A 57,671-nucleotide genomic window follows, 5' to 3' on the forward strand; every position below is an offset into this window, starting at 1 on the left:
TGATTGAGGGATTGATTGATTGAGGGATTGATTGATTGAGGGATTGATTGATTGAGGGATTGATTGATTGAGGGATTGATTGATTGAGGGATTTTTGAATGGGGATTATTTGATTGAGCCATTGATTTTTTGAGGGGGATTATTTTCTTGTTTTATTTTTAATAAAATAGAATTTTTTGGGATTTGAAATTGTTTTATTTGCGATTTGATGTTGGGTTTTTAGCAATTAAAGTTTTGATTGAGGCCACTGTCATCGCTAAAATTTCATTCGTTTCTGACATGATACTCCTCAAATTAGTGACATCTACTAATTTAGCTTCAACTATCAGCTCCATCCAGTAAAGACATTCATCGGCTTCTTCTTCCACTATTCTGAGTTTGGCAATTAAGTCTGCTGTTGACCTAGCGCGACAAGCTGCTCGATAGTTAGCCCCGACAGAAGTTCCTGAACGAATTAACTGCTTGCCAATTACCTCAGAAACGGTATTTTTGGGCAGTGAACTTACTAGCTTAATAACTCTTAATGCTAGAGCCTTCGTTCTTTGTTTAAACTCTTGTTCGTCCACCTTGTAGATTTGAGATTTGGGATTTTAGATTGTTAGAGGGGAAGATGGTTAGATTGGGGGATTGTTTTATTTTAGATTTTCTGTTGGATGTTTAGGGATTAAGGTTTTGATGGATTCAGCTATCAGATATAAAATCAAATTTATATCTTAAAATATAAACAAGAAGAAAAACGCAATTTATTAATTTTATCATTTAATTGCGTTTTTTCTTGAATCTAAAATCCAAAATCCCAAATCGAAAATTACTTGACGCGCAGTGCTCTGTTTGTTGTACTCATTTCTGTGGCACGAACTTTTTTGCCTCTCCAAAGTAGTCGCATTGGTGTACCGGTAAAGCCTAGGTGTTTGCGGAATTGGCTTTCCATGTAGCGGCGGTAATTTTCGGTGAAGCGTTTGGGATCGTTGACAAATAGCGCAATTGTCGGTGGCTGCGATCGCACTTGAGTACCGTAATAGATTTTGCCTTGTTTTCCTTGGCGGGTAACTGGGGCTGAGTGCCAGCTTGTCGCTTCTTCTATGACTTCGTTAATCACGGCGGTAGTGACGCGGCGCTTGTGTTCGTCGGAGGCTTTGTCTACTAACTCAATGATTTTTTCAACTCGCTGTCCAGTCATGGCGCTAACAAAAATCATTTCGGCCCAGTCGAGGAAATAAAGTCTGGTTCTTACTTCTCTTTCGTACTCGTAGATGGTGTCGGAGTCTTTTTCTACGGCGTCCCATTTGTTGACAACTATGATGCAGGCGCGACCTTCTTCGCTGATGCGATCGGCTAATTTTTGGTCTTGATCGGTAACTCCGTCAATTGCGTCAATTACTAGCAGTATGACGTTGGCGCGGCGGATAGCTTTGAAAGCGCGGTTGATGCCGAAAAATTCTGCACCGTATTCGACATTTTTCTTTTTGCGAATTCCTGCCGTGTCAATCAGGCGATAGGTTTTACCGTTGCGTTCTACCAAGGTGTCGATCGCGTCGCGAGTTGTGCCGGAAATCGGGCTGACGATGGCGCGGTTTTCTCCGAGAAATGCGTTTAACAAACTCGATTTGCCGACGTTGGGACGACCGATAATTGCTACTTTAATTTCCTCAACTTCTGGTAATACTTCCGTGGGAAGATAAGTAATTAATTTGTCAAGCAATTCGCCGGTGCCGTTGCCGTGAATGCCGGAAATTGGGTAAGGTTCTCCGAGTCCCAATTGCCAAAAGTCGGCTGCTTGGGTGAGTCCTGTATTTTCCGATTCGCATTTGTTGACGGCTAAAATGACTGGGACTTTTTGCAGTCGCAGCCAAGATGCTATCGCTTCGTCGCCGCCGGTGAGTCCGGTTTTTCCGTCTACTACGAAAATGGCTGCGCTGGCTTCTGCGAGGGCTGCCATTGCTTGTTCGCGAATTAAAGGCAGAAATTCTGTCTCATCGTCGAATACTAGCCCGCCGGTGTCTACGACTTGATATTCCCGATCGCCCCAGTATGCTGGTCTGTAAGTGCGATCGCGCGTGATTCCTGGTTCGTCGTGGACGATCGCGTCTTGGGTGTTGGCTAAACGGTTGACGATAGTCGATTTGCCTACATTGGGGCGTCCAATAATAGCAACTATAGGTAGAGACATAAAAGTAGCAGCAATTAGGCTGCGCCGTAATTTTGAGGTTGAGCCTTTTATTGTAAGCGAAACTGGTCCAGATTGTATGCGATCGGGCTGCATCGTGTATTATACGCCCTCCGGGGCTGTGCGGCCCGCGCCGCGAACTCATGGCGATCTCTGGGAACGAGATCAAGTACGATCGGACTGTTAATTTGGATTATCAGAGCCTACTAACGAGAAATGCTTGCTGCACATTCTCTAAAAATTGCTAAATGGAACGACTTATTTCTGTATTCGGGTTAGCTGTTTTTGTCGGTTTGTCCTACGCCTTTTCAGTCGATCGGCGCGCTGTCAAGTGGCCGCCCGTATTGTGGGGAATTGCTTTACAGCTAATTTTTGCTATTTTGATTCTCAAAACTGCTCCTGGTTTGGCTGTATTTAAATTTTTTGGAGATTTGGTGACGCAGTTTCTCAGTTTTTCTGATGCGGGGGCAAAGTTGATATTTGGAGACAATTTTGCCGAACACTTTATCGCTTTTAAAGTGCTGCCTACTATCATTTTTTTCTCTTCGTTTATCACCCTACTTTATCACTACGGAATTTTGCAGCGAGTTGTGCAAGCAGTGGCATGGTTGATGATGAAAACCATGAAAACTTCTGGCGCAGAAACGCTTTCTTGTGCTGCGAATATCTTTATAGGGCAAACAGAAGCTCCTTTGTTAATTAAACCTTATTTGGCAGCGATGACGCTCTCGGAACTCCATGCTGTCATGACGGGAGGATTTGCCACAATTGCCGGCGGAGTCATGGCAGCTTATATTTCTTTTGGAGTACCGGCTCAACATTTAATTGGGGCGTCGGTGATGTCTGCACCAGCAGCTTTGGCTATTTCTAAATTGCTGTACCCAGAAACTGAAAAGTCGCTGACTGCTGGGGAGGTGAAGGTGGAAAAGGTTTATGCTAATGCGGTGGATGCGGCGGCTTCGGGTGCTAGCGACGGGTTGAAGTTGGCGGCGAATGTGGCCGCTATGTTGATTGCCTTTTTGGGTTTGTTGGCTTTTTTTAATGCGCTTTTGGGCTGGTTTGGAGGGCTAATTAGTTTGCCTCAGTTGTCGCTAGAATTAATTTTAGCTTATTTGATGGCTCCGGTTGCTTGGCTGATGGGAGTGCCTTGGGCTGATTGTGCAGAGGTGGGGATTGTTTTGGGGAAAAAAACGATTTTGAATGAGTTTGTTGCTTATTTAGATTTGATGGAATTGGTGAAACAACAGGCGATTTCTGAACGATCGCAAATTATCTCGACTTATGCTTTGTGCGGGTTTTCTAACATTGGTTCGATCGGGATTCAGATTGGGGGAATTGGCGCGATGGCTCCTTCGCGGCAAGGCGATTTGGCGAGGTTGGGCGTGAGGGCAATGATTGCTGGCTCTTTGGCTTGTTTTATGACTGCTTGTATCGCGGGTATGCTAATTTGAAAGTTTTGAGTTTTTGGTTAAGCTTTGCGGGGCTTATGGCGTTCCTTACATTAACTCCAGTAAATGTTATTAAATAAAAGTTAAAAAACCCACAAAATTATTTGATGGGTGGTATTGATTTGATGATTGGCAAGGCCGGACATGGAATTTTAGCGATCGGCTATTATTGAAAATAAGCAGGAGTTTAGTTTTTGACCAAAGCTTAAAACAGCAGCTTAAAAATGGAAACTAAATTTCCCTCAAAGCTCAACACATTAGGTGGTAATATGGCTGTTCTGCAACTAGAAGACGGTAGAACATATACGGATATCCGGGCGATCGCCAGTCAACTGGCAGTTTTAAATATTGAGATCGATTCCCTGCCCACAAACGAAAATCCGGCGTTTCAAGAACTGCTCGTTCAAGACATTCTCAATGTTACAGAAAAACAGCAGATTCTCGGAGCCTTTAATAGCGAGTTTGAACAGTTTAAGCGCGCCAGCGGATATCGGTGGTGCGACTTAAAAGTGCTGCATCCAGGTTCGCAGCAGATTTACGCGCTGATGACTCAAAGCCATCGCACTCATACCCACACAGATGCAGAAGTTCTTCACATTTTAGCTGGGGAATGCGTTTTTGGGTTTGTGTATTCTAACGGCTCTCAGGTACAATTAATGCTGCAAGCTGAAGAATACATTAAAGTGCCTGCCAATACCGAACATTGGTTTTATCTCACTCCGTCGCTGTACTTGAAAGCCTTGCAGTATTACACAACTGCTCAAGGGTGGGTTCCTCAGTATACTAATCGGCAGTTAAAAATTAAAAATTAAGAGTCAGAAGAAGAGGGGAAATTTGTAGAGGAGGAAGAAGAAGATGAAACAGAATTGGGTGACTTACTATCAAGCGGTGGAAGGTCGCCCGCCGCATAAAACTTTGCTGAAAGCCTTGTCAATTTTTGACACGGAACCGTTGCTCGAACGTCCTCGATTCGCTGTAGATTTAGGCTGTGGCGATGGACGAGATACGGTGGAACTCCTGCGTCGAGGCTGGCGGGTTTTAGCTATTGACAGGGAACAAAATGCCTTCGATCGCCTGCTGGATCGTCCGATTCAACGCGATCTCCTGCAAACTCAATTGATGCGTTTTGAAACCTTAACTTTGCCTCAATCGATCGCTCTAATCAATGCCAGTTTTTGCCTTCCTTTTTGTCAGCCCGCCGATTTCCCCCATCTTTGGGAAACGATCGTGACATCGCTAAATCCAGGAGGATATTTCTGCGGTCAATTGTTTGGCGATCGCGACTCATGGGCTGTTTATCCCGATCGCACTCATCATACTCGCGAACAAATTCAAGTGCTGCTAAAGCCCTTTGAGATTGAGTGGTTTGACGAAGAAGAACATCCTGGAGTAACGGCGCTAGGCGAGGAAAAACACTGGCATATTTTTCACATTGTTGCTCGTAAGAAAGATTAATATATATAGTGCCGACTGCTTAAAGAAGTCGGCACTCTCTTGAAGTCGGAGTTCTGGAAAAGTTGCAGCTCGTTTTTACTGAATTTTTAGGAATTTACCGTTAAATTAGCGGGAGCATCTCATATTTGTAAAAACACTTCTTCTGGCTCCTTCCTTCTTCCTCTTTTCTCCTGGCTCCTGACTCCTGACTCCTAACTCCAATTTCTAGCTTGGCTGCAAAAGTGAGATGCTCCCAAATTAGCTTCCTAATGGCTAAGGAATGAAAAATAAATAAGGTGACTAATAGAGCAATAGTGTACCTTGGATCAAAGCTTCTGGGGTTTAATTGTGCAAGTTATTGATTTTTCATTCCTTAGTCTCGAACCTTTCTGATTTTTTAAAGGCTTTCTCATTCAGCGGGTGCGGCCATTTCAATTTCTTCGCAACGCTGCAAAAGCGCTTCTATTTCCTGGGCTAAAAAAATTACTTCCGGCCAAGAAGAACCGTTAATTAAATCTTGAGCGTGAGCTAATTTGTTTCTCAATGCTTCTGCTGACTTTAAAAAACGCTCCCCGTAGCGTTTGGATTTGAGCCCCAGCCGATCGACTATTTCAGCAGAAGTCAGGATTAAATCTCGCTTGTCGCAGAATTGCAGGTAATCGATTAAGTCAATCGCTTCATTTCGCGATCGCCCCAATTCCCACAGGTGTTTTGCTGCTAAGATGCGATCGCCCTTAAGCAATTTTTGCCAAGAATCCTGGGGAAAGTAAATCCGCACGATTCGCAATAAATTCATTTCGAGAAGCGTCACCAATCCAAACAGCAGCATCCGCACCGGTGCTTTTTGCAAATCGCCGCAGGTAACGATCCCGTTGATCCTGTTGCTTTCTAATACAAATAATCTCGGTTTTTCTCGCAGCAGCGGCAGCAATTCCATCAAAGGAGTGGCGGCGGCAATTAATTGGGAGGGGTGAAAAATTTGCTGGTAGTCGCTGCACTTGCCTGTCTTTAAGTGCGATCGTTCTACATAGCCGCAAACCGTGCCATTTTCTTCGATACCGAGCACGTCAAAATCGCGGGCCTCCATCCACGATCGCAATTGGGCTGCATCTTCGCAAGCTGGGACAGATTCCAGCGGTTCCGCGAGATATTTAACTGTAATGCTGTCTTTGAATAAATCCCGCAAGTCGGCGGAACTTGATTTTAAATGTTTCATTTCATGTGCGGTAATTTCATTGATCGTTGCCCGACAAAATGACAATTCATATTTTAACTACAAGTAAAGACGCCGTATTACCGTGGGAGAATCTCAGTTTTGTAAAAAGCGTTTTTTAGGATGGCGAACGTCCCCCTTGCACTCCTGTAAAATCAAAACAGAGATGCTGCCTTACCGTGTCCCTACAAATTTCATGATATTACTTACTGGCTAATTCCGGGCAATAATGGTTGGCGGCAAGAGTGGTAATAATATCGGCATCCGCCAGAAAACTTTCTTTGAGACTTGGATTTTCGATACTGACAGCTTGCCCGATCGCTCTTAATTTAACTTCCGGCAGAGAAACTCCCGCTTTTGCTTCCGCACACATTCTTTTAGCGGCAGCAATTTTTTGACCTGGCGCCCTTTGAATTGCTTGCAGTAAATTATCCGTGGCTTCGGGAGAGTAGCTTTTTGCTAAGCGTTTGTAGTCTTCGAGAAATTTCCCATCGTTTCCTGTCAGCTTAATGTCTGATTCTTGAGGCGAACACAACAAATTTAAGTTAATTACTTCTCCCGCTGAATTGACCAGAAAACATCCTTCGCGTTCTTGGGCGATCGCGCTTTGGTTGCTGGGTACAAATTGTATAATAACAGCGGACATAACAGCAGTTAAACGCGAGTAATTTAGCATGGGAATTAGGTGATATACTTGGGATTTTTAACCGCATAATGCGGTGTTCTTGAGTTAGAACGTGTCGGGTAAATTAACCGACGAAATACTTGGAAAGGCTAGTTTCACCAACACTCTATAATTTTTACTAAAAATCGGCATACATAAACCAGCCCCGACTAAGCGAAAATAAATCCTTGCAGGAAAATCAACCGACATAATATCAGACGAACATTTCGTTGTCTAGGGAAGTTTTCATTAACAGCAAACATCCCTCTTGTGTGAGGGGCGAATGTGTGGAACCGGGAACCGAGCGAATGTAGTCCCCTTGATGGCAAATTTCCCCTTCTACAATTAAGTCTCCTTCTAATACAACCACTTCCTCCGAGGCCGCGTGTCGGTGCATGGGAAATGTTACTCCCGGTTCTAGGCGCATCAAGCAGGTAATTTCGCGCTTTTTTTTGTCAATGTAAAGCTTGCCGAACGAAACTCCAGGAACTCCATAAGATTTCCATTTTACCTCGTGCGAGCGCACTATTAAAGATGGAGTATTGTTCTCTGTTGGGGAAGTAACAATTGGCTTTAAATTGACTGATTCTACCGGGGTTGGCGACAGTTCTGCTATGCGGTGGAACAGGCGGTTTTTGAGGTCGGGGGCGACGGGCGCTGGCGGGGCTGTGTAGGCGATCGCGGCAATTGCCGCTTCAAAAGCTGCTAATTCAGTTGTCAGTTCTGCGGACTCTTTCAATTTCTCTGCAAATGCGCCGCGTTCTGACTCGTCGAGGATATCGAGAGCTTGAAGGGCTGCAAGGATTTTATATTCCTCGTCTGGCATCATTTCCATCTGTTTTGCGCCATTAATTAAGTAATTCAGCCTAAGTTGATTTTAACTTTGAGATTGGTGTGCTGCCCTCGCACTCAAGATGGATGATTGGAGATACCATAATTTTAGATTGATGTTAAACAACTTAAATTTTGTTTTTTGACTATCTAAAATTATTCGCTCAAAGCTTGACGCAATTTGGAAATACCCAACCGAATTCTGGTTTTGATTGTACCTGTCGGGATACCAGTTTGAGCTGATATCGCCGCGCAAGTCAGCCCTTGGTAGTAGGCGAGTTCGATCGCCTCTTGCTGTTCCTTTGGCAGTTTTTCTAATGCCGCTTTGACTTGTTCCCTGCGTTCTTTAAACATTGCATCTTCCATCGGTTCTGCAACGCTAGAGATGGGTACTTTAGCCTCTTCCAGACAAGCTTCAGCAGCCCGGACTGTTCGCTGCATCGCTCGCAGGCGATCGATGGAACGACTGCGGGTAAGCATGAACAACCAGGTATCTGCTCGACTGCGAGAAGGATCGTAAGTTGCTGCTTTTTGCCAAATTTGGGAAAAAACATCGATTACCACTTCTTCAGCTTCTTCTACCGAACCCAGGATTTTGTAAGCGAGAGCGTAACTTGGGCGACCGTAGCGATCGTAAAGTTTAGCTAATGCCGTTTGGTCTTTCCGGGCAATCTGCACTAAAAGCAGCGATTCATCGCCTGACTTCTGGCCTGTCATCTCAGTGTACCCAAAATTTTTGTTTTGACTGCAAAGATCCAAAATTAAAAATTCGGCGTATATCCCTACAGAACATAATTGTAAGTTTGAAGTTGGGGGTAGCAGCTAGAATATGCCTTTTCAGGCTAAATTTGTCGTGCTTTGAATTTTAAAAATCCCAAGTCATCTGGAATTTTACCACCGAATTAGTTATTTTCTTGAGACTTAGCAATCCGCTTTATGCAGAACGAAGAAATGCCCGGAGCCTGAACAGTCAAAACAACGCCATTCACTCGCTCCCAAGCTTTGTTCCCTCACTTCCAAGAAGAGCCTGGGAACCCCTATAAGCGATGCTCTGGCTCCACTAAATCGAGGGATGCTCGGTCTCCGAGGAGGCATTCCCAAGCATAGTCCGGGAACGAGTAAATGCTCAAGAACGCACTTTTTTACATAAATTAATCTGGCAGCACAGATCCAAAATTGCCAAACCTTCGTATACCACCAATAGGAGAAGGCTCAGCAACAGCGCAAAAGCGCGACAGGTTGAAATCTGTCAACCTGTTGCTACAAAAGTAAAACCCGCGAATGCGGGTTATTTACCATTGATTTGTGCAAAAATTTCATTGAAATAAAGGTGCTAACTGTGAAGCTCACAAAAAAAATTCGCCGAACCATACTAGCTATTGAAGTAGCTCTAATTGCTCTATTAACTCCAGGGATAATTGTCGCTTCTGACCACGATGACGGCGAAGTAGATATTAAAGGTCGCGCTGTCAATTTAACTGACCTGTACGTATATCGCGAAAAAGACCAAAACTCCGGTGCTGCCGACGGGGATTTAGTATTTACCATGAATTCCAATCCCAGGTCTGTAGCTCGCTATCAATATTATTTCAGCACTACAGCCCTCTACCAATTTCACATCACGCAGGTAGGTGACGTGAATTCTACACCTACTGGACGTTCGGATATTATCTTGCGGTTTGCCTTCAGTCCGCCTAACAATCAAGGTATGCAAGCGGTAGCTGTAACTGTTGTTCGCAACGGCTCGGAGACTGTTGCTAAGACTACAGTTAACGGCGGGCTAATTGCCACAACTCCGTTGAATTCTAATGCTGTTTTGAATACAGTACCTGTGGGCGGTTCTAACTTGACTGTATTTGCCGGTTTACGCGAAGACCCGTTTTTCTTTGATGTCGAACAATTTTTCCGAGTTCGCGCCGCAGCTTTGGGAACAGGGCCCCGCACTGCTTTTAAACAACCGAATCAAGCGATCGACTTTACTAAAGGTTACAACGTCAATACAATTGCCGTGCGCGTTCCGAAAGCGTTTTTGCAAGCAGGAACTGGGGCGAATACTTTTGATGTTTGGTCAACTGTTTCGATCCGGGATGGAGCTGGCGGTTTCAAACAATTCGAGCGTTTGGCGAGACCTGCAATTAATGAGGGTTTGATAGTTTCTCCCGCTTATCTGGAGGCATTTAATAATATTCCTCCGAGAGCGGATTTGAGCGCTGCTGCTGCTCCGGTGCGGCAGGAAGCTGTTGCTACTCTGAATGCTGTGGATCTTTTGGACGGTCGGGATAATGTCGATCCAAATGCGATCGCCGGAGCTTTCTTACCCGATGTCATGCGGATCGATACCACAAAAACAAGCGGCTACGCTAGCGCTACAAATGCTCAAGGAAGCTTGATCGGAGGTCGTATGCTGATGGACGACGTTATTGATATCACTCTGGGAGCTTTGGTGGGTTCTCCGGTTGGCGATAACGTTTCATATAACGGAACTCCGGGAAATCCGGCTCAGGGACACAAACCTTTAGAACCGACTTTTCCTTATTTGGCTTTGCCTAATTAGTCGTTAGTCATTAGTCATTAGTCATTAATTATTGGCTAATGACATATTGAAAATACTTTTTTGAACCGCCGATAAACGCTGATTAACGCGGATGTATGAAAACTAAAACTCAACACAAAATAAAATCGGATATTTTCTCGTATTGGCTGCTGATAATAGTTCCTTTAGTTGGGATGGTAGTAGTGAATTTACCTCCTAATTGGCGTTTAATTTCCGATGAATTTTCTAACAAAAGCCCCGAAAATCTCGATACTAATTACCGCTATCATTTTTCGGAAAGCTTGAGAAGTAATCCCAATCAAAAAGAAGCAATTCAGCAAGAGATTGCTTTTTACCAGCAGCGGTTGGCCGTTGATTCCCGCAGCGGTTTGAACCGGGCGGCGCTGGCGGGATCTTATTTAAAAATGGCTCGCGCTACTGGGGAAGGAGGTTGGTTTTTATTGGCAGAACAAGCGGCCCAAAGGTCGATCGCCGATTTGCCTTTTGACAACAAAGGTGCGCTGTTAGTTTTAGCTCGAATTGCTGAGGCTAGACACGATTTTGCTACTGCTTTGCGCTTTGCTAAACAGGTGGGTTCTGACAATGAAGATGCGATCGCCCTTTCAGTTACATCTCACTTAGCAATGGGAAAAGTGAGCGAGGCAAATGCAGCTGCAGAAGCCTTAGTTAACCGGATTCCGAACTTGGGTTCTCTCACTTTGAGAGCTTTAGTGAGAGAGTCTCAGGGCCGAGATGCTGAGGTTTTGCAGGATTACCGCCAAGCAATGGCGGCGGAGGAACCGGGAGAGGTTGCTGGTTCGGCGCAGGCCCGATCGCTCTTGGGCCGATTTTACGCGCGTCGCGGGCAGTTTGTGCAGGCGAAAGCGCTGTTTTTGGAGGCGCTGCGGTTGGTGCCACGATACCCGCTGGCGCTGATTTATTTGGCGGATTTGGAGACGCGCCAGGGCAATTATCGGGAGGCGGAAGGCTATTACAGCAAGGTTTCTGCTTATTCTGGCGGGGTTGAGACTGTGTTCGATCGCATTGTCGATCGCGGTATGGCGAGAGTTAAAGAGTTAGAGGGAGATGCGATCGAATCCCGGAGACTTCGCGACAAAGCAGAAGCTGGGCTGCGACAGGAACAGGTTTCTGGATCTAGCGGTTTTGGGCACCGCAGGGATTTGGCAAGTTTGCTGCTGGAAAAAGGTCGATCGCAGGATGTAACGGAAGCGCTGACGTTAATGCAGCAGGAGGTGAAAATTCGGCGGGATGCGGTGACGTTGGATACTTTGGCTTGGGCGCTTTCCGCCGCTGGGGAGTGGCAAAAGGCCGATCGAGTGATGGACGAAATAATGCGATCGGGCATTCGGGATGCGGGGATGTTTTACCGGGCTGGTGCGATCGCCCGGACTTTAGGAAAGGATACCGAATCTCGCGCTTATTTTCAAAAGTCCAAGGAAATTGACCCCAGTTTTGACGATCGAGCTCGCCAAGCATTAGGTTTAGCAACAGATGAATTTTGAGCCGTAGGGGCGGGTTCACCAATAATTTTATGGGATATAGACAATTTAAATAAACCCGCCCCCACCCGACGAGAAAACTCTTAAAAGGATCTACTTATGCAATACAAACTAAACCGACCGCCAAAATTTTTCATCCTATTCTTTCTAACACTTTCATTATTACTAACAACCTCAACCAGACCAGTTTACTCGCACTGGTCAGACTTATCCGTAGCAGAAATAGTAGTCAACGATTTGCAAACCGAAATAACATTAACTTTCCCAACTGGTTTAACAAACTTCGCCGACGATAATCGAGATAGCCAGCTACAACCTGCTGAAGTTCGCAGCCACCAAACACAACTAGAAAACTTTTTCAGCCAACAAATCCGCATTACCAACAGTAGCAATATTCAAGGCTCCTTAGCAGTAAAACCGCTAGACATAGCAGCTAAAACCGCCAGCTTAATCCAGCAGCCGAATACCCACAGCACCTTAATCTTAAACTACGCTTGGCCCGCACCTTCTCAAGATAAAACCCCCAGTTTACATGACTCAATTTCCATCTCCAAACCAGAGAAATTGCGGATTAATTACAATCTGTTTTTGCCCGAAGTTCCGACAGCTAGCTGCCAAGCTACGATTGTACAAGGGGGCGCTGTAAAAAGCTTTGTGTTTACGCCACAAAACCGGGACTTTTTGTTAGCAGGAAAGGAATCTATCTGGGATTCAGGTTGGAGTTTACTGCTAGCAGTAGCGGGAGCATTTGCTTGGGGATGCGTGCACGCGATGTCCCCCGGACACGGAAAAACCATAGTCGGCGCTTATTTAGTTGGTTCGCGGGCTACTCCGGTACACGCTTTATTTCTAGCAGCGACCACTACAATTACTCACACGGCCGGCGTGTTTGCTGTGGGCGGAATTACTTTGTTTGCTTCTAACTTGATCGACCCGGAAAAATTAGATCCTTGGCTGAGTTTAATCTCTGGTTTATTAGTAGCCGTAATCGGGTTCAACTTACTCTTATCCAAAATTAAGACTAGGTTGGTAGTGAGGACTGAAGTTCTCCAAAAAATCCCAACTAAAATTTTTAATAAAAACTGGTTTTTAAGGAGTAAAGTCCTTACTGCGGAATGTGAAGAACCAGTGAATCTTTTGAGTAGGGGAAGTTGGGAGCGAGAATTTAAGCCTGTAAAACCCGATCTATCTCACCACTACCACCATCACGGAGACGGCCGCCTTCACTCGCATTTGCCGCCCGGTGCTGACGGTTCTGCTATTACTTGGAAAAGCTTATTAGCCTTGGGAATTTCCGGCGGTTTGTTGCCTTGTCCTTCCGCTTTGGTGATGCTGTTGAGCGCGTCGGCTTTGGGCAATGTTGGTTTGGGAATGACGCTAGTGGTAGCGTTTAGTTTGGGATTGGCTTTAGTGCTGAGTGCGATCGGATTAATCTTAGTTTATGCCAAACGGAATTTTGATAAACTGCCACAACAGATCACAGCAGTCAAATTTATGCCGGCGATTAGCGCGATGTTTGTAACGTTTTTGGGGTTGGGAATTACCGGACAGGCGATGTTGAAAATATTGGCTGCAAATCAGTGGGTAATTGGCAATGGATAAGCCGAAAATTAGGACTCTTTCTCCTAACTGCAAACTTACGAATAAGTCTGCTTTTAGATACCCGATTTCTTGCAGAAGCCGGGTATCTGGCTATTCTGTTTTTTAGCCGTCGATCACTTATCAGGCCGCACTATGTTTATTAATAATTTCGGCTAAATCCGGTACTCCGTTTTCCACGTAAGTCTTAGCTGAGGGGCGGAGTTTGGCATAGGCGCCTTTAACCATCGATCTTGTGCTTTTCTCGACCCTTTTGTCACTTATCTGGAGCAATTCGTCTGCTACTTCACCTTTTCTTTGGGCTAGATATTCTACTGGGTTGCCATTGTTTACGGCTTCAGTCCACATCGGATCGAGTGCGATCGAGATTTCTGGCAGAAGTTGATCGACGACTTGGGCGCAATAGTCAGCCCGTATCCCCTTGACAGTAGAGTAGGCAGCTTTAAGAGCCATACCACCGAATCCGGGCGCTGCGGCAACGTGTTTGTCTATCAACTTTACACAATCATCAACAAAAGTGTCTCTGTTGTTTTCATTCAAGAGAATATCGCTAAGTCCCATTTTCACTTTCCTTGATTTAATAGTCAATGTGCTTATTAGCTTTGAGCTCAATCTGAAATCATATATCTATTTTGAGCCTTTATTCAAGGTTTCCCAAGTTTTTTAAGGTTTGAATGTCTTTATAAGACAGCCTGATGTTGAGATTTGTTGAGTATTTTATGGGAATTAATGTTCTCTCTACTACTAATTATTGGCCTAGGGTTTGTAGTAAGGGCTTTAGTCCTTATTAGGTGATATTAATGAGGACTAAAGCCCTGACTACAAACTGATGAGTTGTGAACAGTCACATAAAAAAGAGAACAGCTCGAAAAAAATATTAGAAAGGCTCTGCCTAAGTCCGATCGCACTTGCAGGTATCTTGCACGTATCATTACGATTGGACGTTCGGCTTGAGGGCCGCAGGTACTGCAACGATGGGAAGTTTCTGGGTTTGAGCCGGGCGATCGCTCGATCGCAATACCACATTTTTAGGCAATTTCGCGGAAGTGCTTAGTCCGGGAAATATTTGAAGCGATAAGGTTAAGCCGGCGGCTAATAATAGTTTTTCTAACATGGCTTTGTCTCCCATACATATGCCCTAGGGCATAATTCCTCTTACACCTACAACATATAAACATCCTCAGTCGCTTAGTGCGATCGCACGGGCATACTTTAAGTGACATCTATCACCACTGAGAAGGGGGTGATGGGGATAGGGGGTGTGGGGATAGGGGGTGATGGGCCCTAGGGAAGTGGGGGAGAGTGGGAAATCTTTCATCGCTCTTCTGGCGTCAACATCGGTTGAACGTGTTAAATTCCTTACAGCAGTTCGTTGCCAAACTTCCCTACAAATCAAGAATTGTCCTAGAGAAAGAAGCCGTTGAGTCTCTCTCAAAGGTAGAATTAGCGCGTAGAAGTTATTTGACACAGCGGAGGTACCGACAATATGCTTGCATACATTCTGGCGTTGGCGGTCGGTCTAGGCAGCTTCAGTATTTACATGGCGGCATTCTTTTTTCCAGAAGTGCACCGCAAAAGTGATTTTACCTGGAGTGGGGTAGGGCTTTTTTATGCGTTAATTTTATGGGCTTGTGCGGGACGAATTACTGGTGCTCTCCTGCTTGGTCAAATGGCGGGCGTGGCGATGTTGGGCTGGTTTGCCTGGGAAACTCTGACTTTGCGCCGGCAGGTGACGCCCGTTGCTGAGCAAACGCCGATTCCTCAGTCGGCGAATTTGGCTGCAGCAGGCGTGCCGTTGGCGGGCTTGTTTGCCAAGAAAAAAGAACCCGCAGCAGCGAAAAAACCTAAGTTTGTTCGATCGCCCAAACCGAAAACTGATGTGGTTCCAGCACCCACTCTGGATAAGGGCGAGGTAAAGCTAGAGGAACAGCCGGCGATTACCCCCATAGCTGAAAGTATTGCTGAAAGTTCGATCGACGAGCTAACAGCCGAAAGTGCGATCGCCCCTGACTTGAAAATTCCCGACTCGAAACCACCTGCAATTGCCGAAATACCAGTGTTTTCAGTCGAAACTCCTGCTGCTGAGACTTCACCAACCCCAGCAGAATTAGCCAGCAGCTTCACTCCTCCACCTCTACCTCTAGAAATTTCAGAAATAGCCGTTGCACCAAGTGTGGAGCCAGCAGACGCTCAGCCAGAGCCTCCACAGCAGCCAGAAGTCGATGATTTTGACGAGGAAACAGAATGGAGGACAGCCGTTAAAGAGTCGCAGGCGGCAGCGGCGGCGGCAGCGACCCCAACTCCTCCAACTCCTCCAACTCCTCCAACTCCTCCAACTCCTAAACCAGCTAAAAAATCCGGCGGTTTCGCAAGTCTGTTCGGCAATATCAAAAATAGTCTCGGCGGTATGTTGGGACTCGGTGCGGGTAAAAACAAGTCTGATGTAACTCCCCAGACGCCCAAACCTTCAGTGACTCCAGAATCGATCGCACCTGAATCTAAAATAACGGCAACTCCTGCACCGGGTATCGACCAAATTCTCGAATCTGAATTAGCCGAGGTGGCTGCGGAAGTGGCAGCCGAAAGTAGCAACACTGTTGTGGAAACAAGCCAAGGAGTGCCGTTTCCCAACGATGTTGAAGCAATGGCCTTTTTGATAGCCACAGAAACCGCGAGTTCGGACAAAATAGGGGAAACTCCGATCGAAGATCGATCGTCCGCTGACACCCAGACACCTCTGGCTGCGGTTGGTGAACCGGAAGCAGCAGCAGGCTTACCAGAAGCAGAAGCCCCTGCTTTATCTCTGGAAACCCAGACACCGCTGGCTGCAGTTGGTGAACCAGAACCAGCAGCCCCTGCTTTATCTCTGGAAGCCCAGACACCGCTGGCTGCAGTTGGTGAACCAGAACCAGCAGCAGGCGTACCGGAAGCAGAAGCCCCTGCAGCATCGATAGAAATGACTGTGGTGGAAGTGGCAGCGCCTGTAGAGATAGAAGTACCGGGAGAACCTGGGTTGAGCGTGCAGGTGGAAACGGTTTCAGTATCAGTGATCTCGATCGAATCAACAGGTGAAGAACTCTCTTCTGAAGCAGAAAAAACTGAATTGAGTCCCCCGAATCACCCCGATCCGAATCTAGTCGAAACTGCTAAACCGGCCACTGAATCCAAGTCTGAGAAAATATCCGGCGAAGATAAGCCGTCATCTTGAGGCAGAAAGCAAAAGGTAGAAACCAGAATTTTTTTTGATTCTGCCTTCTGCCTTCTTACTTTTTACTTTTTACTTCTTACTTTTTACTTCTTACTTCTTACTTTTTACTTCTGCCTTCTGCCTTCTTCCCTCTTCGTTCTGCCTTCTTCCCTCTTCCTTCTGCCTTCTGCCCTCTTCCTTCTTCCTTAATATTATGAAAGCAATTATGGTCGTGGGAACAACATCTCACGCAGGGAAATCTTTACTCGTGGCAGCTTTGTGTCGAATCTTTTCTCGGCGAGGCTGGCGGGTAACTCCGTTTAAAGGTCAGAATATGGCACTGAATTCCTATGTCACAGCCGCCGGCGGAGAGATTGGTTACGCTCAAGCAGTGCAAGCTTGGGCTGCGGGCGTCGCACCTTGGGTAGAAATGAATCCGATTTTGCTCAAGCCACAAGGAGACATGACTTCTCAATTGATTGTCAAGGGCCGGGCGATCGCCAATGTGCGAGCATCTCAATATTATGAACAATATTTCGATATCGGCTGGCAAGCTATTCGGGACTCTTTAGAATTTCTCAAGCAAGAATTTGACATGATTGTGTGTGAGGGAGCCGGCAGCCCTGCTGAAATTAATCTCAAACACCGCGATTTAACAAATATGCGGGTAGCTAAATATTTAAAGGCTCGAACTTTGCTAGTAGTTGATATCGATCGCGGCGGTGCTTTTGCTCACATTATCGGTACTTTGGAATTGCTCGATCCCGACGAACGAGCTTTAATTAAAGGATTCATTATTAATAAGTTCCGAGGGCAAAAATCGATCTTAGATCCGGGCCTGACTTGGCTAAAAGAAAGGACGGGAATCCCGGTAGTTGGGGTGATTCCTTGGATAGACGAAGTGTTTCCCTCAGAAGATTCTCTCGATTTGCTCGATCGGCGTTCCCCCAATTCTCAAACCGACATCAATATTTCGGTCATCCGCCTGCCCCGAATTTCCAATTTTACCGACTTTGACCCCCTAGAGTCTGAAACTTCCGTCACAGTCAAATATGTCAGCCCAAAAGACCAGTTAGGCCATCCAGACGCCGTGATTTTACCAGGCTCTAAAACTACAATTTCCGATTTGCAGGTGCTGCGCCAAACAGGTATGGCAAAAGCTATTCAAAATTATTTAGTAGCAGGCGGTACAGTCATGGGAGTTTGCGGCGGCTTTCAGATGCTGGGACAAAGTATCACCGATAAAGAAGGCATTGAGGGAGAAAAGGGAGAATTTCCAGGATTGGGATTGCTGCCTTTGAAAACTGCGATGGCACCGAACAAAATTGCCCGCCAACGCATCGTAACATCTAACTATCCTCAACCGGGTTTGCCAGTTTCCGGTTACGAAATTCATCAAGGAAAAACGCAAATCCTAGAGTCAGATTTGACTCAACCGTTATTTGACGATGCTAGTTTAGGCATTGTCAATACTTCTCAATCAATTTGGGGTACATACCTGCACGGCATCTTTGACAACGGAGCTTGGCGGCGAGCTTGGTTAAATCACTTGCGGCAGCAGCGGGGACTCCGCGCATTACCTACTGGTATTCCTAATTACCGAGAACACCGAGAAACTCTGTTAGACTCTTTAGCAGATACCGTGGAAAAGCATTTAGATATCAAGCATATTTTAGGATAGTTGGTTGACTGTTGACTGTTAACAGTTGATTATTGTTTGTTAGAGTTGAGGTTCAAATTCAATGACAAAAGTTTGTTTTTTACCTGATAACGTGACAGTTGAAGCTGAACCGGGAGAGCTTTTATTAGATGTAGCCAAACGTGCAGGGGTTTCTATTCCTACTGGCTGCCTCATGGGTTCTTGTCACGCTTGCGAAGTAGAAATTGATGGCAGAGATACGATTTGTGCTTGTATTTCCGGCATCCCTTTCGGGAAAAAGCAAGTGACAATTAATCTTTATGTTGACCCGACTTGGTAATTTGTTAGTTGACGGTTGACTGTTGACTGTTGGCCGTCCACAGTCAACCGTCAACAGCTAACAATGTCATATTCCCAATTTCAAACCTTTAATTTTTTTGCCATTCTTGCTGTTTCTTGCGAGCAGATTGCAGCCATTTTTGGGATTCGGGATAAACAGTTGTGCCGGGTTTGACGGATTCTAATTGATTGATAATTTCTTGCAATTGGCCGAGGGCGTAACCGGGATTTTGACGGGGAGAATTTACATTATTTTGCAAGGAAGCAAACAAGCTCTTAGCCTGGTTCAAAGCTTCCACTGACTCTCTCTCTGCTGTCAGTCGAATCTTTGTAGTGCCTAAATTATTTTGATATTCAGCTAGTTTTGTTTGAGCGTCAAGATAGCCCGGATTATCAAATGTAATTTGGCTGAGTCTCTCAATGGCAGCTTGCCACAAATCTGCTATTTTTTGCCAACTTTCGGCTGAATGGGGCGGTTTCTGGGATGCGACGGCGGCAGTTAATGCAAATTCTTTTGCTGCTTCGATTAAGTTGTCCGCACGCACCGATCCGGTGGCTACACCGCCCATTGCTTTAAAATCTCTTTCTGCTGCTGTGAGTGTTTTCTTAGCCGTTTCTCCCGCGAGGGTATCGGCGGGAATTTGATTGAGTTGGTCGATCGCACTTTGCCAATTTACCGTCGCTTTTTGTCTATCCGTAGCCGTTTTGGCTTGCTGATACTCCTGTTTCGCGGCCTTTAGCATTTGTTCGACTTGATTTAACTGAGTGAAAGCATTTTTTTGCTGGAAAATCTGAGCCTCCATCCGCCCGACATTTTTTCGGGCTGCTTCAAATTCATCGAGTGTAAACCGCCAACTGCAGCCGAAAAAAGAGCAGTACCTTTTTGGGTAATAGCCGAGGAACCACACGGGTAAGGCGTCGAGGTGTTTTTGAGCCTCTTTTGCTTTTATTTCACCCAAGTCAAAATCAGCGACAGCCGTGGCTTTATTCACCAGTTGATCGGATTGTTCCACAAGGGCGATCGCCTGCCGATAATTGTGATCCATACTGATAAAACTAGGCAGCAACAATATCGGCATTGTTTTCGCCACGGGCCAGCGAATCATCGGAAAAGGTAGATTTAGCAGCCAAATTATCCCCGCAGCACTTCCCAGCAAACTCCCAGCAAAAATGATTTTACCCAACAATCCGGGCGGGCGGTTGGCTTTGACGGCTGCTTTGAGAGCTTGTTCGCTGAAGTTGGGAAATTCGTCTTTGAAGGTATCGCGGATTTCTTCTCTTGAGGCGAAAGTGCCGTTTTGCAAGCGTAACTTCTCCAACCGCTTGAGTACCATCCGTCGGTAGACATCACCGCCTAGACTATCAGCCGCCGCGCACTTGTCAACTTCGGCCCGCAAAATTTCAAAAGCTCGATCGGTAAGACGCGCCATAAAACTCACCTACTCCCTTTTAATTATTTTACAGGTTCCCCGTCACAATCATTGTTAAAATATATAAACTTTCTATTAAATAATGCGAATTAAGTTCATGCCCACTGCTTTAATCACCGGTGCTTCTGGCGGAATTGGTGCAGCCTTTGCCGCCGAATTAGCGAAACGCCAGCACAATCTAATCTTGGTAGCTCGTTCCGAAGACAAATTGCAACAGCTAGCTGCTACACTGCAACAACAATTCAAGGTTGAGGTAGAAGTAATCGTGCAAGATTTGAGCGCACCGGGCGCTGGAACTGCTGTATTTGATACGGTTGTTAAAAAAGGTTGGACGGTTGATTTGTTGGTAAATAATGCGGGTTTTGGCGATTACGGTGTTTTTGCCGATCGCCCGCTTGACAAACAAGTGACCATGGTGCAACTAAATATTGTAGCATTAGTGGAACTATCGCACTTATTTTTGCAGGGAATGCGGCAGCGAAAATCAGGAAGTATCATCAATGTTGCCTCCATCGCAGCTTTTCAACCGATGCCGTACTTGTCCATGTATGCAGCGACTAAAGCTTTTGTTTTAAGTTTCAGTGAGGCGCTTTGGGCGGAAAACAAAGATTTAGGAATTCGCGTTTTGTGCCTTTGTCCAGGGCCGACAGAATCGGACTTTTTCGCAGTAGCTGAATTCCCTCAATCAATGGCATCCAGCAGCGGGCAAAAACTCGTTCCCGCAGCGGAAGTAGTGCGAGATGCTTTGAAAGCTTTAGACAAAAATGAGTCTAATGTTGTCACAGGGGGAATTCCCAATCAAATCATCGCCAATATGCCTCGATTGATGCCGCGAGAACTTTTGGTGAAGTCGGTAGAAAAGCTGTTTCGGGCGAAAGAGGAATAATTGCGATCGGGTGCATCTCAGTTTTGCAAATAAGTAAGTCAGTGAGGAAAAACCCAACTATGTTAAAATAAGTAAACCTAGAGAATACGTCTACTGAGGTAACTCAATATATGGGCGCTAGATTAAGGGTATTTCTCAGTCAAGAGCAAGATAAAACCCTATTAAAACTGAGAACTACGGATGTTCCACGTCATGAAGTTCAACAATTATGGTCGAAGTGGGAAAGCCAGGGTCTATATATCTTATTTTTACCCAAATATTGTTCAGAAATGAATCCGATAGAATTGGAGTGGCAACATCTTAAAAAAGACGAGCTAGCTGCGACATTTGTTTGAGGATGAATTAGAGCTGGCTTAGGCCGCAATTAAGGGCGTAGAAGCTAGAGGAAAAAAAGGAAACTACCCTACAAAACGTATTAAATTTAGCTCCGAGCTGGTTACTTAATCTTTTGTTACATAGTTATAAACTTTCCCGCAGACTTACTTATCTACACCGCATAGGCGATCGCATATTGCTTCAACACAGGTGAAATCGTGTAAAAATTTGCTTGTTGTTCTATCAAGCAGCGCCTCGATAGAGATTGCAGCGCATTTAGCAAATCTGAAGCTGGAATTCGGTCATTTTCTAGCAATTTAGCCCGGTTGATTGGCTGGCTTTCTTTCGCTAATAAGGAGATTACTTGTTTTTCTAGTTCGGATAGGCGATCGAACTGCTGCTGTAAAACATCTTTCAAATCTTCGGGCAACAATATGGTATCATTTGGTAATAACTCTGTCACGCCTCCACCCAAGTCTTGAATCAGATTCGCCACGCTTTTTAACCATAGGGGGTTGCCTTGGTAGCGATGAATGAGAGTTTCACTGTTGTCGATTTCTTCTAACCCATAATCTCTGAGTATTTCCCGTGCTGCTGCAATATTTAAACCTTTGAGTTCTAAGGTACGAATAGAAGTATTTTGGCTTTTAGCTTGAGTAACTTCTCGGGGTTGTTCCCAACCGATTAGCAGGAAGCAACTTTGATGGGATATTTTTTCTATTTTTTTGAATAAAGAGCGATATTCTTCGTATCCTGGTTTATATTTCCCTGCTAATTCGCCGCTACAGAAAAGGTTGTGAACGTCATCTAAGATTACTAAGCAGCGATGCTTTTGCAAATATTTAATTAGGGGTAATGCTTTCTCGTTGGTTGTCGGTGAATCTTGCTTTTGGGACTGCCAGAAAAACTGGATTAAGTTGGCTTCAAATTCCGGGAGGGTGGGGGATGTGTCGAGATTGCACCAAATGACGTATTCAAATTCGTCTTTGATTTGTTGGACGAGTTGTACTGCTAGTGTGGTTTTGCCGATGCCGAGTCCGCCGGTGAGGGCTATGAGGCTGCTGTGTTGTTGTAAAATCCAGGTTGTGAGGGTTTGGAGTTCGGGGGTGCGATCGAAGAAATCACCCAACTCCGGCATTTCGCTTAAATCTTGATGTAGAGTTTTGGTTTGTTTTGGGTTAGCTGTTTCCTGATTTGGTGGGTGTGACTTTGGTAGTTCTGGTGGGTGTAAAGTTTCTCCACAGATGTTAAAACTACCAATTTTGTTGTGATGCTGTTCCAAATGTGAAACTATCGAGACTTGCAATCTCTCTATTACCGATCGAAAATTTGTTTTATTAACATCTTCTCCCAACTCTTCTGAAAGAATCGGCCATAACTTTGAGCCAACATCCCTGACATAACTCTCGTTACAGTGAATCTCCTCGGCAATTTTGGTGTATTTCTCACCTTGCATGGTTCCTCGCAGAATTGCCTCTTGTAAGTTATCGAGGTGCTGACCGGTTTTGGCAAACACCATCTCGTCAGCCATTTTTAACACTTCCTTAAGATTCATGCAGCATCGTGGATGTTGTGATTTTCCGTATTATACCTAACATTTTCTGGCATTTGCCAACATTTTTCACACAGGGCGAGTTGGAGTAGCCAACAAAATTGCCAACAAAATTGCCAACAAATAACAATTATTGGGCAAGCTCATTAAGATAAATTTGAAGTTAAATTACTCTCCAGCTTAATAGCTGCGGATTTCAACTTAACTATGACAGACGCCTCTTTATTGAGAGAAACAAACTGCCCTCACAACGTCGTTTACGAGTTTGAGCCTTCCAAGTTCGTCAGGACTTTTATTTTAGAAAGCAGTCAAAAAGACTTAATTTTTATCTGTGAAGAAAACTTAGGTTCGCCAGAAGCATTGCTAGACATATCGGTGCTAGAGACGCTACTGGGCTCGTCTTCAGTTACATACCATCCAAGTGGAGTGGCAGATGCACTCTCTTTGATTGCAACAAAAAGCAGTGTACAACGGGTGATCCTGGATGAGTCAGTATTTGATCGGGATTTAGTCTATCTACCAACAGCAGGGCGGAATGCTGCTATTGAAATTAGACCGGACGATCTGCGACAAGTGCTGATAGATTTAGGCTTTGATTCTGAAGCGGACAAGCCAAAGCTGATTACTTATGATTTTGGCTACACAACTAATAACCCGACTACTCAACACCGAGTTATTTCCGGCATTCAGTCATCAGGGGATATGACGCTAGGGAATTATTTGGGAGCGATTATTAACTGGAAAAAGCAGATCGAAAAGTACGATGAGAATTTCTTTTTCATCGCTGATTTGCACAGCTTAACTGTATTGCCTGACCCCGCTGATTTGCGAAATAGAATTCGCCAAACTGTGATGACTTTGATTGCCTGCGGTCTGGATTTAGAGAAGGCTGCACTGTTCCGTCAGAGCGATCTGGGTGGCTATCATACTGAACTTTCCTGGATTTTTAGCTGCTTGACACCAGAGGGTCGGTTAGAGCAGATGACCCAATTTAAGGATAAGTCACAGAAGCAGCAGATGATAGGAGCTGGTTTGAAGACTTATCCTATTTTGATGGCGGCGGATATTTCTTTGTACCAGGCAACTCTTGTACCTGTAGGAGACGATCAGCGGCAACACCTAGAACTGTGTCGGGAAATTGTGCGGCGATTTAATAACCGCTATGGTTACACAATGCCTGTGCCCAAAGCTGAAGTACCCGAAGTTTTAGCGCGTGTAATGAGTTTGACTGATGGGACAAAGAAAATGTCCAAGTCAGATGAAAATCGAGACAGTTGTATCTATTTGTTAGATAGCCCAGATGAGATTAATCGCAAGATTAAACGGGCTAAGACAGACAGCGATCCTACATTAAGCTTGGATGAGAATCGACCTGAAGTTTTTAACCTGTTAAGTATTTATCAAGTTTTATCAGGTAAGGAAAAGGAAGCAGTAGAAGCTAACTTTGAAGGAAAAGGGGCAGCAGCGCTCAAAAAGGAATTGACAGAATTGCTGGTTGAGGAGTTAAAGCCGATTCGCGAAAAATACAATGAGTTGGCTAGTAATCCCAGTCTAGTAGATGCTGTTTTGCAAAAAGGTAGGGAACGGGCAGAGCCAATTGCTAAGCAGACTTTGGCGATCGCTAAGCAGCGTGTAGGTTTGTGAGAACTGTAATTAACTGTTGACGCGAGGCTATTATGTCTAAAGAGGAGTTAGCGAGTGAGTGTGTATGGCAGTTTAAAATATTCGAGGAAAACCCCGATATTTCCGATGTAATAGTTGAAAATTTTAGTCGAGTATGTCTCAATGGCTTCGGAATAGAAAGAGACTGGACTACTAACATTAAAAAGAAACTCTCTAACTCAACAATGTTGGGGATGCTTCAGAATCAAGAAGGAAGATTTTACGGTTTTGCGACTTACTTGGCTTCAAACAGCTTACTTGGTGGAAGCTATTTACTATGGGAGGACGGGATTTGTCTAACTAAAGAGGCACAAGGTAAAGGTTTTTCCCGGACTGCTATTGAGCAAGCTGTAAAAATATTTCCCAAACAGACTTTTGGATGGATTGGAGGTAGGACGCAAAACCCACTTATTTTAAAGAGATACAAAAGGCTCGGTAAGACCTTCCCCTTTGATGAACTGTACGAAACACAGACTATGAAATCTGTCATGGATTTCCTAATTGAGAATATTCCAGAGGTTAAAAAGGTATATACCGAAAAAAAGCTGAACAGAAGCAATGGTATTTGTACGGCAGTCTATAAGGAAGGACGATTTGGAGACTATCCAGTAGGAATTGAGGGAACAGAAGAATTTGAAAAGCAACTCGAACAGTGGGGCTTTCAGCGCGCTCGCGGAGATGCAGTAATCATAGTGGCTCGTTGGAGACAAAACCGCTCGGAAAGTGAGGTGTAAGCAATGTCTAAAAAAGCTGTTATGTTGCATCGCTTAAGAAGTAACGTCCTCGCTGTTGGATTACTTGCCGCAGTTTGTACGGCTATTGTCAGAGGTTTGGATAACTTCACCGTACATAATCTTATTACTGCTCCCGATAAGTTAACAGCGGCATTTGCTTACCTCATTATTGGCGGTTGGACTGGTGCGATGTCTGGAACAGTCTTCTCATTGCTTTTGGGCAGAAAATTGATCGATGATAAGTTTAGGAAGATTGTCTTTAACAACCCCCAGATGCACTGGTCTGCATTCATTTCTGGCAGTATATCAGCAGGTAGTACGCTTTTCATTTTGCTTGGCAATCAACTTGGCGATCCCAGCGTTATAGCTGCACTTTCCAATCTTACTATTGTCTACACAATCTTGTACGACCTATTCACAGGACAAGCAGACTGGAAATACATTTTTCTGCCATCGGTTGTCACCATCATAGGTGGTATAATGGCTGGTTTCAGCGGTTCGCTGTCAGTAACGGCTATAGGTCTTTTGTATGTCGTTGTTGTTTCTAATGGCTTAGGTGCATTTTCAGAAATAGTCGAACAAAGGGGAGTTCATGCTAGCGATAGCGTCAACCTTTATATCTGGCGTTTCCTCTGGCTTGCCCTAACTGGTACTATCCTTGCGATTGCGGTTTCTTTGGCGCGTGGATATTTGAGTTTACTTCTAGCAACGATTCAAGAGGGAATGATTCATCTACCTTGGGTTATTACCACTATGTTTTTTGTGTTTTTTGCTATAGGACTGAAACTTTACTTAAAGGGAACACAGGCAGTGTCGGTAGTTCTATTAATATTGTCAGCCCAAATTATTCTGGCATATCCAATTACTATTATTGGCGATCGGCTTCAGCCTGGACTGTTTGGTGAACTTCCCAACCAGCCAATATGGATGATTCGGATTGTCGGTGCTATCTTAATCATTGTCGGTATTTTCCAGCTTAAGATTACTCAAAATACGGCACAGAAAATTGAGGATTATAAATAATATGCTGAATCAGGCTCAAATTTTACAACTTTTACAACTGGTTAACAGTGACGGTGCATCTCACTGTCACCCAAACGAACTATTACCACGATTACAAGGAATCTGTAACCATAATCCCAAGCAAGTTTGTTTTGAAGAAATTGGTCATTCCCGCGATGGACGTACACTCTACGCACTACTGATAGGTGATACAAATAACAAGCCTATCATCGCAGCCACTGGCAACTGTCACGCTGAAGAAGCGATCGGCACAACTACAATTCTGAAGTTAGCAGAAGCGATCGCATCTCAACCAGACTTTCAACCCATCCTAGAAAACTACTCTTTTGCCTTTATCCCACAAGCTAACCCCGACGGTACGTTAAAAAACTGGGAATGGCTAAAACTCGATCGTCCTAGTTACCGCGACTATCTACGACACTACTACCGGGATAACCGCTCTGAAGATGTTGAGCATGGTATTCCTACTCCTGAGACTGCACAAGAATGCCGTCCCGAACCAGAAGCCATAGCTAAATTTTATCGCCGCTTTCCAAAAATTAGTTATTACGTTACTCTCCACTCAGCTAATATCTTTCCGGGGGCGATGTTTTTAGTCAGTCAAAAACCACCAGCCGATATTTCTGAAACTTTGCGGGCAATCACCCATCAACAAGGTTTATCTTTGTACGAAGACAACGATAATGGCATGGATGGTTTTGAGTTTATCGAACCAGGTTTTTATGGGATTCCCCGCTTTGAGGTGATGCGCGAAAAAATGTTAGCAGGAGGAGCTCCAGAGCGAATTAAAAAATTTAAGCTTAACTCATTCCAATTAGTTGAAAGCGAATGCCAATGTCCAATGTCGTTAGTATCTGAGCTACCTTACTTTCAAGTGGTGGGACTTGATGATTTAACTCCTTTATCCGATTGTATTCCTGTAGCTTGCGATCGCGAAGTCCCAAAACGCAAGCTCGTTGATTTTGAAGAGGCAAGTGCCAAGCAGCGAATGAATTTACTTTCTTGTCTATCAGCCTCTAATTTTTCGTCACCGCTGATGGAGTTTTACCAAGAGAAAACTAAATGGTTGTTAGGAAATATTGCAGGCGATCGCCAAGATTGCCAAAAAGTCAGGGGATATCCGGCTTTCATCAAAGACTTGCTGGAAGTCCGCATTCGTCCTCTAATGCTAGAAGCTGAAGTAGCTGCTATGATGCTTCGCCTTTACTCTGAATCTGCTGAGCAGTCCGATGGCATCCAGTGGGCTATTTCGTACTATGAGGAAACATTTAATAAGACTTGCGATCGCCTAGACGAAATCGCAACAATCAAAACCATTGCCCTAGCCTATCAAGTCAAAATTCAAGCCGGAATTATTTTATCGGGACTATTACTAAACTAAAGGTCAGGTCATGAGTAGAATTTTACTGATTGATAACTATGACAGCTTTACCTACAACGTTTCTCAGTGTCTCAGCGCTCTCAAAGTCGGAACAGAAAACCCGGTTATTGATGTTATTCGTAACGATAAAATTACCGTAGAAGAGGTGAGAGATAAAGTTAAAGATGGCTACTATAAAGCAATAGTGATTTCACCTGGGCCAGGTCGCCCTTCAGACGCAGGTATAACAATGGATATAATTAGGTATCTAGGACCAAGTTATGAAAGTGAAGAAGACTTTTGGCCTGGGGTTCCGATTTTGGGTGTTTGCCTTGGACATCAAGCAATTGGTGAAGTGTTTGGCGGTCGTGTTATTTTAGCACCTGAGCCGATTCATGGTAGAACTTCACCAATTTATCACAAACGGAAAGGTGTTTTTGCTGGCTTACCCAGCCCTTTTGACGCGACACGCTACCACTCTCTAGTTGTTGAATTAGACACTTTACCTGAAGTCTTAGAGCGTACAGCATGGACTGCTGGAGATGATTTAATTATGGGTCTTCAGCATCGGGAATACCAATGGATTCAAGGAGTGCAGTTTCATCCTGAAAGCATACTGACAAACGATAAAGTTCGTGAAGGGTTATTACAAAACTTTTTTAACCTTATTTCAAATTCTACAGAGGATGAATCTGCTGTGGGTGCATGGGAACAATAACATATTCCCATTTATTTATAACTTACCTGACTCTACGGTGACACAGCAGGACGAACAACGCGAATTAGTTTACCTTGCAAAGATTCTTCTGCTGTAATAGCCGTTTTGAGCGTGTGGTTCGCCCTGACTTCTGAATCTTACCGATGATGCCACATACAATATTTTTTCACTCTATTCAGTTAGCGAGAAAAATTTAAGCAAACATAGCATCGGGGGGCGAGTTCTACAGCACTAAACTCGCTCCTAATATCAAATTCTAACTAAATCCGCCCCTTAAACCTTCTGCTTCTTCCTTCGCGTCTTCGCGGTTCGTTTCTAACGCAAATATTCAATCCAAGCCGGCAAAACCTCCGGCGAACCGTACCACTTCCCCGGAGAACGAGGCGAATGCCAAACCCCATCCAACACCAGATTTTCGGCCCCATCCAAAACAGCAGCTTCCACCGGCGTAATTCCATCTCCCCAAGTTTCGCCGTTCCCCACAGTCAACTCGTAACTTTTATAAGCCAGCCAAGTTCCAAAACCGCGCTTGCCAAAAACAGCCTTCCCAGCAGCGCACACGTAGCGCACCTGCGGGTGAAAAGCCCCCGGATAGTGAATTTTGACAAAATCTAGATTTTTGCGCGTCCAGCGCTCTTGAGAGACGTGCGGCGTGCCTAAAGTGATTAAAGTATTCACATAAGGGTGAGCTTCCCACAAACCGGCGTCCTCAAGCACGTCGCCGTGAATCGTGTAAGGCTTTTCGCCCAAATAGATGCGAGAAATCCAGCCGCCGGCGGAATGACCGACGAGATTGATCTGGGGAACGCCGTATTGCTGTAACATTTGTTTGACCGTGCGATCAAGCTGTCGCAAAATTGGCACCATCGACCGCCCACCAAAAGTCGGCAACCAATCTCCCTTGCCCAGAGGCACTGTTACTGTTGGGAAACCTCGATCGACCAGAGACTTTTCTAATTCGCGATAGTCGGAAGCAGCAGCAAAATATCCTGGTAAAATCACGGTTGGTAATGGCATTGTCAATTTTAGATTTTAGATTTTAGATTTTAGATTTTAGATTTTGCGGCCGGAGTGCTACGATCTGTTTTTCAAGTTCAAAGACACTTGCCGAAGCATCCTTTGGATTGCTAACATCTGCCGCTGGTTAAACCTTTTGCTTAGGGAATATCTACTTCTATGGCTCGCGAGCCGATTCAAACATGGTATTTTACCCTAGTTGTCGTTCACTTAGAAGACCGTTTTCTACTGGTACAAGAGCGCAAGTACGAGCAGCAGTGGTATCTCCCAGCAGGGCGAGTGGAAAAAGGGGAAACTTTGCTGGAAGCGGCTATACGTAATACCCGCGAGGAAGCTGGCATTTCCATCATCGTTGAGGGAATTCTCAGGGTAGAACACACAGTGATGCCTAGGGGCAATGTGCGCCTCCGAGTCATTTTTGTGGCTCGTCCAGAAGATAAGACGCCGCCCAAGAGCAAGCCGGATGAGCATACTTTGTGCGCGGGCTGGTATTCTCTCAAGGAATTAGACCAGTTGTCGTTGCGGGGAGAGGAAGTTCGGGAAATGTTTCAATATATGGCCAGCGGCGCTCCAATTTATCCCATCGACTTGCTCACCATCGAGGGAGCTCCTTTTAAAAATTACCGCTATCGCTGGTGAATCTGTCGATTTTAGATTTTAGATTTTAGATTTTAGATTTGAGACTTCGGCGTGAGTGCGATGCCCTGACGATTTGAGATTTACTGGCAGCGCAGTGAATCAGGGAGCAGGAACTTTAATCTACAATTTTTAGAATCGACCCTGACGCTAGTGTCGCGGGCTTGTACTCATTTTGGGGCGGGGCCACCGAGGGGCTGCGGGCTGGGCTGACAGCCACTCGATCAGTTTTTTGATGGCGTAACCGAATTGGAAACGCCGATCGATCGAACTTGTCGATCGTGTTTAATAAATTTGGTTCAGTTTCGGGCCCATGAATTTTCATCAAGGTCGATCGGGCAACTTCGAGGGCGATCGTGCTAAAATTATACCTTTGAATTCCCAACCTCTCCTCATTAAAACGAATTCACACTCAATCACAACCACAACAATATAAATTACCAATCCCCCAATCACTCAATCCCCCAATCCCCCAATCCCCCAATCTAAAATCTAACAATCTCCCAATCCCCCAATCCCCCAATCTAAAATCTAAAATCTAAAATCTAAAATTTAAATGACTGACTCTTCCTCCCTAGCCAACACCCTTTCGGAACCGCTGCGCCAGCCTTTTTGGTGGGCAGCCCTAGCTTCTGTCGGCCTTCACGGAGTGCTCGGAGCAACCGCCCCGACACTCTCAAACATATTTTATGGTGGAAATTCCTCAAAAAATATCCCCGGTTCCGTCGGCTTAGTAGAACTAACTGCCGCAGAAGCCAGCCGCCTGCCACAAACCATACCACCGAAACCGTCTAATACGCGATTTACGCCATTTTCGATCGCACCAGTTCCCCTTCTGCCAGCGCCCAAGTTAGCCCCGCCCTTGCCCCCCGCACCTGATACCATCAACTTGCCCGCCATGCCGCCGGGAATGCCCCCTCCTGGATTCTTTTCCCCTCTGCCTCCTTCCCCTCTCCCGCCCTTCACTGCCCCAACAGCCCCGCCACCTCCCAAAACTCCATCCCCAACAGTCAGAGCTCCCTCCCAGCCAATACCCACTTTCGTCCCACCCGTACCTCCCAGCGGTTTCCTTTTCCCGCCCTTACCTGGTAATTTCGATCGCAATATCCCGCCACCGCCATCGCTGAGTGAAGTACCCCAGCTTCCCGCCGGCCCCTCGGAAGATGAAGCAGAGACGCTCAAAAAGATCATAGCCAGTAGAGGCGGACTCCCACTATTTCCAGACGGAGCTCCAGTCTTTACCCCGGAATTCCCAATTGGCAGGAATGTGGGGCCCGATGGAGTACCAAAATTGACTCAAAAAGATCCCAATAAAAGGAATCTCATCGCAGAAACTCCCGAAGAAAGAATCAGGAGACAACAATTTGAAGAGGGACAGCGACAGCTAGGACAGTCGGGCCAACCGGGTTCAAACTTACCCAGCGACAGAGAGACACTGCTGGCGGCTGGAGAGACCTATGTTGCTTTGTTTGATAAATTCAAAAAGGCTTATCCTGACTTGGTAATGACGGGGCCGACTCCTGTGCCTGTCCCTTATCCCGTAGCAGCTTGCTCGCAAAAACTCCAAGGAAGAGCTGTTTTTGGAGCAGTTGTCAGCCCTCAAGGTTTGCTCAAGGCCGAGCCACAGCCGATCGTCCCCACGAGTTACGGTATTCTCGATAATGCGGCTAAAATTGCGATTATTAGCCCTTCTCTAACATTTGAAGCAGCCAGCACGCACAAGCTTTACCAACTGACTGTCGATTTTAAGTACGACGAAAAAGTTTGCAGTGGCATTCCTGTCACCCCAACCAGGCCCAACCCACCAGGCCAGCAGCAGCCAGCGCCCGCCCCGACAGCGCCCAGACCAACAGGTCAGCCGCCCTCCCCAGCGCCTACTGAAGTGAAACCGCAGTTTGAGAAGCCGCCGGCCCCGTCCACCAAACCGCAGCCAGGGGCCCAACCGTCGCCCTCGGCACCCAAGCCCGCGGCTCAACCGTCGCCCTCGCCTGAACCGAAACCAGCCGCGGAACAGTCACCTTCTCCTCAACCGCAACCCGCCGAAGAGTCTCCGCAGCCGGAAGCAGCGCCTTCTCCTGCCGCCGAAGAGTCCCCGCAGCCGGAAGCAGCGCCATCTCCTGCCCCGGAAGTGTCGCCCTCACCGGAAGCAGCGCCATCTCCTGCCCCGGAAGTGTCGCCCTCACCGGAAGCAGCGCCATCTCCTGCCGCTGAAGTGTCGCCATCTCCGACCCCGGAAGTGTCGCCGTCGCCGGAAGCAGCGCCATCTCCTGCAGCTACCGAAAATTAATTGGGCATCAGTAAGAGGCAATCGGGAATGCGTAATATCCAATCTGCTTGCTTCAATATTGTGAGTTAGTAGTTAGTAGGGTGCGTCAGCTTGAATATTTGTTACTTCTCAAACTAATTTCTACTTGCTGACGCACCTTACTTTATCCACTAAGGATCGCGAATTAAATAATTTACACATATTTGTGGGATGGGCGTCCCGCCCGTCCCACACGAAAAATAAATTGTAAGTTATTTAATTCTCATTCCTAAGAATTAAGTTGTTTTTTTGCGTCGGCCCTACCAGACTTTGGACAATTGAATTTTTGACGAGAAAGCTAATTACTTATTCCCCTTAACCTCTCAACTGTATTGAACTTTATACATTTGAAATAAGTCGCCACTTTGCTTTTTTACTACCTTAGCGCCCGCAGCTTTTATCATTTTTTCCCAATCTTCTATTGTCTCTAAAAATACTTCGCCGGCTCGATAAGTTTCCAAAATTGCCCAATCTTCTGCTAAAGGAGCATTGGGGTTGAGGACATCAAAAACAAAATGACCGCCCGGTTTTAGTACCCGCTTTACTTCTCCCATCACACTACTCCAATAGTCTATGGGATAGTAACAGCTAAACCCTGTAGCAAGGCATAAATCAAACTGAGCCTCCTCATAATTTAACTGGTGAGCGGGAGCCCATTCTACGCCTTTGAACAGCTTAGAATTGAGCTGAGGGCCGCGAGCGTTTAAGGCGTCTCGCGCTGCGCTGCTGATTTCTTGACCGTAAAAATAGGCTTCCCACTCCCGCCAAGGGTAGATGAGAAAGCTGACTCCGCAGCCAATGTCTAAACAGCGCTGATTTTTTTGAGGTTTGGCAATTTTCCAGAAGGGAGAAACTGTTTTTGCTTGGAGAGTTCCTGCAACTGATTCTAGGAAAATCGGCATTGCTTCGACTTCTTGGGGTAAAGCGAAAGCTTCTCCTCGGTATTCGCGATCGAATCGAGAAGCGACTTGCGACAGTAAAACTTGCCAGCTATCTGATTTTCCTTTAGCAAACCAAGTCTGCTCCTGACCCGCTACTGGGCGATCGGACTTTTTAGACATTCTTGAATTACCGATACTTTTTTGCTAACGTTTACTAACAAATACATAAGTTGAGATACTGTCTCAACCAAGGCGTATCAACCGATGCCCGCAGGAAAATATTAAAGTCAGTGAAGGAGTCGCCTCCTCCACTGCTCTACAAAACGGAACGTGATAGTTTCCCATCATTCCGCTCCTCAATAAAACGGCTGTTGTCATCAGTACGTCATTACCAACATATCGTTTTCCCACGCCCAAGGGCTTGGTTCCACTGGTGGCTTAGGTTTAGCACTTTTGCAGCTAGATTTGTTACCGAGACTACCATCATTGGCGGTCTTTGTGTCATGGCAATGTCGATGAAGTAGCTGCCAATTATCATACAATTCCCTTCCACCTTTCGATTTGGGGATGATGTGGTCAACCTCTATCGAATCTCCATCTTTGAAGTAGTTATCGCAGTGAGCGCATTTCCCTTTTTGTCGTTTGAGTAGTTTGGCTACTCTTACGGGTATTTCGGGGTGTATTCCCATTCTTGAACTCCAATATATCCAGTCCCCGTCATAGGGTGATGCCATCCCTTTTACTTTTACATAGCGCTTTATTTCAGTGGAGCTATGTTGTATGAGCTTTAGAGGATTGTTACCCTCTTGGGTTGCGAACACCCAGTTATTGCCTTCTACAGTTTTGAAGTATTTCCGGCGTATCCACTTTCTGCATTTGTTCCCATGACGACGGCATCCCCATTTGAGGAGCTTCCAAACCACTAAGTGCCACAGCCTACTAAATGCTTTATTGCTGACGACCGTTGAGAAGTAATTACACCAACCCCTAATGATAGGGTTGAGTTTTTTGATTAAAGTCGCTTGGTTTAACCCACGCAATTTATCTATTACTTCCGCAACTTTTCTGTAGTGTCTTTTCTGACTTTCCTTGCTGGGGGTGATAATAGTCTTATAACCTAGTGATCCACCCCTACTTTTGGTTCCTGAATTGTATTTCCCGACTGGGAATTGCCTGATGTTAAACCCTAAAAAATCGAATCCGGGTTCTTCATCCACTAATTTATTCAGGGTGTGGGCTAATCTTGTCTTACTCGGTTTTAATTCTAACCCAATGCCACTCAACCACTTCTCTATCTCCAATTTACACAGCTTTATGACTTCTAAATCCTCATGAAGGACTACAAAATCATCTGCGTATCTAATCAGTGAAATCGATTTAAGCTTGTCTCTTACACTCAATTGAGTGTTGTCAGGTCGCTTCATATCGAATTTTGGGGCTAAACCCCTAATCAATTCCTCAATTCCATGTAAGGCGACATTGGCAAGTAGAGGTGATATCACCCCGCCTTGTGGTGTACCTTCATCTGTTGAGAACAGATTGTTTCCATCCATTACACCAGCTTTTAACCAAGCTCGGATTTGTCTCCGTAGGGTAGGATACGTATTCAATTTTTTGAGAAGTGCATCGTGATTAATACGGTCGAAGCATTTACTAATATCGGCATCCAACACATACTTGGATTTTTTATTTACCGCACAGAATATTGCTCCTATCGCATCGTGGCATGAGCGTCCTGGTCTGAACCCGTATGAGTTAGGTTCAAATCGCGCTTCCCATTCTGGTTCTAAAACCAGTTTGACTAACGCTTGCAAAGCTCGGTCTTCCATTGTCGGTATACCTAATGGTCTTTCCTCATCTGTCCCTGGTTTGGGTATCCAAACTCGGCGTGTTGGTTTAACCTTGGAACCCAGTGATATTTTATTTATCAAGGCGAAACGTTGCTTTGGGGTCAGCGATTTAACACCGTCTACACCTGCCGTCTTCTTGCCTTGATTATCCTGAGTTACCCGACGAACCGCTAATGCTTTTGCTGCCCAAGAACTTATCAACAGTTTTTGGAGTCTGCGTACTAGCTTGACATCACCACGATTAGACGCTTGATATATCCGCTTTTGCAATTTAAAAACGTTACGCTCTAGCTTTCGCCAGTTGATATCGTTCCATTCATACATCGGTTTTTCTGCCGTGTTCATAACATATTCATTGCTACTTGTAGCTATATCATCCGTATTACCGTGAGTCCGTTAGCATATCCTCCCCATTACAGTGAGGCGTTGGCTTTTGACTCAATCTCTACCACCTGTTACCTGGAAGTCCAGATATTTCGTCTTAGCTGACTGCTCGGAGTATTCGACCTCTCCGAAAGTAATCAGGTGGGTTATTTCGTTCCTCACAACCATTGGTTTGTTCCGTTAGGATGTCACCTATTCACCGGGTTTTTTGGGTAACGTAGGTATGCAGACAGGGACTCTCATACCACCCTGTACTAATGCCCTTTTGGGACTACCAGCGCATAAAGCCTTATTCCGCTGGTTTGGCGTAACGATGATTCAGGCAGTGACTTCGCTTTCGCTATCCGTAGGAACTTGCTCACGGGATACTACTTTAGGCTAGTAGCTCTTTCCGCTTTTATCCCCGCTTCACCGATTGAGGGCTAGTCGCTACAGTGGGGGATATGCTTTCACCTCTACGTCTGAGGGGCAGGGCTGGACGTTTTCTAGGATACTGACGCTCACCTGCAAGGTTATGAAGTTGTCATCTACAAGGGATTAAAGTGCGAACTCAATCCTGATGGATTACCTTATAGAAGCCAGTCATCCCCCGATTTCTCGGTTTCGACTGAACGAATCGCACCCCACGAGCACCATTTAGATCCCTGTTCATGCAGCGTCCATCTCGATCTTTGATAACACGAGAACCGCCAATCTTCTTGACTTCTCCAGTCCAAGAAACCGTCTTAGATGTATAAGCTTCATTGATATCAGTCAGGGCTACTTTGCCTGACTCCCAAGCTTTCCATTCAAGATGTTTTTTGAACTGATAGTGAGATAAAGTCAGCATCTGACGCACGGTTTTAGAGCCAATTTTACGACGTGACTTGCTGACCATCTTTGAAGACTCAAATGATGGCAATAAAATGACATCAAAATTGTCAACCAAGAATTTAGCAGTCTTGTGGTGTAGCTCTTTTACCATGTGTTGAATTTGAGATTTCAACCTGTCAGTAGCCTTTTTAAATCTTTTTTTCTGCGCGCTATCCGCTTTACTCATCTTTGATATCAGCTTGTCTAGCTTAAAGCACAGCTTTTGGATTTGAAGATTGGAATCATTTCCGAGATATCCGTAGGACTTCTCGGAAATAAAGGTCATGAACGTGCGAACGCCAGGATCTAAGGCAACCACGCGACCTTGGTTATCGGTCTGACGCGGCTGCACTTCTTCAGAGACGATCAGGTAATACTCACCATAGGCAAGCGTTAGCCGTCCATCACTGAAACCTTTGGGTAATACCTCTTTCAGTTTTAGCCGACCCAATATTGTGTGGTAGATGCCAGTATCTTTAATAGCAGACTTGGGGATGTAAATAGATTGCTTTGTATCCTTGCGACTACGGAATTTGCAACGACGAATTTGTCCGTCTTTCTTGAAATCTGTTTTGGCTTTTTTGACAGCCTGACAGGCATCTTTGATGGCAATTGATTTGATTTGGAATGGCACTGATGAGGCCCAAGCAGGCAGTGAATTAAGAATTCCCGTCTTAATTTTCAACCAGTTCGCCTTAGTCTCTGGTTCCTGCAAGTATTTAATTGTTGTATTGAACACGAACCGGGAAACGCCGAACCATTGTTTGAGGAGAGCTTTTTGCTCAGGGTTGGGGAATATTCGGATCTTTCTTGATTTTCTGGCTGTAGCTTCGCCGGGAGTGCATTCTGCAACGGTCGCGGTGAAGGATGGCAAGAATATCCGCTGTAAGTTCGGTTTCTGAACAGTGAACAGGGCTTGAGAGAACCAAGAGTTCTCCACCGTTTTGTTTGACCATAAACTCGAATAGCTCAAATCCGAATCTACACAATCTGTCTCTACAGGCAATAATAATCTTGAGCTGATCTGGGCGCATAAGCCTGACCAGTAGGGCTTGCAGTCCTTTCCTTTTGAAGTTGAGTCCAGAGCCGATATCTTGGACGATTTCGGCTTCTGGATATCGTTCTGGCATAAATTCAACAAGTCTTGCAAGGTCGTCTCGCTGTTTGGTTGAACTGACACGACAGTAGCAAATAGTGGCAGATCCAATTGCACCGCGCTGGTATGACTCGACATCGTAGAGTCTTTGCCCTGCTTCATTTTTGATGCTTTTGATTTTGCCTTCATCGGAGGACTTTCTTAAGGTGTTAGCGTGCAAGCCCAGAAATTCGACTGCTTTTCTCAGTGGTATATATGCCATTCACTCAATCAAGACTGTTGGTGAGCAAATGTGAGCATTTGTTAGAAAACTATACACTGTTGGTTTACCTTTTAGAGGCTTTGAGAGCTTTTGTAAAGTTTTGGCGGTAAGGCTTATTAAAAATTAACGCGGGCCAGAGCAACGAGAGCTTCAGGCGATTTGCAAAACTTCTGTCGAAGTTAGTGCGATCGAAACCATTCCAAAATTTCCAAATACCGCCACCGTAACCGATCAGCAATGCCAAGCTAATTAACGTACTCATTTAAAAAACCCCTAAGCAAAGAATAGGATTTTGGGTCAGCTAGTCAAAGCGCTACGCTTAATCTATCATTTATCAGACGCCAAAGCGCACCGATAGCCGTAGCAATTCCACCTTCAGAAAGAGACTTAAAAATCCCCCTTGGCCACAAACTTAAAAATAACACCCCCGAAATAGCTTTCACCGAGTAAGCAAGAAGGGACTTCTGTCAAAAGTCGAGGATTCTGAGGACTTATACCATTTTAGATGGAAGAATTGAAGAATTAAAGCATTGGTAATGACTGATGACAGAAGGGTTTCGAGCACGGGCCTACAGTTGCATTCTTTTTTTTAACTGGTATTACCCAACATCCCCTACAAATCCGAGCTCGACCGGGGGATGGGTGCGATGCCGCCAGTTCTAATTCGGTTGAAATCGGTTGCTGTTGGGGGACGGCCTGGCCGAACGGGATTGACCAGACGTGTCACTACTCGAAGATATTTAAGTAAGAACTGATTGCTGGTGGCCGACGAATTACAGCAGGCAAACTTTTTCTAGCGGACAATAGCGGTAGAGAGCTTTCTAAGCAAGGAGGATTTTATGCGTGCAGTGCTGATGGCTGGGGGGTCGGGAACGAGGCTCAGACCCCTGACGTGCGATTTGCCCAAACCGATGGTGCCGATTCTGAATCGCCCGATCGCAGAACACATTATTAATTTGCTAAAAAGGCATCAGATTACGGAAATTATTGCGACGCTGCACTACCTTCCCGATGTCATGCGCGAATATTTTACTGACGGGACAGAGTTTGGCGTTCAAATGACTTACGCTGTGGAGGAAGACCAACCGCTGGGTACGGCTGGTTGCGTCAAAAATATTGCTGAACTGCTCGATCGAACTTTTCTGGTCATCAGCGGCGATAGCATCACAGACTTCGACTTAACCGCAGCGATCGAATTTCACCGCAGCAAGCAATCCAAAGCCACGTTAATTTTAACTCGCGTTCCCAACCCAATGGAATTCGGGGTCGTGATTACCGAGGAAAATTACCGCATCAGTCGCTTTCTGGAAAAGCCTTCTAGCAGCGAAATCTTCTCCGATACGATCAATACCGGCATTTATATTTTAGAACCCGAAGTCTTGGATTACCTGCCGGTAAATCAGGAGTGCGACTTCTCAAAAGACTTGTTCCCCCTGCTACTGGAAAAAAACGAGCCGATGTACGGCTACATCGCCGAGGGTTACTGGTGCGATGTCGGCCAGCTAGATGTTTACCGGGAATCTCAGTACGACGCGCTGCGGGGAAAGGTCAAAGTGGATTTGAGCTACTACAACGAAGTTCGATCGGGACTTTGGGTAGGTCAGAATACTTTTATTGACGATAGCGCGATCATCGAAGTACCGGCCATGATCGGCAACAATTGCCGAATTGGAGCCCGAGTTAAAATCGATGCCGGTACAGTGATCGGAGATAACGTGACTGTCGGGGCGGACGCCAACCTCAAACGTCCCATCGTCTGGAACGGAGCAATTGTCGGCGAAGACGCTCATCTTAGGGCCTGCGTGATTTGCCGGAGCACCCGCGTAGACAGGCGCGCTCACGTCCTCGAAGGTGCTGTGGTCGGTTCAATGTCCATCGTGGGAGAAGAAGGACAAGTTGGGCCAAGCGTGCGCGTCTGGCCAAGCAAAAATATTGAATCCGGCGCTCTGTTAAATCAAAATTTAATTTGGGGAGAACAAGCTAAGCGGAATTTGTTTGGTCAGCGTGGGGTTCAAGGACTGGCAAATGTGGATGTTACCCCGGAATTTGCGGTGAAATTGGGCGCGGCTTATGGCTCGACTTTGAAACCTGGGACTTCGGTATCGGTTTCTCGTGACCAGCGGAGCATTTCGCGGATGGTTTCGAGGTCTTTGATTGCTGGTTTGATGTCGGTGGGAATTAATGTGATCAATTTGGAATCGACGGCAATTCCGATCGCGCGCACGGTTTCGTCTACGATATCAATTGCCGGCGGCATTCATGTTCGCATTTCGCCCGATCGCTCCGACCACATTTTAATTGAATTCTTCGATATCAAAGGCATCAATATTACTAAAGGAGCTGAGAAAAAAATCGAGGGGGCTTATTTTAAGGAAGATTTGCGGCGAGCTCTAATTCCCGAAATTGGAGAGATGACGTACTTTAACCAAGCTCTCGATGTTTACAACCGCATTTTTGAGCGGCAGATGAATGTTGAGGCAATACGCTACAGCAATACTAAGGTGGTAATCGATTACGTTTACGCAGTTTCTGGAGCAATTCTGCCCCAAATGCTTGCCAAGTTCGGCTGTGATGCGGTGGTTCTCAATGCTAGTCTCAAACAGACTTCTCTAAGCAACGGGGAACGGGAATATTTGCTCGACCAACTCGGCCGGGTGGTGAAAGCACTCAGCGCTAATTTTGGAGTGCAGGTATCGGCTAACGGCGAACAGCTCATTTTGGTAGATGAGTCTGGGATAGCGATTCGTGGGGAAATGCTGACGGCGTTGATGGTAAATTTGATGCTGACTTCTCATCCCAAAGGTACAGTAGTAGTGCCGGTGCATGCGTCTTCTGCGGTGGAGGCGATCGCCCGACGCTATCAAAGCAAGGTAATCCGCACGAAGGCGAACCCAACTGCTTTGATGGAAGCTGCTAACAGGAACCCGAATGTGGTTTTGGGCGGCAGCGGCCTTATGGGTTTTATTTTCCCGCAGTTGCATCCCGGATTTGACGGAATGTTCTGCATTGCTAAAGTGATAGAAATGATGACGATTCAGGAGCGATCGCTCGGACAGATCAAGGCGGAACTTCCCCGCATCACCCACCGCAGTTACAGCGTCCGCTGTCCTTGGACTATCAAGGGTTCGCTGATGCGACATTTAGTAGAAACTCATTCGCCCGATCGTTTAGAATTATTAGATGGAGTGAAGATTTTTAACTACAGCGACGACAATTGGGTATTAGTTTTACCCGATGCTAGTGAACCGACGGTTCATATCTTCGCCAACAGTGAGGATCGAGATTGGGTATCTGAAACGTTGAAGGAGTACCGGGCCCTCGTTCACGATTTTGTCAGTCAAGCCGAGGCGGCGGTTCTCCAAGATAAATTTGGTAACGTGTAATCCGTAATGGGTGACAACTAATACCGAATAGCGCCGAAAAATGAGTCATCACCAATTACCAATTTGCAATTGGCAATTCCCAAAAGCAAGACGCACAAGTCATCGGTACACGGATAGCTATTTTTTCCTTCTTCCTTCTTCTTTCTTCCTTCTTCCTTCAACATCCAATTCCCAATTACGCACAGATAACAGATGAATAGCTGCATTTTGATGGCGGAAATAATTCAACAACCGCAACTCCGTTATACTCCTGACAATCAACTTCAAATCGCTGAGATGTTGGTGCAGTTTCCCGGCCCAAAACCCGAAGATCCGCCCGAACATTTGAAAGTGATAGGATGGGGAAATTTTGCTCAAGAAATTCACGAGAAATATCACGAGGGCGATCGCGTGATTATTGAGGGGCGGCTGAGCATGAATACGATCGAAAGAGATGGTATTAAAGAAAAGCGCGCTGAACTGACTGCTCAAAGGATTTACAGTGTCGGCGCCGATGCAATGAGTTCGGCTCCCCCAACTAGAACTGCCCCCGAACCGGCTCAAATTCGCGACACGGCCCCGGCTAATGTGCCGAGCAATGTAGTACCTTTAGGCTCGCGTAACCGCAGTTCTAACAGCGCTCCAGGTGGCGCTAACCGCACGTCTAGTTCTGATTGGAACTCGCATCAGTCTTCAAATTCTGAGTCCGATCGATCTTCGAGTTCGTCTAATGAACCGGAAAATCCCGATTACGATCCGATTCCGTTTTAAAAATTAGGGTGCGTCACTTTAAAACTGGACTGTTAGATCGAAAGTGACGCACCTTAATTTAAGGGCGATTCCCTACGGGATAGCTTTGCTTCACGCACTTCAGGAAAAAAGGGAGATTGAATTTGGCTGAACTACCAGCTAAATTGCAAATTTTACAGCTCGATTGTCACAACTTTTTTCTTGCTTTTTTCGTCGCGCAGCACGACTGTATTGTAGGGCGATGTATCCGTCCCCAGCGGAATTGGTAGCTTAAAGCTCGCGCTCTTATGCTTAAGTTCGCCTAAATCAATGCTTTTCGTTATATTGCCATCTGTGGCCAGATAAGCGGTAAGTTCGCCTTTATAATCTTCAATCAAAAAGTCTCTGAAGAAAAGGACTTCCCCACCCTCGGTATCATCGATAGCAAGGATGACCGTACCCCTAAACGTTGCGCCTTTTTGTTCTTCATCAACCGTCGCCATTTTAATTTCCGAGGGGTCTTGACCGGACATATCTGCCATAAATTTTTTCTCCTGAGCGCAATAATTAACAAGAATCCTACCTGACGCTAGGGGCGATCGCAAAACTCTTAGGACGTATTTCTGCATCGGTCTTGCTTATCTCTAAGGTTATAGAAGCCCGCGAGCGCGCATTATAGCACCAATTCTCTCAATTCTTGTTGAGTCAGTAAGTAGAGACAGTTAAAATTATCTCTTCTATGATACCCCCAAGTCTCGCAAACACCGCCACGTTAATTCGATTCGATATTTAGCATCCTCAGTCTGGAGTTTTTAAGTGATTGGATGGAGAATTAAGCCTGCTATTTTTGATAATTTAAGAGCGATCGCACTTTGCTCAATAAAGGGCGATCGCCCTTAAAGATTATTCTTTCCAGTAACGAGTTAAAATCCGCATTACTTCACCTGCGATCGGGGATGGTAAAGGCGGGCTCCATTCCCCAAAAAAAAGCAAAACCCAAAACGTGCAGCAGGCTGATGAGGCTTTCCACTCCTTTGGGAATCCCGCAAATCAACAATCGGATCGGTTGTTTGCCCGTCAGTACATTGGGAATTTATTCGCGCAGTTCGGGAACGGACTTTGGCGGTGATATCATAAAGTTTCCTCCTGAATATGGGAGTTCCAGCCCATGTTATAAGTAATAGATTGTGGTTTACCAATCCGAATGTTATTTGCTTCAAATGCTTGACGCACCCGTAGACGGAACTCGCGTCCAACACTCCACTGTTGCATCGGTGCTGTTTTAAGCCAAACGCGCACTAGCATTCCAGTGTGAGAGAGGTCATCAATGCCCAATACTTCGGGTGGTTCGGGTAGACGATCGCACCAATCAGGTTCCTGATACATCTGCTGCGAGACTTGGCGCAACACATCGAGAACTTGTCTGGGGTCATTGTCATAGTCCACCACAATGGAAAAATCAACTCTTGACCAGAGGCGAGTTAAATTGCAGACATTTACAATCGCACTATTGGGAATTGTAATGAGTTGACCTTCACTATTGCGGAGTTGAGTCACTCGCAGGTTGAGATTTTCGACCAAACCACCCTGGTTATCAATCTGAATCACATCTCCCAGGGCAAATTGATCTTCGATCAAAATCAAGCAACCGTTGACCAGATCTTTAATCAAGCTTTGGGAACCAAAAGAAATTGCTAACCCAACGATCGCACCTCCTGCCACAATCGAACTGGTCGGAACATTAAACAGACTCAGTGTCCAAATAATTCCAATGATTATCAAAACAAAGGTAGCGAGTCCTTTTAGGGCTTCAGCAATGGTGTTACTTCTTAGGGCAATGCGTTGTGCTTCTGGGAGTGGGATTAGTGGATTGACTGTCCAGGAATGCAACAAGCGATCGATTAAACTTTTGCTGAGGCGGATTGCGAAACTAATGCCAAACCAGATCGCAATCAATGCCAGGGGTGTTGACCAGACGTAAACACTCCATCGCATTAACAAGGGGATAATTGAGATGATGCGTGCAATGCCGACGTACCACATCAAGATGAAAATCCAGAACAACGCCCATTGGAGAAATTTGTCAATATCTAATCGACGCTTCACACTAAATTGGTGTTGCAGGATTGCCAGAAATTGCGTTAGCGAAGCCCTCGAAGAGGATCGCACATCTGCAATCTCTCTCGCTTCGGTTTCTTCTCCTGCAATCGTCTCTGATGAAATACTGGGTTCTGACTGATGCGCTTTTTTCGCTTCTGCATTCGCCAAGGGCACACGATTAGTAGACGCAGTTAATTGCTCTTGATACTGGCTTTCCAGAGTTTTTTGTCTGCGGGTCAAAATTCGTCGCACAAACCAAATTACAGCACTGGCAATCAGCAATCCCAGTAAGATTTGCAATGCCTGCCCCAATCGTTGTCGAACGGCTTCTGGTGTCGTTAACTGCTTGAACCGAGCGACTTCATCTTGAAGAATGGTTTGCCATGCCTGAGTTAATTCGTCCAGGGTTTTACCGTTAAAGTCAGCATCTGGTTCTGTCAACGTCACGAATCGGATCGGGCGAGAAGATCGATCGTCACTAATTTGGATAATGGGTCGATTATTGAGTGTAGCGACCGTCACAATTGGTGTTTGTTTAGCAGAGTAGGTTCGATAGAAAACCCGCCACAGCCGCTCATTCACGTCCTGTGCCCGAACTTCAACTGGAAGAAAGCCATCTGGGATTTTGTCTCGATTAAAAATTGTAGGAGAGGTCACTTCAAACAACTCTTTACCGTCCAGCGGTGATTTGATTGAAGCTGTTTCATATTCTCCGTGGCGGCTGACCTCAGATGGAGGATTGAAGGAATTATTCGCAGCACCAGATGGCAGGGAAGGCACTTGACTCTGGGCGATCGCACCCCAACCTATCACCAGCGCGATCGTCATGAGGCTAATTAGCACAAACCGGATTGTGAGACGAAGGAATCGATTAAAGGGGAACATATTTGTCGGGACGTGATTGAGCAACCTGATATTGAAGCTAGGCTCACCCTTAAGAAGAATACCGTCAATTGTTTGGTCACGGTGAGGCGAAGCAAGTCAACAAAGCACTAACCTCGCAATCGCACCAGTTCGTCTCGCCAAGAGGCAACCAACGCATCGGTCTCCACGTCTGGCCCAGTGTGCTTCACCCGCCATTTGCCGGTCGCCAGTTTGTCTTGCGCCCGCTCATGCAAGCACGCTAAACCGACTTGCTAGAATTAATTTGGCAAGTCGGGGTTCGACGAGGGGGGAACCGCAGAGAATTTTGTCGGTGTCAGTTAGCAGTTAACTGCTCCTTTTGTCAGATAGCAATTACTTCTGACAATCCCCTGAACCACCGGTGTAAACGATCGACTGGTAGCGCCCTTCATCCGTTCGGATTGTTACGCAATAGTTGGTTTTGCCTTCTAGCCAATAGGTGTAACCCCCTTCATCAGCCTTAACAAAGCGATAACCCCGTTGTCTGATAGCGTTTTCTGCCTGTCCTGCCCTTGCCCCCACTAAATCGCGCAACTGAGGGACGGTAGTACCCGCATCAGGCTCAGAACGAGCAGCAGAACCTCCATTAGTTGTATTACCTGAGTTTTGTCCGTCGGCAGCCGTATCCCAATAGACAAAAATTGATTCAGCGGCGAGGCGATAAATCTGTCCGCGATCGCCCAATCCGGCTTGCCGATAGGCTGGTTGCCCATTTCGATCGCGATAGTTCCCCGGTTGATTGCCCACAGGGGTCAAGTCATAGCGCTTACCATTTTCCAATTGAATCTCTACTGCGCCCTGCCGTTGAGAAAAGGTACAGGGACTCGAAGACACGGCGCGATCTTCTCCTTTGGGATACACATCGCAACGGGCATTCACCGTATCAGCTTTGACAGATACGGTCAAACCCAGAGAAGCGATCGTCACTGTTACTGCTAAAAGCGAATTGACAAGTTTCATCAATACAAAGCCCTTGAGTATGACAACGAAAATGATATTTGATGTACATCCGCTAGATATGTTTGTTAATGACTATTTAATAGTCCTAAGCTGTTAGTCATTTAAATTTATTGCCTCAACCCCTTGCAGTATGGGGTCTAGCCCACCAATAGTGCAGTTTGAATGTCGAACAGCTTACTACTTGTGGAATGTGCATCATCTGCGAGTTGACCTTTATCAAATTATCGCGGTATGCACTCCGAGTCAATCCGCGAGGTTAAAATAAATGGTGTAGCAGGTCAAAAAAAGGTACAATGGGAGCATCTCATATTTGTAAAAACACTTCTTCTGGCTCCTTCCTTCTTCCTTCTGACTCTTTTCTCCTGACTCCTGACTCCTGACTCCTAACTCCAATTTCTAGCTTCTTGGCTGCAAAAGTGAGATACTCCCGGTACAATTGGGCGGTAATAGCACAAACAACAGCCTTGCCAGCAAAACTTTCCAGAATAATTGTAGATCTTTCAGAATAAGTTAAATCAGACCTAGAACGGTTGGCAAAATCGCATTATCGGTCAGTCTCCAATATGGTTGGGCATTAATTGAAGAAGCAGTCGATCGAGATCAATCTGAGGGGATAATTCCCAGCAAATATCGATCGCGACAAAGAATAGTGAAACAGAAATTTAATATTTTCTGGTGATGGTAAGGGCGATCGCCACAGAAAATAGGACGCGCGATCGCGAGATATCTAGTAAAGTATGGAAAGAAAGCTTGCAGGAAGTTGAAAAGTGCGATCGGCAGATGTACTCTAATAAAAATTAGAGTAAAAACTAAGGAAGATTTTTTGAGGAATCTGTAGAGAGTAATTTGATGCGATCGCACTTCAATCGAGAAAGGGCGATCGCCCTTAAAGATTATTCTTTCCAGTAACGGGTTAAAATCCGCATTACTTCACCTGCGATCGGGGATGGTAAAGGCGGGCTCCATTCCCCAACTTCAGCAAAACCCAAAACGTGCAGCAGATTGATGATGCTTTCCACTCCTTTGGGAATCCCGCAAATCAACAATCGGATCGGTTGTTTGCCCGTGGGTGCGTCGGGAATTTCTTCGCGCAGGAGTTCGGGAACTGACTTTGGCTGTGATATCATAAGTTTTAACTAAACAAATAGTCGGATAGCGATCGCCCTTGAGTTTTCGAGGCCAAGGGGCGATCGCTTTTCCGTTTGTACATCCTCAGCATAGTTCATTCGCGGCTGCCAGTCAAGCGATACGACAATAAATATTGCCGATACGGCAAAATAAGTGTTAGTGAAGGTTCCAGGATGCTAACATCACCTTGCAAAGTCCTGGCTAGTAGTTGAGCACCCGCAGTGATCCGTTGGAAATTGGCAGTTGTAATGGCCGATCGCAATATCAGCAATAAAGAATTGGCGGCGAGAGTTGGGATGCACCCAACATCTGTTTCTAAAATCAAAACCCGCCGCCGCCTCACGAGAATTGACGAAACAACTCTTGATGCTTTGTGCAAAGCACTAAACTGCCAACCGGGGGATTTAATGGTGTATGAGGAAGACAATGGCGATCGCACTTAAAAAACCGACTGCGATCGAATGCGTAAGGTTGACAGCGACGCATCCTACATCTGGGTTCGCACAATTTCCACTGCAAAAACGCGAGCAAACTCAGCGACAAGGATCGATCGCACTCGATCGACCTCAATTCCGGGGATAAACTGTTCTAAACTCCCAACAGGTCGATCGGGAATCCCGCAAGGCACAATTTGCCCAAAACCAGCCAGATCCGGGCAAACATTTAAAGCAAAACCGTGCATCGTAATCCAGCGGCTGACTTTAATCCCGATCGCACCTACCTTGCACCCATCCACCCAAACCCCAGTCATACCCGGAACCCGCGAACCCTTCAACCCGCAAACTTCCAGCACTCCCAGCAGCACTTCCTCCAACTGCCGCAAATACCAGTGCAAATCAGGCTGGTGACGGCGCAAATTTAAAATCGGATACCCCACCAATTGACCCGGACAATGGTAAGTCACCTCACCACCCCGTTCAACTCGGTGCAGTTCCGGCAGAGTTTCGCTGTCAAATTTCAGAAATTCCAACTTCGCGCCCTGTCCCAAAGTGTACACCGGCGGATGTTCCACCAAAATCAGGACATCTGGCAAATCTGGGTTTTCCCGGCGTTCTTGCACGAGTTTTTGCTGGGTTTCCCAAGCTTGGGAGTAGGGCACTTGTCCCCAATCGAAGAGCAAGCAGGGTTGTGCATTTAACGGTTGAGGGATGAGAGGAGAAATCATGAAAAAAATCAAGAGTGTATTTACGGAATATTGGCGCAGCTTAAATCAAGAATTGTCAACATATAATAAAAGATTTGGAAGATAAGTGTTTTCCAGAATACATAGTGCTACTGTATAAAATATACCCAAGTAAAAGAAGGGAGGGAGCTCTATGAAGCTTGTTATCCAGGGTAAAAATATAGAAATCACCGATGCGATTCGCGAGTACGTCAATCAAAAGGTTGAAAAGGCAGTTAGCCATTTTCAAACTTTGACTACGGAAGTGGACATACATCTATCGGTGGCTCGTAACCCCAGGATCAATCCTAAGCAGACTGCTGAGGTGACAATTTATGCTAACGGTAGCGTGATTCGGGCTGAGGAAAGCACGGAAAGCCTTTATGCTAGCATCGATTTGGTTGCCGACAAGATAGCTCGTCAACTGCGGAAATTCAAGGAAAAACGCCACGACAACAAGACCCAGAGTAGTGTTAAAACAGTTACGGCAGTTGAGGAACATCCTGTAGTAGCAGATCTGATTGGCGATCGAACTCCCGAACTTCCTGCTGAGGTGGTGCGGACTAAGTATTTTGCGATGCCTCCAATGACTGTGCAAGAAGCTTTGGAACAATTGCAGATTATCGATCACGATTTCTATATGTTCCGTAATTCGGAAACAGGCGAAATTAACGTACTCTACGAACGAAAGACTCACGGTGGCTATGGAGTTATCCAACCCCGGCACAGCAACGGTAACGGTAATAGCAAAAATGGCAAAACTGCCGAAAGCGCTACATCGGAAAAATCGAGTGTTGCAAAAAGCTAGATAATTGCTGACTGCTAATTGTTAATGGCTGCCAGTCGTTAGCAAAAAAGGACTAAAGTCCTTACTACGAACCACGAGTTTTTAGTAAGGAATTTAGTTTTTTCTTGGTTTTTTAAGATAATGATTCGTAGTCAGGACGTTGCTGATATTGCCTAGAGAAAATGGATGACAAATTATGCTATTGGAGTTAAGACAATTGAAGATTCAGCCGGGTCAGCAATTACTGGTTGAGGATGTTAACTGGCAACAATTTGAAAGTATTTTGGCGGAATTAGGAGAACGTCGTGCTTCCCGACTTTCCTATAGTAACGGACGGTTAGAAATTATGGTTCCTCTACCCGAACATGAAAAAGCCAAGGAAATTATTGGCGACATGGTAAAAATTTTGTTGGAAACACGACAAATAGCATTTGAGTCGTTAGGTTCGACAACGTTGAAAAATGAACGCATGAGTCAGGCTGTGGAACCGGATACCTGTTTTTACATTCAAAATCAAGCAGCCGTTATCGGTAAAAATCGCCTCGATATGAGCGTTGATCCGCCCCCAGACTTAGCTATAGAAATTGATCTTACCTCTCGCACGCAGTTGGATAATTATCAAATTCTAGGAGTGCCGGAACTTTGGCGGTACGCACGGCGAGGGCTACAAATCAACGTCTTGCAAGCCGAACAATATATTGAGTCTGATGTGAGTCCCACTTTCCCCAATATCCCGATTGTCCAACTGGTGAATCAGTACACCCAGCAGAGTCAAGTTGCTGGCAGAACCACCGCTATTCAAGCTTTTAAAAATTGGGTAGGGGAAAATCTCTAGTCTCATAACTTTCTTCCTCACTAAAAACCGTTAGTTCGCAGTCAGGAATTTAGTGTTTTCTTGTTTTTGAGACAAGGAGGACTTTCGTCCTCACTACCAACAATATATTTAAGCAAATCCCTCTAACTTTTGATTGTTTCTAAAGTTTTGATTGCTTCTGAAACGTGTGCTTTGAAGTCTAACATGGAGTCAAAAACATGCTTGACAATGCCTTCTTTGTCAATGACATAAGTTACTCTACCGGGCATAATCCACAGGGTAGCGGGAACGCCGTATAATTGCCGCACTTTGTTGCCAGTATCGCTCAGCAGTGTAAAGGGTAGCTGATATTTTGCCGAAAATTGCTGGTGCGATTGTTGCGAATCTTCACTAATTCCGATAACTTCTGCACCTGCGTCTTTGAAGACTTCGTAACTATCTCGAAAAGCGCAAGCTTGGGTTGTGCATCCGGGCGTGTCGTCTTTGGGGTAAAAGTAGACTATGACGTTTTTTTTACCTTTAAAATCTTTGAGGCTGACTGATGTGCCAGTTTGAGATGGTAAGGTAAAATCGGGGGCGGTGTCTCCTACTTTGACTGTCATGTTTTTTAACTGAGTAGCTCTGTTTGGGTGAAATTTTAACTTTTGTTATTGTACTGTCTTTTGAGCAATTGTTCGTAGTTGCGATCGCCCGCTGCGACAGCCTCCCCTTTTTGCTTTCTCGCACTCAAACAAAAAAAACCTTTTGACAACATCGGGATGCTGCCGGCGATTCGCAGTTAGGCGGATTAATTGGAGAAGCTTTTTTGAACCGCAGATGCACGGGGATTAACGCAGATTGTTATTGAAAATTGGAGGCGCGGCGCTCAAGTGTTACTAGAAACTTGATTGTTATCGGCCTTTAGTTAAATTTTTTAATTCCCGCCAGATTGGAGGAATTTGACCAGAGTGTGTGCGGGGCTGGGTGAGGATTCCTTGAGTGGGACTGAACAGCAATGATAGGACAAATAATCCCGATGCCACTAAAACTATGGCGGGCCCGGATGGTAAGTTATAAAAGTAGCTGAGATACATTCCGCTAATGCTGGAAATAACTCCGATTATTGCGCCTAAAATCATTACTTGGTGCAGGCGAGTGACTAGGAGATAGGCGGTACTTGCGGGTGTAATTAATAGGGACAAGACTAGCACTACGCCAACGGCTTTGAGGCTGGCAACTATGGTGAGGGCGATGAGTACCATTAGTCCGAAGTTGAGCAGGTTTACTGGCAAACCTGTTGCTTGTGCTCCTAATGGATCGAATGTGTAAAATAGCAGTTCTTTGTAAAAGACTACTACAACTAATAAGACTATGGCGACAATGACGGCTGTGTCGATCGCATCTTCGACAGTCACGCCCAGGATGTTGCCGAAAAGAAAGTGGTTGAGGTCGATTTTGTTGTCTTTTTGGACGATCGTAATTAAAGTGATGCCGAGGGCGAAGAATGCGGAAAATACGATGCCCATTGCCGCGTCTTCTTTGATTGTCGATCGAGCTTTGATCCAAGCTATGATTACTGTACTCAAAACTCCGGCAATGAACGCGCCGATAAAGATATTTGCTCCGAGGATAAAGGCGATCGCCAATCCGGGCAAAACCGAGTGGCTGATGGCGTCTCCGAGCAAGGCCAGCCGCTGTACCATTAGGTAGCTGCCGACGATCGCGCAGACGATGCCGACGAGAATGGCAATTACGAGCGATCGCTGCATGAATCCGTACTGCAACGGCTCAATTAAGGTTTGTATCATAAAATTATCAAATCAAAGTTAACTAATGACTAACAACCAAAGCAACCAGGTTCGATCCGAGATGTTGCACCATTCTCAATAAGCTTTTTATGAACAGGCTTTCCGGCCTGTTCCACAATAAAATTCACTCTTTGTGGAACAGGCCGGAAAGCCTGTTCTTGAGAATGGTGCAAGATGTGAGTTTGAGCCGAGATTTATCGTTGCCCAATTCAAGATTATCAAAAAAACCGGGTTCAAGAGGGTAACTCCTAGATTAATGACCAAGAATTTCAAAGGTGGTATCCGCCACGTGATTTATCCGTGGAATCAATCGAAAATCGCAAATCGAAAATCCTCAAGCCCCCGCATTTATCCGTAGGATCAATCTAAAATCTAAAATCTAAAATCTAAAATCGATTGACTGCTGGCTAATTAAGCGGCTTGTCCGGCAAAAAACATTACTTGTCCGCCGTAGGCGCGGTAAAGGTTTTCTTGGGTTAGCACTTCTTGGCGGGAACCAGCGGCAATCAATTCTGTATTGAGCAAAATTAAATCGTCAAAATTGGTGATTGATTCGCCTAAGTCGTGGTTAACTACTAAGACAATTTTTCCGGCATTGGCTAGTTGGTGGAAGATGTCGAAAATGATATTTTGAGTTTTTTGGTCAACGCCAACAAACGGCTCGTCAAAACAGAAAATAGCGGCTTCTTGGGCTAAGGCTCTCGCTAGAAATACTCGCTGTTGCTGTCCGCCGGAAAGTTGTCCGATCGGTCTGTCTTTGTAAGCACTCATGCCTACTCTTTCTAAGGCATCGGCGGCGGTGCGGCGACTAGCTGCCGAGAAGCGGCGAAACCATCCGGCTTTTCTGACTCTTCCCATCATCACGACATCCCAAACGGTGGCGGGATAGTTCCAGTCTATTTGCGATCGCTGGGGCACGTAGGCTACGGTTTCGAGTCGATCGGCGATCGCTTCTTCGCCCCAGGTAACAGCGCCGCGAGTTGCGGGAATTAAGCCCAACATTGCTTTGATCAGCGTGCTTTTGCCGGCACCATTGGGCCCAATAATACCCGTCAGCCTTCCCGGTTGGACGGAAAGATTGATATCTCTGAGTGCCTCTACCGTGCGGTAGTTTACTGCTAAGTGCTTAACAGTGATAATTTCAGTGTCGGTAGCGCTGTCTTTGAGGTGGCAAACCATTTTAGACCAAGGATTCTCGTTGGGGAAGGCGGCGGTATTCATTGGGGTGACTCTATCTCCTTTTTATTAAGTTTACTGTAAAAATGAAAAGAATATGAAATCATCGGTAAATAGGAATAATCGGGAACGCACCAGAGGTAGATAATGCGACAGTCCAAGCTGGAAAGCCCTCAAACTATAGGTTTGGCGGCGAAAATCTCAAGTAGGTTAAAACTCATATCTTCCACAATTCTCAAAAACAGGCAAGATGCCTGTTCCACAAAGAGTAAGTTTTCTTGTGGGGTGGGCATCCTGCCCGCCCAGACAAGGGTGATTGAGAATGGTGTCAGATGTGAATTAAAACCGACGGCAATTGTGAAGCAATCCTATAAAGGAGAGTTTAGCCGTGAGTCGGGGATTGAAACCTCCCGCCCTGGATTGAAAAAGTCCAAGGTATCTTTGATTAGAACTATGGCCTGTGGCATTTTGACTGTGGGTTTATTTAGTTGCGCTCAAACTCAGGGCGATCGCCTATCTCCAGAGGCAGATGCGAAACCGAAGGTAGTTGCTACCAGCACAATTATTGAGGATTTGACCGATCGAGTAGCGGGTGGCGAAGTTCAGCTAACAGGAATTTTGCAGCCGGGAACCGATCCTCACGTTTACGAACCGGTGCCAAAAGATTCTCAAGCTTTAGAAAAAGCTAACTTAATTTTGTATAACGGTTACAATTTGGAACCGGGATTAATTAGGATGATGAATGCCGCCGGAATTAAGGCGCGGAAATTAGCAGTGGGGGAAGTTGTCAAGCCTTTGCTACTGAATAAAGAAGGCAATACCGTACCCGATCCGCACGTTTGGGGAAATGTGGAAAATGTAGTTCAAATGGTGGAAGCAATTCGGGATGCGCTAATCGACCTGTCGCCGGAAGATCGGGAGAAATTTACGCAGAATGCTGTCAAACTTACTGAAGAGTTAAAACGTTTGGATAGTTGGATCGAACAAGAGATTAAAACTATCCCTGAAAATAAGCGCGAATTAGTAACAACTCACGATGCTTTTCAATATTACAGCCGCGCCTACGGATTGGGAAGTGCGGGAAGTTTGATCGGGATTAGTACGGAGGAACAGCCGAGCGCTCAAACGGTGCAAAAGTTGGTAGAATCGGTGAAAGCTGCCGGAGTTCCTGCTATTTTTGCCGAGACTACAATTAACCCGCAACTGATTAGAACAGTGGCGGAGGAAGCGGGGGTGAAATTGGCGGCGCAGCAACTTTATTCTGATTCGATCGGGGCGGCGGGAAGCGAGGGCGATTCTTATGTGAAAATGATGTCGGCTAATACTCGCGCCATCGTCGAAGCTTTGGGGGGGAAATACACGCCTTTTGAAGTTAGCAAGTAGCAAGTAGGGCACCCCGGAAGAGTTTTATTTTCTCTGCGGGGTGACAGCTAACTGATAGCCGTTTCCAACAAGAATGCAACTGTAGGTAAACTCCAAACCCCGATAGTCATCCTTGATTCCCAATCTAAAATCTAAAATCTAAAATCTAAAATTGTATGACGCAGCCTACAAGTTTCAGTAGGCTTGCATTGCAGAAGTCTTTGATTGATACAGAAACCGCAGATGTAAGGCAAATGAACACAGACAAACGCAGATTGTTGAATGAATTGAAAGCTTGGGAATGCAAGAGGTCTAGTTTATCTGTTTTGACAAAATTAAATTGAGCACGTTCAATTCGTGGGAACTTAAAAGATATTTATCTGTAAAAATTTTTTCTCGGCTTTGTTCTAAACTGTAGCTTCTAAACACGATAAACGGGAATTCGTGATACTTGTGCCCGATCGGCATTACACTATCTACAGGGTAGATCGATCGCACATAAGCCGACAAAATATCCCGAAACCGCCTGTCTTCCGGTTCTTCCAGCTTACTGTCAGCAAAATATTCCTCCATTTCCTCCCCGCTGACGAAGGCAAACAGGGGTATGGCATAATAGCGATCGAACTGCTGACTCTGCTGCTCGAAATACTGAGTTTTCTCGACATCGCTGTTGAGAAATTGCAAAAGCTCGATCGCACCGCCCCTAATAGCCGATCGCAAATTATCAGGGGAAGATTTGCTATCCCTGATGTACTCCATTTTTTGCAGCAACTTAGCATCTAAACATTTCCGAATTTCCCTATTCAGCGCCATCTGGTAGTTTTCCTGCAAACTTTTATCAGCCAAAGGCACTAATAACAAACTACCACAAACATGACCAATCTCTAGATTACCACAACCCAACAAACCCTCAAGAGGATTGCACATCTGCAAAAACTTGCGATTAAAATTCTCCCGCAATTCCAGGTAAGATTCGCCCGTTACACGAGACTTATCAGAATTTTTTAAAACAAACTCCGCCCAGCTCAAAAGCTCCTCCAGACCTTGAAAAACATCCTGTAACAACTTATTTCCTGGGTTGCTGCGGTGCTCGCTTTTCAAAATTTTAATTAAAGAAGCCATCTTGCTACTAAAAGTATCGCCCACAGCAGAAATCGACTTCCCGCCAATCGGAATCATCAAAAACTTTTCCCTACCCAAATACCCATATCCCACAATCCGTGTCATCACCGCAGTCTTAAGAATTAGCAACAAATTCAACAAACTCAACTTGCTTTCTCGTAGCGAAAGTTCCGCATCATCAGCATAGTAAACTGCTGTATCAGACAAGTAAAAAACCAACTCCTTAGCTTCACCATCCAGGGTATTACCGTGTCCATCTTCCCCGCGCCCGCGATAAATCACCTGTATGACTTCCATCAGATTTTTCTCAATCTGAAATCGGGGAATATCCACTAAAATATGCTTAGTTTTAGGGAAAGACAAGCCGCGACTTCCCGATGCAGTCATAAAGATTACTTTAACTTTATTTTTGCACTTTTGTATTTGCTCTTTCTCCTCTTCCGAGATATTCGCGTGGACTTCCAGATAATCGTTATAACGCTTAAATTCTCGTTTTTTTTGAATTTTATCAATTAACTCGGCTAATCTTCGCTTATCCTGAATGTAAACAATAATTTGTTCAACTCCCGGTATTGCTAACCGCTGATTGATATCTTCAATTATTTCAAACTGTACTGATTTAACTAAATCATTCTTGGGATTTAAAGCAGTATCTTCAGTAAACTTTACAGCCTCTACAAATACCTTATAAGTTATCTCTAAACTGCTAGCGGGATAGGAATTCGTATTGATAACTTTAGCAGCTAACCCTTTGAATTCAAAAGGAGTCACCTGTAATGGTGGGATTTCCTCGGAATTTTTGGGCAGCTTTTTGAAATAGATTTTATCCGGTTCGGGCGAGGTATCATCGAGGTGTTGTTTAATTACATCCGGGTCAACAATCGAAGCATCGGCTACAATAATTTTAGTGTTAAAACCGTGTTTTGGGTTGTGCAATTCATATTTGTTAAGCAGCCTACCAATTCCATGCAGAAACTCAACACCGCCGTCGTCTCCGGTAATTTCATCGATCATAATGAAAATGTGTTTAATGCGGCTGGACATTTCCTGCATTTTAGGATCGATGACTTCTTTGTTCCCCTTGTTGTAAGCATCTTGAAATATTTTCTCTAAATGCTGGAGAGTATTTTTTCCTGTTTCTGTCACCTTCAAAGACTGAATGGAAACGGTAGCCACGATATTGTTTGATGTCTTGCAATTTATGAGCGAATATATTCCCTCACAAACGCTATTTAGCACCCCATGCTTTTTGCCGATCCTAGGTTTGATTACTGTTTCTCCCCTCCTTTCAAGTTGCGGCTTCTGAGATTTTTTACGCTGTAGTTTTGCACCCTCGTTGATGAATTCGACAGTTTTTTGTGAAAAATCTTCGTGATGATTATTTGCGACGTAGTTGACGGTACATTGTCCAAAATTGCTGTCTATAATATCCGAAGTTGAGTTAATACAAAATAAGCGTTTGTCGCACAGCAAACCAGTTTTTTCGTCTCGGAATTTCTCGATGATATCTAAGTTAACTTGCTTGCGGGGACTGACATAAAAAAACAAAAAGCCGTCGTTTATATGGCTTTTGAGGAAAGTGGCGATCGCAGTTGTTTTCCCAATTCCCGGATTCCCAGTCAAAAATAGGTAAGTTTCGTCAGATTCCAGTGCTTTGACAATTAATTGAGCGTGAGCATTTCTCAGGTGCAATCCGCGATCGATTTGCAAATCATCTGCTAATTTATCTGATATAATATCAATGGAATTGACAAAGTTATCGATCCGCTCTGTATTACATACAGGTGGAGAACTTTGCCCAATCGTCAACAAATCGCTGACAAATTTTTTGCCATTCTGAAAACTGTAACCTGCGTTAAGTTGGATCGCATCTAAAACTTCGGCGCGAGCATCGTTAATCTGTTTATCTTTCGCTTCCTGCTGGTAAATTTTGGCACAATTCGCCAAGATGTCAATTTTATCAGTGCGGAGGGAAATTGCGCTGATTGTGCGATCGCTATAACCGACAACATTCAACAAAACCTCAGCATCATGAGGAATAATACCAGTTGTTTGCAGAAAACCGTAGAAGCTGTGAGCGTAGCTACCCGCCTGAATCAACTTAGCGCTTTCCTTATCCTTATACTTAAAAGCTGTAAAATAGCGTTTTAAATCCTCCGAAAAATCAACACCTAAAGTGCTAGTATCTATTCGCAGATTAGAAAAAACACTTTTCGATCGCAAATAGCTAATTTCTCTGAGCAAAGACTTCCGCATCACCTCTATTTCGTTGAGATTCTCGACTTTTTCCGAAGTCAACGGAGGAGTAAACACAGACAAATCAACGCACAGAATTCTAAAATCCTTACCATTTTGCAACAAAATCAGGGTATCAGCTTGCAAAAACTCGCCTTTTTTCTTGTAGCGGCGGATGTAGGAGTTAATCTCATCGTCTGAGAAATTTGGTTGCGCTGTTTCAAACTGAGATAATACCTTCTTAAACGCTTTAAAAACTTCTACCTCATCGTCATTCTGGGTTCTAATACTGTTAGCACAACTCAAACTGCACTGAAAATACAAGATTTGCGATAACCTTAAAGTCCAGCCCGTAGATTTGATGTACTCCCGGAAGAAATTTAACCCACCAATAAAGCCTTTTTGGAGAAAAAATAGACTCCACTTCTCAACAATTTTAGCATCCAAACTACCGAGCAAATTAGCTTCTCTGGTAATTTCCGCCATCATCTTTGGCAATTGGAGTTT

52 protein-coding genes (1 of these 52 cut by a window edge) are annotated in these 57,671 nt (G+C 45.3%); 24 read left to right on the forward strand and 28 right to left on the reverse strand.

What is annotated here, in order from left to right; genetic code table 11:
• Positions 1-194: 194 nt before the first annotated feature.
• Positions 195-566, reverse strand: coding sequence for a four helix bundle protein (locus tag QUB77_RS17115; RefSeq protein WP_333175353.1), 372 nt, complete (start codon positions 564-566; stop codon positions 195-197).
• 242 nt (positions 567-808) lie between these two features.
• Entirely contained in the window at positions 809-2,170 is a 1,362-nt protein-coding gene (gene der, locus QUB77_RS17120) for a ribosome biogenesis GTPase Der (RefSeq protein ID WP_333175351.1), read from the reverse strand.
• Between the two features lie 245 nt (positions 2,171-2,415).
• Here der and QUB77_RS17125 point away from each other — a divergent pair, with 245 nt between their 5' ends.
• The 3 genes from QUB77_RS17125 (at position 2,416) to QUB77_RS17135 (ending at position 5,070) form a co-directional block, all read left to right on the forward strand.
• Complete coding sequence (locus QUB77_RS17125) at positions 2,416-3,618, forward strand: NupC/NupG family nucleoside CNT transporter (RefSeq protein WP_333175348.1); 1,203 nt, start codon at positions 2,416-2,418, stop codon at positions 3,616-3,618.
• 221 nt (positions 3,619-3,839) lie between these two features.
• On the forward strand, positions 3,840-4,427 hold the full coding sequence (locus tag QUB77_RS17130; protein ID WP_333175345.1) for an acireductone dioxygenase: 588 nt from the start codon (positions 3,840-3,842) through the stop codon (positions 4,425-4,427).
• Between the two features lie 43 nt (positions 4,428-4,470).
• A complete protein-coding gene (locus QUB77_RS17135) occupies positions 4,471-5,070 on the forward strand; it encodes a class I SAM-dependent methyltransferase (protein WP_333175343.1) in 600 nt (199 codons plus the stop codon).
• A gap of 388 nt (positions 5,071-5,458) precedes the next feature.
• Here the strand turns inward: QUB77_RS17135 and QUB77_RS17140 are convergent, their stop codons facing one another.
• From QUB77_RS17140 to QUB77_RS17155, 4 genes are all read right to left on the reverse strand, one after another.
• Positions 5,459-6,265 carry a hypothetical protein gene (locus tag QUB77_RS17140; RefSeq protein WP_333175341.1) on the reverse strand — a complete coding sequence of 269 codons (807 nt, stop codon included), beginning with the start codon at positions 6,263-6,265 and terminating at the stop codon, positions 5,459-5,461.
• Positions 6,266-6,464: 199 nt separating this feature from the next.
• Complete coding sequence (locus tag QUB77_RS17145) at positions 6,465-6,908, reverse strand: DUF732 domain-containing protein (RefSeq protein WP_333175338.1); 444 nt, start codon at positions 6,906-6,908, stop codon at positions 6,465-6,467.
• Between the two features lie 232 nt (positions 6,909-7,140).
• Positions 7,141-7,755, reverse strand: coding sequence for a cupin domain-containing protein (locus QUB77_RS17150; protein ID WP_333175335.1), 615 nt, complete (start codon positions 7,753-7,755; stop codon positions 7,141-7,143).
• 158 nt (positions 7,756-7,913) lie between these two features.
• The gene (locus QUB77_RS17155; protein WP_333175332.1) at positions 7,914-8,474 is read right to left on the reverse strand and encodes a sigma-70 family RNA polymerase sigma factor; all 561 of its coding nucleotides are present in this window, start codon (positions 8,472-8,474) and stop codon (positions 7,914-7,916) included.
• A 622-nt stretch (positions 8,475-9,096) separates the two neighbouring features.
• On the opposite strand from QUB77_RS17155, the gene QUB77_RS17160 reads away from it, so the two are divergent.
• The 3 genes from QUB77_RS17160 to QUB77_RS17170 all read left to right on the forward strand — a co-directional run bounded on the left by QUB77_RS17160 (position 9,097) and on the right by QUB77_RS17170 (position 13,412).
• Complete coding sequence (locus QUB77_RS17160) at positions 9,097-10,311, forward strand: DUF4331 domain-containing protein (protein WP_333175329.1); 1,215 nt, start codon at positions 9,097-9,099, stop codon at positions 10,309-10,311.
• A gap of 95 nt (positions 10,312-10,406) precedes the next feature.
• Positions 10,407-11,813 (forward strand): hypothetical protein, encoded by a 1,407-nt coding sequence (locus tag QUB77_RS17165; RefSeq protein WP_333175326.1) that lies wholly within the window; start codon positions 10,407-10,409, stop codon positions 11,811-11,813.
• A gap of 96 nt (positions 11,814-11,909) precedes the next feature.
• Entirely contained in the window at positions 11,910-13,412 is a 1,503-nt protein-coding gene (locus QUB77_RS17170; protein WP_333175324.1) for a HoxN/HupN/NixA family nickel/cobalt transporter, read from the forward strand.
• Between the two features lie 120 nt (positions 13,413-13,532).
• Here QUB77_RS17170 and QUB77_RS17175 read toward each other — a convergent pair whose 3' ends face one another.
• Together QUB77_RS17175 and QUB77_RS17180 are read right to left on the reverse strand one after the other, a co-directional pair.
• Complete coding sequence (locus tag QUB77_RS17175) at positions 13,533-13,970, reverse strand: DUF6918 family protein (RefSeq protein ID WP_333175321.1); 438 nt, start codon at positions 13,968-13,970, stop codon at positions 13,533-13,535.
• A gap of 370 nt (positions 13,971-14,340) precedes the next feature.
• Complete coding sequence (locus tag QUB77_RS17180) at positions 14,341-14,523, reverse strand: hypothetical protein (protein ID WP_333175319.1); 183 nt, start codon at positions 14,521-14,523, stop codon at positions 14,341-14,343.
• A 372-nt stretch (positions 14,524-14,895) separates the two neighbouring features.
• Between QUB77_RS17180 and QUB77_RS17185 the strand changes: the two genes are divergently transcribed.
• The 3 genes from QUB77_RS17185 to QUB77_RS17195 all read left to right on the forward strand — a co-directional run bounded on the left by QUB77_RS17185 (position 14,896) and on the right by QUB77_RS17195 (position 18,575).
• Positions 14,896-16,617, forward strand: a complete 1,722-nt coding sequence (locus QUB77_RS17185; RefSeq protein WP_333175317.1) for a Ycf66 family protein — start codon at positions 14,896-14,898, stop codon at positions 16,615-16,617.
• A 193-nt stretch (positions 16,618-16,810) separates the two neighbouring features.
• Positions 16,811-18,277 carry a cobyric acid synthase CobQ gene (gene cobQ / locus QUB77_RS17190; RefSeq protein WP_333175312.1) on the forward strand — a complete coding sequence of 489 codons (1,467 nt, stop codon included), beginning with the start codon at positions 16,811-16,813 and terminating at the stop codon, positions 18,275-18,277.
• Between the two features lie 61 nt (positions 18,278-18,338).
• Positions 18,339-18,575: a 2Fe-2S iron-sulfur cluster binding domain-containing protein gene (locus tag QUB77_RS17195; protein ID WP_333175308.1), complete on the forward strand. Its 237-nt coding sequence runs from the start codon at positions 18,339-18,341 to the stop codon at positions 18,573-18,575.
• Positions 18,576-18,663: 88 nt separating this feature from the next.
• On the opposite strand, the gene QUB77_RS17200 is transcribed toward QUB77_RS17195, so the two are convergent.
• Positions 18,664-20,004, reverse strand: a complete 1,341-nt coding sequence (locus tag QUB77_RS17200; RefSeq protein WP_333175305.1) for a hypothetical protein — start codon at positions 20,002-20,004, stop codon at positions 18,664-18,666.
• Between the two features lie 97 nt (positions 20,005-20,101).
• Here QUB77_RS17200 and QUB77_RS17205 point away from each other — a divergent pair, with 97 nt between their 5' ends.
• On the forward strand, positions 20,102-20,890 hold the full coding sequence (locus tag QUB77_RS17205; protein WP_333175303.1) for an SDR family oxidoreductase: 789 nt from the start codon (positions 20,102-20,104) through the stop codon (positions 20,888-20,890).
• Between the two features lie 110 nt (positions 20,891-21,000).
• Complete coding sequence (locus QUB77_RS17210) at positions 21,001-21,225, forward strand: transposase (RefSeq protein ID WP_333175301.1); 225 nt, start codon at positions 21,001-21,003, stop codon at positions 21,223-21,225.
• 152 nt (positions 21,226-21,377) lie between these two features.
• On the opposite strand, the gene QUB77_RS17215 is transcribed toward QUB77_RS17210, so the two are convergent.
• On the reverse strand, positions 21,378-22,760 hold the full coding sequence (locus QUB77_RS17215) for an NB-ARC domain-containing protein (RefSeq protein ID WP_333175299.1): 1,383 nt from the start codon (positions 22,758-22,760) through the stop codon (positions 21,378-21,380).
• Positions 22,761-22,964: 204 nt separating this feature from the next.
• Here QUB77_RS17215 and trpS point away from each other — a divergent pair, with 204 nt between their 5' ends.
• From trpS to QUB77_RS17240, 5 genes are read left to right on the forward strand one after another with little or no spacing between them, the layout of a single operon-like run.
• Positions 22,965-24,401: a tryptophan--tRNA ligase gene (trpS, locus tag QUB77_RS17220; RefSeq protein WP_333175297.1), complete on the forward strand. Its 1,437-nt coding sequence runs from the start codon at positions 22,965-22,967 to the stop codon at positions 24,399-24,401.
• Between the two features lie 32 nt (positions 24,402-24,433).
• A complete protein-coding gene (locus QUB77_RS17225) occupies positions 24,434-25,153 on the forward strand; it encodes a hypothetical protein (RefSeq protein WP_333175294.1) in 720 nt (239 codons plus the stop codon).
• A 3-nt stretch (positions 25,154-25,156) separates the two neighbouring features.
• Positions 25,157-26,176, forward strand: coding sequence for a hypothetical protein (locus QUB77_RS17230; protein WP_333175291.1), 1,020 nt, complete (start codon positions 25,157-25,159; stop codon positions 26,174-26,176).
• 1 nt (position 26,177) lies between these two features.
• Positions 26,178-27,557 carry a M14 family zinc carboxypeptidase gene (locus QUB77_RS17235; protein ID WP_333175288.1) on the forward strand — a complete coding sequence of 460 codons (1,380 nt, stop codon included), beginning with the start codon at positions 26,178-26,180 and terminating at the stop codon, positions 27,555-27,557.
• Positions 27,558-27,567: 10 nt separating this feature from the next.
• Entirely contained in the window at positions 27,568-28,254 is a 687-nt protein-coding gene (locus QUB77_RS17240) for an aminodeoxychorismate/anthranilate synthase component II (protein ID WP_333175285.1), read from the forward strand.
• Between the two features lie 315 nt (positions 28,255-28,569).
• On the opposite strand, the gene QUB77_RS17245 is transcribed toward QUB77_RS17240, so the two are convergent.
• Positions 28,570-29,271 (reverse strand): alpha/beta fold hydrolase, encoded by a 702-nt coding sequence (locus tag QUB77_RS17245; protein ID WP_333175283.1) that lies wholly within the window; start codon positions 29,269-29,271, stop codon positions 28,570-28,572.
• Between the two features lie 159 nt (positions 29,272-29,430).
• Between QUB77_RS17245 and QUB77_RS17250 the strand changes: the two genes are divergently transcribed.
• On the forward strand, positions 29,431-29,910 hold the full coding sequence (locus QUB77_RS17250; protein WP_333175280.1) for an NUDIX domain-containing protein: 480 nt from the start codon (positions 29,431-29,433) through the stop codon (positions 29,908-29,910).
• 115 nt (positions 29,911-30,025) lie between these two features.
• Here the strand turns inward: QUB77_RS17250 and QUB77_RS17255 are convergent, their stop codons facing one another.
• Positions 30,026-30,292: a hypothetical protein gene (locus tag QUB77_RS17255; protein WP_333175278.1), complete on the reverse strand. Its 267-nt coding sequence runs from the start codon at positions 30,290-30,292 to the stop codon at positions 30,026-30,028.
• A gap of 171 nt (positions 30,293-30,463) precedes the next feature.
• Here QUB77_RS17255 and QUB77_RS17260 point away from each other — a divergent pair, with 171 nt between their 5' ends.
• Entirely contained in the window at positions 30,464-32,194 is a 1,731-nt protein-coding gene (locus QUB77_RS17260) for a hypothetical protein (protein WP_333175276.1), read from the forward strand.
• A 341-nt stretch (positions 32,195-32,535) separates the two neighbouring features.
• On the opposite strand, the gene QUB77_RS17265 is transcribed toward QUB77_RS17260, so the two are convergent.
• The 5 genes from QUB77_RS17265 to QUB77_RS17285 form a co-directional block, all read right to left on the reverse strand.
• Positions 32,536-33,273 (reverse strand): class I SAM-dependent methyltransferase, encoded by a 738-nt coding sequence (locus QUB77_RS17265; protein WP_333175274.1) that lies wholly within the window; start codon positions 33,271-33,273, stop codon positions 32,536-32,538.
• Between the two features lie 197 nt (positions 33,274-33,470).
• The gene (gene ltrA, locus QUB77_RS17270) at positions 33,471-35,288 is read right to left on the reverse strand and encodes a group II intron reverse transcriptase/maturase (RefSeq protein ID WP_333175272.1); all 1,818 of its coding nucleotides are present in this window, start codon (positions 35,286-35,288) and stop codon (positions 33,471-33,473) included.
• 589 nt (positions 35,289-35,877) lie between these two features.
• Positions 35,878-37,053: a transposase gene (locus tag QUB77_RS17275; RefSeq protein WP_333175270.1), complete on the reverse strand. Its 1,176-nt coding sequence runs from the start codon at positions 37,051-37,053 to the stop codon at positions 35,878-35,880.
• Positions 36,962-37,537: an IS607 family transposase gene (locus QUB77_RS17280; RefSeq protein WP_333175268.1), complete on the reverse strand. Its 576-nt coding sequence runs from the start codon at positions 37,535-37,537 to the stop codon at positions 36,962-36,964. Before QUB77_RS17280 ends, QUB77_RS17275 begins: the two co-directional genes overlap by 92 nt.
• 64 nt (positions 37,538-37,601) lie before the next feature.
• Complete coding sequence (locus QUB77_RS17285) at positions 37,602-37,799, reverse strand: hypothetical protein (RefSeq protein WP_333175265.1); 198 nt, start codon at positions 37,797-37,799, stop codon at positions 37,602-37,604.
• 577 nt (positions 37,800-38,376) lie between these two features.
• Here QUB77_RS17285 and QUB77_RS17290 point away from each other — a divergent pair.
• On the forward strand, positions 38,377-40,920 hold the full coding sequence (locus tag QUB77_RS17290) for a mannose-1-phosphate guanyltransferase (RefSeq protein ID WP_333175262.1): 2,544 nt from the start codon (positions 38,377-38,379) through the stop codon (positions 40,918-40,920).
• Positions 40,921-40,937: 17 nt separating this feature from the next.
• On the opposite strand, the gene QUB77_RS17295 is transcribed toward QUB77_RS17290, so the two are convergent.
• On the reverse strand, positions 40,938-41,084 hold the full coding sequence (locus tag QUB77_RS17295) for a hypothetical protein (RefSeq protein WP_333175260.1): 147 nt from the start codon (positions 41,082-41,084) through the stop codon (positions 40,938-40,940).
• Positions 41,085-41,112: 28 nt separating this feature from the next.
• On the opposite strand from QUB77_RS17295, the gene QUB77_RS17300 reads away from it, so the two are divergent.
• Entirely contained in the window at positions 41,113-41,670 is a 558-nt protein-coding gene (locus QUB77_RS17300) for a single-stranded DNA-binding protein (RefSeq protein WP_333175257.1), read from the forward strand.
• A gap of 152 nt (positions 41,671-41,822) precedes the next feature.
• Here QUB77_RS17300 and QUB77_RS17305 read toward each other — a convergent pair whose 3' ends face one another.
• From QUB77_RS17305 to QUB77_RS17325, 5 genes are all read right to left on the reverse strand, one after another.
• Entirely contained in the window at positions 41,823-42,170 is a 348-nt protein-coding gene (locus tag QUB77_RS17305; protein WP_333175255.1) for a hypothetical protein, read from the reverse strand.
• A 589-nt stretch (positions 42,171-42,759) separates the two neighbouring features.
• The gene (locus QUB77_RS17310) at positions 42,760-44,571 is read right to left on the reverse strand and encodes a mechanosensitive ion channel family protein (RefSeq protein WP_333175252.1); all 1,812 of its coding nucleotides are present in this window, start codon (positions 44,569-44,571) and stop codon (positions 42,760-42,762) included.
• Positions 44,572-44,964: 393 nt separating this feature from the next.
• A complete protein-coding gene (locus QUB77_RS17315) occupies positions 44,965-45,591 on the reverse strand; it encodes a hypothetical protein (protein WP_333175249.1) in 627 nt (208 codons plus the stop codon).
• Between the two features lie 600 nt (positions 45,592-46,191).
• Positions 46,192-46,452 carry a hypothetical protein gene (locus QUB77_RS17320; protein ID WP_333175246.1) on the reverse strand — a complete coding sequence of 87 codons (261 nt, stop codon included), beginning with the start codon at positions 46,450-46,452 and terminating at the stop codon, positions 46,192-46,194.
• A gap of 32 nt (positions 46,453-46,484) precedes the next feature.
• Positions 46,485-46,718, reverse strand: a complete 234-nt coding sequence (locus QUB77_RS17325) for a hypothetical protein (protein WP_333175244.1) — start codon at positions 46,716-46,718, stop codon at positions 46,485-46,487.
• 222 nt (positions 46,719-46,940) lie between these two features.
• On the opposite strand from QUB77_RS17325, the gene QUB77_RS17330 reads away from it, so the two are divergent.
• Positions 46,941-47,162: a helix-turn-helix transcriptional regulator gene (locus tag QUB77_RS17330; RefSeq protein WP_333175241.1), complete on the forward strand. Its 222-nt coding sequence runs from the start codon at positions 46,941-46,943 to the stop codon at positions 47,160-47,162.
• A gap of 44 nt (positions 47,163-47,206) precedes the next feature.
• On the opposite strand, the gene lipB is transcribed toward QUB77_RS17330, so the two are convergent.
• Positions 47,207-47,884 (reverse strand): lipoyl(octanoyl) transferase LipB, encoded by a 678-nt coding sequence (gene lipB, locus QUB77_RS17335; RefSeq protein ID WP_333175238.1) that lies wholly within the window; start codon positions 47,882-47,884, stop codon positions 47,207-47,209.
• A gap of 151 nt (positions 47,885-48,035) precedes the next feature.
• On the opposite strand from lipB, the gene hpf reads away from it, so the two are divergent.
• Both hpf and QUB77_RS17345 read left to right on the forward strand, forming a co-directional pair.
• Positions 48,036-48,689 carry a ribosome hibernation-promoting factor, HPF/YfiA family gene (gene hpf / locus QUB77_RS17340; RefSeq protein WP_333175235.1) on the forward strand — a complete coding sequence of 218 codons (654 nt, stop codon included), beginning with the start codon at positions 48,036-48,038 and terminating at the stop codon, positions 48,687-48,689.
• Between the two features lie 175 nt (positions 48,690-48,864).
• Positions 48,865-49,503 carry a Uma2 family endonuclease gene (locus QUB77_RS17345; RefSeq protein WP_333175233.1) on the forward strand — a complete coding sequence of 213 codons (639 nt, stop codon included), beginning with the start codon at positions 48,865-48,867 and terminating at the stop codon, positions 49,501-49,503.
• Positions 49,504-49,625: 122 nt separating this feature from the next.
• Here QUB77_RS17345 and QUB77_RS17350 read toward each other — a convergent pair whose 3' ends face one another.
• From QUB77_RS17350 to QUB77_RS17360, 3 genes are all read right to left on the reverse strand, one after another.
• Positions 49,626-50,084 (reverse strand): peroxiredoxin, encoded by a 459-nt coding sequence (locus QUB77_RS17350; RefSeq protein WP_333175232.1) that lies wholly within the window; start codon positions 50,082-50,084, stop codon positions 49,626-49,628.
• 288 nt (positions 50,085-50,372) lie between these two features.
• Positions 50,373-51,269: a metal ABC transporter permease gene (locus tag QUB77_RS17355; RefSeq protein ID WP_333175230.1), complete on the reverse strand. Its 897-nt coding sequence runs from the start codon at positions 51,267-51,269 to the stop codon at positions 50,373-50,375.
• A gap of 411 nt (positions 51,270-51,680) precedes the next feature.
• Positions 51,681-52,490, reverse strand: a complete 810-nt coding sequence (locus tag QUB77_RS17360) for a metal ABC transporter ATP-binding protein (RefSeq protein ID WP_333175228.1) — start codon at positions 52,488-52,490, stop codon at positions 51,681-51,683.
• Positions 52,491-52,592: 102 nt separating this feature from the next.
• Here QUB77_RS17360 and QUB77_RS17365 point away from each other — a divergent pair, with 102 nt between their 5' ends.
• The gene (locus tag QUB77_RS17365) at positions 52,593-53,828 is read left to right on the forward strand and encodes a metal ABC transporter substrate-binding protein (RefSeq protein ID WP_445251755.1); all 1,236 of its coding nucleotides are present in this window, start codon (positions 52,593-52,595) and stop codon (positions 53,826-53,828) included.
• A 291-nt stretch (positions 53,829-54,119) separates the two neighbouring features.
• Here the strand turns inward: QUB77_RS17365 and QUB77_RS17370 are convergent, their stop codons facing one another.
• Positions 54,120-57,671: the 3' portion of a helicase-related protein gene (locus QUB77_RS17370; RefSeq protein WP_333175224.1), read on the reverse strand. It continues 120 nt past the right edge of the window; 3,552 of the gene's 3,672 nt are visible here — the last part of the coding sequence; its start codon lies beyond the right edge, outside the window; the stop codon is at positions 54,120-54,122.

Source organism: Microcoleus sp. AT9b-C3 (assembly GCF_036705485.1).
Lineage (GTDB): Bacteria > Cyanobacteriota > Cyanobacteriia > Cyanobacteriales > Microcoleaceae > Microcoleus.

Bases quoted from the DNA above. Each gene is read 5' to 3' on its own strand.
- der (WP_333175351.1), bottom strand. From the start codon at position 2,170: ATGTCTCTACCTATAGTTGCTATTATTGGACGCCCCAATGTAGGCAAA.
- QUB77_RS17125 (WP_333175348.1), top strand. From the start codon at position 2,416: ATGGAACGACTTATTTCTGTATTCGGGTTAGCTGTTTTTGTCGGTTTG.
- QUB77_RS17130 (WP_333175345.1), top strand. From the start codon at position 3,840: ATGGAAACTAAATTTCCCTCAAAGCTCAACACATTAGGTGGTAATATG.
- QUB77_RS17135 (WP_333175343.1), top strand. From the start codon at position 4,471: ATGAAACAGAATTGGGTGACTTACTATCAAGCGGTGGAAGGTCGCCCG.
- QUB77_RS17140 (WP_333175341.1), bottom strand. From the start codon at position 6,265: ATGAAACATTTAAAATCAAGTTCCGCCGACTTGCGGGATTTATTCAAA.
- QUB77_RS17145 (WP_333175338.1), bottom strand. From the start codon at position 6,908: ATGTCCGCTGTTATTATACAATTTGTACCCAGCAACCAAAGCGCGATC.
- QUB77_RS17150 (WP_333175335.1), bottom strand. From the start codon at position 7,755: ATGATGCCAGACGAGGAATATAAAATCCTTGCAGCCCTTCAAGCTCTC.
- QUB77_RS17155 (WP_333175332.1), bottom strand. From the start codon at position 8,474: ATGACAGGCCAGAAGTCAGGCGATGAATCGCTGCTTTTAGTGCAGATT.
- QUB77_RS17165 (WP_333175326.1), top strand. From the start codon at position 10,407: ATGAAAACTAAAACTCAACACAAAATAAAATCGGATATTTTCTCGTAT.
- QUB77_RS17170 (WP_333175324.1), top strand. From the start codon at position 11,910: ATGCAATACAAACTAAACCGACCGCCAAAATTTTTCATCCTATTCTTT.
- QUB77_RS17175 (WP_333175321.1), bottom strand. From the start codon at position 13,970: ATGGGACTTAGCGATATTCTCTTGAATGAAAACAACAGAGACACTTTT.
- QUB77_RS17180 (WP_333175319.1), bottom strand. From the start codon at position 14,523: ATGTTAGAAAAACTATTATTAGCCGCCGGCTTAACCTTATCGCTTCAA.
- QUB77_RS17185 (WP_333175317.1), top strand. From the start codon at position 14,896: ATGCTTGCATACATTCTGGCGTTGGCGGTCGGTCTAGGCAGCTTCAGT.
- cobQ (WP_333175312.1), top strand. From the start codon at position 16,811: ATGAAAGCAATTATGGTCGTGGGAACAACATCTCACGCAGGGAAATCT.
- QUB77_RS17195 (WP_333175308.1), top strand. From the start codon at position 18,339: ATGACAAAAGTTTGTTTTTTACCTGATAACGTGACAGTTGAAGCTGAA.
- QUB77_RS17200 (WP_333175305.1), bottom strand. From the start codon at position 20,004: ATGGCGCGTCTTACCGATCGAGCTTTTGAAATTTTGCGGGCCGAAGTT.
- QUB77_RS17205 (WP_333175303.1), top strand. From the start codon at position 20,102: ATGCCCACTGCTTTAATCACCGGTGCTTCTGGCGGAATTGGTGCAGCC.
- QUB77_RS17210 (WP_333175301.1), top strand. From the start codon at position 21,001: ATGGGCGCTAGATTAAGGGTATTTCTCAGTCAAGAGCAAGATAAAACC.
- QUB77_RS17215 (WP_333175299.1), bottom strand. From the start codon at position 22,760: ATGAATCTTAAGGAAGTGTTAAAAATGGCTGACGAGATGGTGTTTGCC.
- trpS (WP_333175297.1), top strand. From the start codon at position 22,965: ATGACAGACGCCTCTTTATTGAGAGAAACAAACTGCCCTCACAACGTC.
- QUB77_RS17225 (WP_333175294.1), top strand. From the start codon at position 24,434: ATGTCTAAAGAGGAGTTAGCGAGTGAGTGTGTATGGCAGTTTAAAATA.
- QUB77_RS17230 (WP_333175291.1), top strand. From the start codon at position 25,157: ATGTCTAAAAAAGCTGTTATGTTGCATCGCTTAAGAAGTAACGTCCTC.
- QUB77_RS17235 (WP_333175288.1), top strand. From the start codon at position 26,178: ATGCTGAATCAGGCTCAAATTTTACAACTTTTACAACTGGTTAACAGT.
- QUB77_RS17240 (WP_333175285.1), top strand. From the start codon at position 27,568: ATGAGTAGAATTTTACTGATTGATAACTATGACAGCTTTACCTACAAC.
- QUB77_RS17245 (WP_333175283.1), bottom strand. From the start codon at position 29,271: ATGCCATTACCAACCGTGATTTTACCAGGATATTTTGCTGCTGCTTCC.
- QUB77_RS17250 (WP_333175280.1), top strand. From the start codon at position 29,431: ATGGCTCGCGAGCCGATTCAAACATGGTATTTTACCCTAGTTGTCGTT.
- QUB77_RS17260 (WP_333175276.1), top strand. From the start codon at position 30,464: ATGACTGACTCTTCCTCCCTAGCCAACACCCTTTCGGAACCGCTGCGC.
- QUB77_RS17265 (WP_333175274.1), bottom strand. From the start codon at position 33,273: ATGTCTAAAAAGTCCGATCGCCCAGTAGCGGGTCAGGAGCAGACTTGG.
- ltrA (WP_333175272.1), bottom strand. From the start codon at position 35,288: ATGAACACGGCAGAAAAACCGATGTATGAATGGAACGATATCAACTGG.
- QUB77_RS17280 (WP_333175268.1), bottom strand. From the start codon at position 37,537: ATGGCATATATACCACTGAGAAAAGCAGTCGAATTTCTGGGCTTGCAC.
- QUB77_RS17285 (WP_333175265.1), bottom strand. From the start codon at position 37,799: ATGAGTACGTTAATTAGCTTGGCATTGCTGATCGGTTACGGTGGCGGT.
- QUB77_RS17290 (WP_333175262.1), top strand. From the start codon at position 38,377: ATGCGTGCAGTGCTGATGGCTGGGGGGTCGGGAACGAGGCTCAGACCC.
- QUB77_RS17295 (WP_333175260.1), bottom strand. From the start codon at position 41,084: ATGTTGAAGGAAGAAGGAAGAAAGAAGAAGGAAGAAGGAAAAAATAGC.
- QUB77_RS17300 (WP_333175257.1), top strand. From the start codon at position 41,113: ATGAATAGCTGCATTTTGATGGCGGAAATAATTCAACAACCGCAACTC.
- QUB77_RS17305 (WP_333175255.1), bottom strand. From the start codon at position 42,170: ATGGCAGATATGTCCGGTCAAGACCCCTCGGAAATTAAAATGGCGACG.
- QUB77_RS17315 (WP_333175249.1), bottom strand. From the start codon at position 45,591: ATGAAACTTGTCAATTCGCTTTTAGCAGTAACAGTGACGATCGCTTCT.
- QUB77_RS17325 (WP_333175244.1), bottom strand. From the start codon at position 46,718: ATGATATCACAGCCAAAGTCAGTTCCCGAACTCCTGCGCGAAGAAATT.
- lipB (WP_333175238.1), bottom strand. From the start codon at position 47,884: ATGATTTCTCCTCTCATCCCTCAACCGTTAAATGCACAACCCTGCTTG.
- hpf (WP_333175235.1), top strand. From the start codon at position 48,036: ATGAAGCTTGTTATCCAGGGTAAAAATATAGAAATCACCGATGCGATT.
- QUB77_RS17345 (WP_333175233.1), top strand. From the start codon at position 48,865: ATGCTATTGGAGTTAAGACAATTGAAGATTCAGCCGGGTCAGCAATTA.
- QUB77_RS17350 (WP_333175232.1), bottom strand. From the start codon at position 50,084: ATGACAGTCAAAGTAGGAGACACCGCCCCCGATTTTACCTTACCATCT.
- QUB77_RS17355 (WP_333175230.1), bottom strand. From the start codon at position 51,269: ATGATACAAACCTTAATTGAGCCGTTGCAGTACGGATTCATGCAGCGA.
- QUB77_RS17360 (WP_333175228.1), bottom strand. From the start codon at position 52,490: ATGAATACCGCCGCCTTCCCCAACGAGAATCCTTGGTCTAAAATGGTT.
- QUB77_RS17365 (WP_445251755.1), top strand. From the start codon at position 52,593: ATGCGACAGTCCAAGCTGGAAAGCCCTCAAACTATAGGTTTGGCGGCG.